Source organism: Flavobacterium jejuense, from assembly GCF_006491595.2.
In the GTDB taxonomy this organism is placed as follows: Bacteria; Bacteroidota; Bacteroidia; order Flavobacteriales; family Flavobacteriaceae; genus Flavobacterium; species Flavobacterium jejuense.
Genome location: NZ_VEVQ02000001.1, coordinates 115343 through 173013, shown reverse-complemented (window position 1 = coordinate 173013; position 57671 = coordinate 115343). Strand labels below are relative to the sequence as shown.

Annotated in this window: 52 protein-coding genes and 1 other RNA gene (2 of these 53 running past the window's edge); 27 read left to right on the top strand and 26 right to left on the bottom strand. The window is 30.2% G+C overall.

The features are described from left to right. The 8 genes from FIA58_RS00760 to FIA58_RS00725 form a co-directional block, all read right to left on the bottom strand. Positions 1-1590, bottom strand: partial view of a T9SS type B sorting domain-containing protein gene (locus FIA58_RS00760; protein WP_165928824.1) — the 5' portion only. The gene continues 1005 nt to the left of window position 1, outside the view; only the first 1590 of its 2595 coding nucleotides appear in the window; its start codon is at positions 1588-1590; the stop codon falls past the left edge of the window. 286 nt (positions 1591-1876) lie between these two features. Then, a complete protein-coding gene (locus FIA58_RS00755; protein ID WP_243754619.1) occupies positions 1877-3331 on the bottom strand; it encodes a TolC family protein in 1455 nt (484 codons plus the stop codon). A 6-nt stretch (positions 3332-3337) separates the two neighbouring features. Continuing rightward, positions 3338-6535 (bottom strand): efflux RND transporter permease subunit, encoded by a 3198-nt coding sequence (locus FIA58_RS00750; protein ID WP_140959010.1) that lies wholly within the window; start codon positions 6533-6535, stop codon positions 3338-3340. 24 nt (positions 6536-6559) lie between these two features. Then, on the bottom strand, positions 6560-7642 hold the full coding sequence (locus FIA58_RS00745; RefSeq protein ID WP_140959008.1) for an efflux RND transporter periplasmic adaptor subunit: 1083 nt from the start codon (positions 7640-7642) through the stop codon (positions 6560-6562). Positions 7643-7809: 167 nt separating this feature from the next. Continuing rightward, entirely contained in the window at positions 7810-8229 is a 420-nt protein-coding gene (locus tag FIA58_RS00740) for a hypothetical protein (protein WP_140959006.1), read from the bottom strand. 92 nt (positions 8230-8321) lie between these two features. Then, a complete protein-coding gene (locus FIA58_RS00735) occupies positions 8322-9293 on the bottom strand; it encodes a YheT family hydrolase (protein ID WP_140959004.1) in 972 nt (323 codons plus the stop codon). Positions 9294-9576: 283 nt separating this feature from the next. Continuing rightward, a complete protein-coding gene (locus FIA58_RS00730; RefSeq protein WP_140959000.1) occupies positions 9577-10413 on the bottom strand; it encodes a CvfB family protein in 837 nt (278 codons plus the stop codon). A 38-nt stretch (positions 10414-10451) separates the two neighbouring features. Beyond that, positions 10452-11669: a porin gene (locus FIA58_RS00725; protein ID WP_140958998.1), complete on the bottom strand. Its 1218-nt coding sequence runs from the start codon at positions 11667-11669 to the stop codon at positions 10452-10454. Positions 11670-11761: 92 nt separating this feature from the next. Between FIA58_RS00725 and prmA the strand changes: the two genes are divergently transcribed. Together prmA and FIA58_RS00715 are read left to right on the top strand one after the other, a co-directional pair. Beyond that, a complete protein-coding gene (prmA, locus tag FIA58_RS00720) occupies positions 11762-12622 on the top strand; it encodes a 50S ribosomal protein L11 methyltransferase (RefSeq protein ID WP_140958996.1) in 861 nt (286 codons plus the stop codon). Between the two features lie 97 nt (positions 12623-12719). Continuing rightward, on the top strand, positions 12720-12995 hold the full coding sequence (locus tag FIA58_RS00715) for an ATP-dependent Clp protease adaptor ClpS (RefSeq protein ID WP_140958994.1): 276 nt from the start codon (positions 12720-12722) through the stop codon (positions 12993-12995). A 57-nt stretch (positions 12996-13052) separates the two neighbouring features. Here FIA58_RS00715 and FIA58_RS00710 read toward each other — a convergent pair whose 3' ends face one another. From FIA58_RS00710 to FIA58_RS00700, 3 genes are all read right to left on the bottom strand, one after another. Next, positions 13053-13475: a lipocalin family protein gene (locus FIA58_RS00710; RefSeq protein ID WP_140958992.1), complete on the bottom strand. Its 423-nt coding sequence runs from the start codon at positions 13473-13475 to the stop codon at positions 13053-13055. A 175-nt stretch (positions 13476-13650) separates the two neighbouring features. Next, the gene (locus FIA58_RS00705; protein WP_140958990.1) at positions 13651-14064 is read right to left on the bottom strand and encodes a DUF6691 family protein; all 414 of its coding nucleotides are present in this window, start codon (positions 14062-14064) and stop codon (positions 13651-13653) included. A 1-nt stretch (position 14065) separates the two neighbouring features. Continuing rightward, positions 14066-14623 (bottom strand): YeeE/YedE family protein, encoded by a 558-nt coding sequence (locus FIA58_RS00700; protein ID WP_140958988.1) that lies wholly within the window; start codon positions 14621-14623, stop codon positions 14066-14068. Between the two features lie 89 nt (positions 14624-14712). Between FIA58_RS00700 and FIA58_RS00695 the strand changes: the two genes are divergently transcribed. The 4 genes from FIA58_RS00695 to FIA58_RS00680 all read left to right on the top strand — a co-directional run bounded on the left by FIA58_RS00695 (position 14713) and on the right by FIA58_RS00680 (position 17431). Next, positions 14713-15195: a DUF4199 domain-containing protein gene (locus FIA58_RS00695; protein WP_140958987.1), complete on the top strand. Its 483-nt coding sequence runs from the start codon at positions 14713-14715 to the stop codon at positions 15193-15195. A 3-nt stretch (positions 15196-15198) separates the two neighbouring features. Beyond that, positions 15199-15651, top strand: a complete 453-nt coding sequence (locus FIA58_RS00690; protein WP_140958985.1) for a 2-dehydro-3-deoxyphosphooctonate aldolase — start codon at positions 15199-15201, stop codon at positions 15649-15651. 100 nt (positions 15652-15751) lie between these two features. Beyond that, on the top strand, positions 15752-16570 hold the full coding sequence (kdsA, locus tag FIA58_RS00685) for a 3-deoxy-8-phosphooctulonate synthase (RefSeq protein WP_140958983.1): 819 nt from the start codon (positions 15752-15754) through the stop codon (positions 16568-16570). A 15-nt stretch (positions 16571-16585) separates the two neighbouring features. Beyond that, complete coding sequence (locus FIA58_RS00680; RefSeq protein WP_140958981.1) at positions 16586-17431, top strand: hypothetical protein; 846 nt, start codon at positions 16586-16588, stop codon at positions 17429-17431. A gap of 46 nt (positions 17432-17477) precedes the next feature. On the opposite strand, the gene FIA58_RS00675 is transcribed toward FIA58_RS00680, so the two are convergent. From FIA58_RS00675 to FIA58_RS00665, 3 genes are all read right to left on the bottom strand, one after another. Further along, positions 17478-17828, bottom strand: coding sequence for a DUF1801 domain-containing protein (locus tag FIA58_RS00675; RefSeq protein ID WP_140958978.1), 351 nt, complete (start codon positions 17826-17828; stop codon positions 17478-17480). A 1-nt stretch (position 17829) separates the two neighbouring features. Further along, positions 17830-18033, bottom strand: coding sequence for a hypothetical protein (locus FIA58_RS00670; RefSeq protein WP_140958976.1), 204 nt, complete (start codon positions 18031-18033; stop codon positions 17830-17832). A gap of 71 nt (positions 18034-18104) precedes the next feature. After that, positions 18105-19481 carry a M20/M25/M40 family metallo-hydrolase gene (locus FIA58_RS00665; protein ID WP_140958974.1) on the bottom strand — a complete coding sequence of 459 codons (1377 nt, stop codon included), beginning with the start codon at positions 19479-19481 and terminating at the stop codon, positions 18105-18107. Between the two features lie 148 nt (positions 19482-19629). Here FIA58_RS00665 and FIA58_RS00660 point away from each other — a divergent pair, with 148 nt between their 5' ends. The 10 genes from FIA58_RS00660 (at position 19630) to creD (ending at position 25567) form a co-directional block, all read left to right on the top strand. Continuing rightward, positions 19630-20238, top strand: coding sequence for a hypothetical protein (locus FIA58_RS00660; RefSeq protein WP_140958972.1), 609 nt, complete (start codon positions 19630-19632; stop codon positions 20236-20238). Continuing rightward, positions 20235-20663: a cytochrome c oxidase assembly factor Coa1 family protein gene (locus FIA58_RS00655; RefSeq protein ID WP_140958970.1), complete on the top strand. Its 429-nt coding sequence runs from the start codon at positions 20235-20237 to the stop codon at positions 20661-20663. Before FIA58_RS00660 ends, FIA58_RS00655 begins: the two co-directional genes overlap by 4 nt. Positions 20664-20667: 4 nt before the next feature. Beyond that, positions 20668-21333, top strand: coding sequence for a YiiX family permuted papain-like enzyme (locus tag FIA58_RS00650; RefSeq protein WP_140958968.1), 666 nt, complete (start codon positions 20668-20670; stop codon positions 21331-21333). Between the two features lie 58 nt (positions 21334-21391). Beyond that, positions 21392-22012: a SanA/YdcF family protein gene (locus tag FIA58_RS00645; RefSeq protein ID WP_140958966.1), complete on the top strand. Its 621-nt coding sequence runs from the start codon at positions 21392-21394 to the stop codon at positions 22010-22012. Between the two features lie 11 nt (positions 22013-22023). Further along, positions 22024-22320, top strand: coding sequence for a winged helix-turn-helix domain-containing protein (locus FIA58_RS00640; protein WP_140958964.1), 297 nt, complete (start codon positions 22024-22026; stop codon positions 22318-22320). A gap of 145 nt (positions 22321-22465) precedes the next feature. After that, a complete protein-coding gene (locus FIA58_RS00635; RefSeq protein WP_140958962.1) occupies positions 22466-22939 on the top strand; it encodes a Coq4 family protein in 474 nt (157 codons plus the stop codon). Then, positions 22923-23573 (top strand): DUF1361 domain-containing protein, encoded by a 651-nt coding sequence (locus tag FIA58_RS00630; protein WP_140958960.1) that lies wholly within the window; start codon positions 22923-22925, stop codon positions 23571-23573. Before FIA58_RS00635 ends, FIA58_RS00630 begins: the two co-directional genes overlap by 17 nt. Beyond that, a complete protein-coding gene (locus tag FIA58_RS00625) occupies positions 23563-23865 on the top strand; it encodes a hypothetical protein (RefSeq protein WP_140958958.1) in 303 nt (100 codons plus the stop codon). Before FIA58_RS00630 ends, FIA58_RS00625 begins: the two co-directional genes overlap by 11 nt. Positions 23866-23870: 5 nt before the next feature. Continuing rightward, complete coding sequence (locus tag FIA58_RS00620; protein ID WP_140958956.1) at positions 23871-24170, top strand: hypothetical protein; 300 nt, start codon at positions 23871-23873, stop codon at positions 24168-24170. A gap of 35 nt (positions 24171-24205) precedes the next feature. After that, complete coding sequence (gene creD, locus FIA58_RS00615; RefSeq protein WP_140958954.1) at positions 24206-25567, top strand: cell envelope integrity protein CreD; 1362 nt, start codon at positions 24206-24208, stop codon at positions 25565-25567. A gap of 144 nt (positions 25568-25711) precedes the next feature. Here creD and FIA58_RS00610 read toward each other — a convergent pair whose 3' ends face one another. The 10 genes from FIA58_RS00610 to FIA58_RS00565 all read right to left on the bottom strand — a co-directional run bounded on the left by FIA58_RS00610 (position 25712) and on the right by FIA58_RS00565 (position 42624). Beyond that, positions 25712-26545 (bottom strand): endonuclease/exonuclease/phosphatase family protein, encoded by an 834-nt coding sequence (locus FIA58_RS00610; protein ID WP_140958952.1) that lies wholly within the window; start codon positions 26543-26545, stop codon positions 25712-25714. Between the two features lies 1 nt (position 26546). After that, entirely contained in the window at positions 26547-28364 is a 1818-nt protein-coding gene (locus FIA58_RS00605) for a discoidin domain-containing protein (protein ID WP_140958951.1), read from the bottom strand. Positions 28365-28424: 60 nt separating this feature from the next. Further along, positions 28425-30758, bottom strand: coding sequence for a beta-glucosidase BglX (bglX, locus tag FIA58_RS00600; protein WP_140959791.1), 2334 nt, complete (start codon positions 30756-30758; stop codon positions 28425-28427). A 17-nt stretch (positions 30759-30775) separates the two neighbouring features. Further along, the gene (locus FIA58_RS00595) at positions 30776-31477 is read right to left on the bottom strand and encodes a carboxylesterase family protein (RefSeq protein ID WP_140958949.1); all 702 of its coding nucleotides are present in this window, start codon (positions 31475-31477) and stop codon (positions 30776-30778) included. Position 31478: 1 nt separating this feature from the next. Then, the gene (locus tag FIA58_RS00590; protein WP_140958947.1) at positions 31479-32867 is read right to left on the bottom strand and encodes a glucoamylase family protein; all 1389 of its coding nucleotides are present in this window, start codon (positions 32865-32867) and stop codon (positions 31479-31481) included. A 62-nt stretch (positions 32868-32929) separates the two neighbouring features. After that, positions 32930-33823, bottom strand: a complete 894-nt coding sequence (locus FIA58_RS00585) for a LamG-like jellyroll fold domain-containing protein (protein ID WP_140958945.1) — start codon at positions 33821-33823, stop codon at positions 32930-32932. A 55-nt stretch (positions 33824-33878) separates the two neighbouring features. After that, on the bottom strand, positions 33879-35330 hold the full coding sequence (locus FIA58_RS00580) for a RagB/SusD family nutrient uptake outer membrane protein (protein WP_140958943.1): 1452 nt from the start codon (positions 35328-35330) through the stop codon (positions 33879-33881). Positions 35331-35334: 4 nt separating this feature from the next. Beyond that, positions 35335-38325 carry a SusC/RagA family TonB-linked outer membrane protein gene (locus tag FIA58_RS00575; protein ID WP_140958941.1) on the bottom strand — a complete coding sequence of 997 codons (2991 nt, stop codon included), beginning with the start codon at positions 38323-38325 and terminating at the stop codon, positions 35335-35337. Between the two features lie 256 nt (positions 38326-38581). Further along, positions 38582-41335, bottom strand: coding sequence for a helix-turn-helix and ligand-binding sensor domain-containing protein (locus FIA58_RS00570; RefSeq protein ID WP_140958939.1), 2754 nt, complete (start codon positions 41333-41335; stop codon positions 38582-38584). Between the two features lie 83 nt (positions 41336-41418). After that, positions 41419-42624 (bottom strand): NAD(P)-dependent oxidoreductase, encoded by a 1206-nt coding sequence (locus FIA58_RS00565; protein ID WP_140958937.1) that lies wholly within the window; start codon positions 42622-42624, stop codon positions 41419-41421. Between the two features lie 198 nt (positions 42625-42822). Between FIA58_RS00565 and ssrA the strand changes: the two genes are divergently transcribed. The 11 genes from ssrA (at position 42823) to FIA58_RS00510 (ending at position 55634) form a co-directional block, all read left to right on the top strand. Beyond that, positions 42823-43221, top strand: a transfer-messenger RNA (tmRNA) gene (gene ssrA / locus FIA58_RS00560). Between the two features lie 247 nt (positions 43222-43468). Beyond that, positions 43469-44728, top strand: coding sequence for a site-specific integrase (locus FIA58_RS00555; protein WP_140958935.1), 1260 nt, complete (start codon positions 43469-43471; stop codon positions 44726-44728). Between the two features lie 104 nt (positions 44729-44832). Further along, on the top strand, positions 44833-45669 hold the full coding sequence (locus FIA58_RS00550) for an RteC domain-containing protein (RefSeq protein WP_140958933.1): 837 nt from the start codon (positions 44833-44835) through the stop codon (positions 45667-45669). 224 nt (positions 45670-45893) lie between these two features. Beyond that, positions 45894-46196, top strand: coding sequence for a helix-turn-helix domain-containing protein (locus FIA58_RS00545; RefSeq protein WP_140958931.1), 303 nt, complete (start codon positions 45894-45896; stop codon positions 46194-46196). A gap of 220 nt (positions 46197-46416) precedes the next feature. Then, a complete protein-coding gene (locus tag FIA58_RS00540; RefSeq protein ID WP_140958929.1) occupies positions 46417-47286 on the top strand; it encodes a transcriptional regulator in 870 nt (289 codons plus the stop codon). Next, a complete protein-coding gene (locus FIA58_RS00535) occupies positions 47270-47929 on the top strand; it encodes a P-loop NTPase family protein (protein WP_165928823.1) in 660 nt (219 codons plus the stop codon). The genes FIA58_RS00540 and FIA58_RS00535 overlap by 17 nt, the downstream gene beginning before the upstream one ends. A gap of 60 nt (positions 47930-47989) precedes the next feature. Further along, positions 47990-48646, top strand: coding sequence for a hypothetical protein (locus FIA58_RS00530; RefSeq protein ID WP_140958927.1), 657 nt, complete (start codon positions 47990-47992; stop codon positions 48644-48646). Positions 48647-48783: 137 nt separating this feature from the next. After that, a complete protein-coding gene (locus tag FIA58_RS00525) occupies positions 48784-50331 on the top strand; it encodes a type I restriction-modification system subunit M (RefSeq protein WP_140958925.1) in 1548 nt (515 codons plus the stop codon). Next, entirely contained in the window at positions 50328-51530 is a 1203-nt protein-coding gene (locus tag FIA58_RS00520; protein ID WP_140958923.1) for a restriction endonuclease subunit S, read from the top strand. Before FIA58_RS00525 ends, FIA58_RS00520 begins: the two co-directional genes overlap by 4 nt. A 5-nt stretch (positions 51531-51535) precedes the next feature. After that, on the top strand, positions 51536-52513 hold the full coding sequence (gene rhuM, locus FIA58_RS00515; protein ID WP_140958921.1) for a virulence RhuM family protein: 978 nt from the start codon (positions 51536-51538) through the stop codon (positions 52511-52513). 10 nt (positions 52514-52523) lie between these two features. Beyond that, complete coding sequence (locus FIA58_RS00510; RefSeq protein WP_140958919.1) at positions 52524-55634, top strand: type I restriction endonuclease subunit R; 3111 nt, start codon at positions 52524-52526, stop codon at positions 55632-55634. A gap of 87 nt (positions 55635-55721) precedes the next feature. On the opposite strand, the gene FIA58_RS00505 is transcribed toward FIA58_RS00510, so the two are convergent. Continuing rightward, positions 55722-55871, bottom strand: a complete 150-nt coding sequence (locus tag FIA58_RS00505) for a hypothetical protein (protein WP_165928822.1) — start codon at positions 55869-55871, stop codon at positions 55722-55724. Between the two features lie 365 nt (positions 55872-56236). After that, positions 56237-57671, bottom strand: partial view of a TonB-dependent receptor domain-containing protein gene (locus FIA58_RS00500; RefSeq protein ID WP_140958917.1) — the 3' portion only. It continues 566 nt past the right edge of the window; the window shows 1435 of its 2001 coding nt (coding positions 567-2001); its start codon lies beyond the right edge, outside the window; it ends in the stop codon at positions 56237-56239.

Genomic DNA, 57671 nt, shown 5'->3' with positions numbered 1-57671 from the left:
AATATCTGGAACAACCGATTGAATATTCTCTATAAAAAAACTGCTAACAATGGAACACCCTTTATCACTTTTTATTTTTACAAAAATTTCTTCAGGATTTGTAGTATTTGTATAGTTTTGGTGATTCGAAATTTCATTTATTTCATTATTAACATTATCTAAAGAGGTGTAAAAATAAAATTGAAAATCAGCATTCGAATATGTTAAATAATCCTTTATATTTTCTAAATTAAAAACCGAGAAACCATCAGAATCAGTATCGCATTGAGTTAAAGTTATATTTTCTTCTAAATCAGGTAATGGATAAACTTCTATATTTCTATATAAAGTTACTGTCTCATTATTTATAGTAATTGTAGCTTTAACCCTTTGAAATCCTGGACTTGTAAATATATGATCTGGATCAAATTCTGTAGAAAAGGTACCATCTCCAAAATCCCATTCTACAGAATCAATTGGTCCATATGCATCCAATTTAAAACTAAATGATGTATTTACACAATCATCATCAGATGCAATAATTCTATTTCTTAAAAAAGAGGATACAAAAATAGGCAACCCTTTTTTTGAATAACCAGATGAAAGGTTTATTACATTTCTTTCAAAATTACAAGCTTCCCCATATTCATCAGGTTTATTTATAACACTTAAAAAATTACTATCATTATCCATTTCATCATTGGAAATATAAATCTTTCCATTCTTAGCTAATTGTAATGATTTAGCATTCGGGTAACTTATTATATACGGATCAACAACTTCCATACTATCTCTAGCTGTAAATTGAAATTGAACAACATAGTTATCCCCAGAATAATAAAAATTATTAGAATCTTGAGAGAACTCAATACCATAAGGATTAATACCTAAACCAAATCTAGGGTAAGTATTCAATGATAGATAATGTACAAAATCTATATTATCATTATCAAATTCATATATGTAAATTATTCGTTGAGAATTGGCAGCAACAGCTAAATATTCTCCATTAGGAGATATTTTCATTGCTCCAAAGGACTCTATTTCTTCATTAACATTCCTAATAATTGGATTAATATCAACACCTAGAGTAGTTATTTTAAAAAATTTAAATACTGCTGTAGTAGTTTTTGTTAAGCAAATTAATCTATAAGAATTACTTCCAAAATGATAAATAGCTGCTAATCTTGCAGTAGCATCATTTGCAATTCTAATATTTTTAAGAGTAACAAGACCTAATGGATTTTGTGGAGAAAATTTAATTTCTGAATAAAAAATACCATTTACTGGCATTTGAGGTGTACTATTAGTAACGAATAGATAATATGTAAAGGGGTCATTTGGTTTTGGAATAATAATTGAAGTCTGAACACCTTCAATATCACCTTGCAAATTATCTCCATTGTCCATAATTTGATGATTTTTATTCCAGATAGTTCTACCATTGGTATAAAATAATAAATCACCACTACTATCAGAAATACTAGAACACCCTGCTGGAGTTATCATATTTCCATCTGTTAAAACACTCACATCACCATTTCCAAAATTAATTCCAGCATTTTCACCAAAGTACCAATTATCTGTTTCGTTTTGTGCTTCAGTTTTCAAAAAACTAAACATAAAAACTATTATCAAACACTGAAACACATTAAAATTGGGCATAAAAATTACATTGAAAACCATTCTTTAAAACGTTTGTTTCCAAATAGTTATTAACAGTAAAAGAATAGAAATTAAACCAAATTTAGTATTTTAATTATTACTTACAAACTTTTTGCTTCAATTTTAACTAAAAAACTTACAAGAAGAAATAAGTTCTTTATAAATAAAAAGAACCACTTTACTAAAAAAGTAAAATGGTTCTTAAAAAAAATATAATTATTGAAGAAAAAGTTTAATTCCAACCTCCACCTAATGCATGATAAATACTTACCATAGCATTCATCTGATGCATTTTAGTTTCAATTAGATCAAATTTTGATTCTAAAGCGTCACGCTGTGTTAATAACACTTCCATATAATCAGCTCTTGCAGATCTAAAAAGATCATTTGATATTGTAACCGAAGTATTAAGCGCTTCCACTTGTTGGGTTTTTAAATCATAGATTTGCTTCATATTATCAATCTTAGCTAATTGATTAGCTACTTCGATATAAGCATTTAAAATAGTCTTTTCATAATTATAAACCGCTTGAATTTGTTTTGCATTTGCAGTTTTATAAGTTGCTTTAATAGCATTTCTATTAATTAAAGGAGCTACCAAGTCACCTGCTAAAGAATACAACAACGATTCTGGGGTTTTAAATAAATACTTCGAATCGAAAGCGCGCAAACCGATACCAGCAGAAATACCTAAAGATGGATAAAAACGAGCTTTAGCAACTTTAATATCTAATTTTGCTGCAGCCAATTCCATTTCAGCTTGTTTTACGTCTGGTCTGTTTTCTAACAATTGAGCTGGAATTCCAGCATGAATAGTATTAGGTACTAAATCTATAAAAGAACTAGCACTTCTTTCCACTTTTTGAGGAAAACGTCCTACTAAAAAATTGATTCTATTTTCAGTTTCCACAATCTTTTGTTGCGTTTCAAACTCTAGACTTTTTGTGTCAAAAACTTGAGCCTCAAAACGTTTTACAGCTAATTCAGTTACTCTAGCTGATTCCTTTTGTAATTTCACAATCTTAAGTGCATTCACTTGAATTTCAATATTGTTTTTAACAATTGCTAATTGATTATCCAAAGCCAACAATTCATAGTATGAATTAGCAATTTCAGAAATTAAATTGGTTACCATGAAATTCTTTCCTTCAACTGATGCCAAATAACTACTTATTGCGGATTTTTTTGCATTATGTAATTTATTCCAAATATCAATTTCCCAAGTAGCATATGCGCCTATCGTATAATCTTGTAAAGGTTCTGGAGTTTCTATGCCAGGCTTAATTTCTGTAGTAGCATCATTAGCACCTTGGCTAGTGTATCTACCTACTTTTTCAACTCCTGCTCCTCCCTTAAGACCTATAAACGGTAAATATTCTCCTTTACGAGCTCTGATTTCATTTTTTGAAATCTCAATTTCTTGTAAAGTAATATTTAATTCTTGGTTATTTTGCAAAGCTGTTTCTATTAAAGAATTTAACTGTGCATCTACAAAGTAATCTTTCCATTTAATTGTAGCAGAATTAATTGTATCTTGAGAAGCATTGTAGCCTTCAGGAACATTAGTATTGGCTTCTTTTTGAGCCAAATTTGTAGTTTTACAACCTGCCAAACTTAGTAAAACTAAGAGGACAGTTGCATATATATAAAACTTATTACGAAGCATATTTATTGATTTTATATTCATTTTATTCTATTCTTCTTCCTCTTCCTCTTCAGGAAAACGATCTAATTGATGTACAAAATCTTCAGATAAAGAACTATCATCCTCATCATTAATTAATTTTCTTCCACTTGCCAATGTACCAAATATAAAGTACAAACCTGGTACAATAACTACTCCAAAAATAGTTCCAAAGAGCATTCCTCCTAGTGCTGCAGAACCAAGAGTTCTATTACCAATTGCACCCGCACCAGAAGCAAGCATTAATGGAATTAATCCAGCAATAAAGGCAAATGAAGTCATCAAAATAGGTCTGAAACGTACTTTAGCTCCTTCAATAGCTGCTTCAAGAATAGATAATCCTTCATGATGTTTTTGAACTGCAAATTCAACAATCAGTACTGCATTCTTACCTAGTAAACCGACGAGCATTATCAATCCTATTTGAGCATAAATATCATTTTGAAGCCCCATTATTTTTAGCAACAAAAATGAACCAAAAACTCCCACAGGCAATGAAAGTACTACTGCTAAAGGGATAATGAAACTTTCATATTGAGCAGCTAAAACAAAATAAACGAATACCAATACAATTAAGAAAATATAAATGGATTCATTTCCTCTACTAGCTTCATCATAAGAAAGACCTTCCCAAGCAATGTCATAACCTTTTGGTAAAGTTTCTTTAGCTACTTCACGAACTGCCTCAATAGCTTCCGCAGTGGTATAACCTTTTGCTGGAAGTCCTTGAATCGCAGCAGAATTATACATGTTAAAACGAGTAATCTCATTTGGTCCTTGTGTCTTCTTCAATTTCATAAATGCAGAATAAGGAACCATTTCTCCTTGATCATTTTTAATATAAAGATTTAACACGTCTGATGGCAATCTTCTAAATTTAGGATCTGATTGAACATATACCTTAAAAAAACGTTCAAACTTGATAAAACCTTGTTCGTAAGTACTACCAATTAAAATATCAAGATTTTCCATAGCTTTACCTATAGAGACACCTTTTTGCATAGCCAATTGGTTATCAATTTCCAATTCATACTGTGGATAATTTGCTGCGAAGAAAGAGAATAGACCTGCTAGTTCTTTACGTTTTTCTAAATTTTCCATGAATTTCTTGTTGATTTCATCAAAATCTTTGTAATCAACAGTAGTACTTTTATCTAATAAACGCATAGAAAAACCTCCAGAAGAACCGAATCCAGGAATTGCTGGTGGTTCAAAAAATTCGATTTTTGCTCCAAGTTCTTTAGATTTTTCTTCTAACTCTTCCATGATTTCAGTAACCTTATGTTCTCTTTCAGACCATGGTTTCAAGTTTATAAGACAAGTACCTGCATTAGAACCACGACCTTCTGTCATAATCTCATAACCTGCTAAAGAAGAAACTGATTCTACACCATCAACCTCTTCACAAATTTTTTGCAGTCTTTGTGAAACTTGGTTAGTAGTTTCTAATGTTGAACCTGGAGGAGTTTGAATAATAGCATATATTGTTCCCTGATCTTCACTTGGAATAAACCCTGAAGGAAGAATTTTATTTACGTAGAATGTACCTGCACAAAAAGCAATTAATACGAAAAAGGTTAACCATCTTCTACTAACTATAGATTTTAACAAGATTACATATTTTCCAGTAAGTTTATCAAATACTCTATTAAAGCTATCTAAAGATTTAGTTAGAATATTTTTTTTCTTTTCCTTTCCATGATTATTTTTCAATAACATAGCACATAAAACTGGTGTAAGGGTTAATGCAATAATCGCAGAAATAACAATAGAACTAGCCATTGTAATAGAAAACTGACGATAGAAAGTACCTACTGGACCAGACATAAAAGATATAGGTACAAATACTGACACCATAACAGCTGTAATTGCTATAATAGCACCACTAATTTCACCCAATACTTTCTTTACTGCTAGATAAGGTGTTATATGAGGATCCTCTTCAAACTTAGCATGCACTGCCTCGACGACCACAATAGCATCATCGACCACAATACCAATAGCTAATACAAGAGCAAATAGAGTTACCAAATTTATCGAAATTCCAAAAAACTGAATCACAAAGAAGGCACCAATTAAAGAGACTGGAACTGCTAATATAGGTATCAAAGTAGAGCGCCAATCACCAAGGAAAATAAAGACTACTAAAGCAACTAATATAAAAGCATCTCTTAATGTATCTATTACTTGCTCTATAGAAGCATCTAAAAATTTAGAAACGTCATAACTAATTTTATAATCCAATCCAGGAGGAAAAGTTTCTTTCATTTCCTCTAATTTTAATTTCACCTGCTCAATTACGTCATTAGCATTACTTCCATAGTTTTGTTTCAATACAATTGAAGCAGAAGGATGACCATCTAAGTTAGAATAAATATCAAAAAATTCACTTCCTAATTCTGCTCGTCCTATATCTTTTAAACGAATACTTTCTCCATTCGCATTGGCACGTATAATAACATTATCATATTGTTCTGGTTCACTAAACCTCCCTTTATAAGTCAAAACATATTCTAAAGATTGAGCTTCAATTCCTGAGCTTTGCCCTATACGTCCAGGACGACCTACTATACTTTGCTCTGCCAAAGCATCCATAACTTCATCAGTAGAAACATTATAAGCTCTCATACGATCTGGATTTAGCCAAATACGCATAGCATAAGTTCTACTTCCTAATATTTGTGATCTTGCAACACCTTTAATTCGGTTAATTTCTGGAAGCATCTTAACATTAGCATAGTTATATAGGAACTTTTCATCCATATTTTTACCCTTTGCATATAAGTTAACATACATTAACATACTTGGCTGAATTGGAGTAATTACAACTCCTTCTCGCTGTACCAGTTCTGGCAATAAAGGCATAACCTGATCCACTCTGGTTTTAACCCTAATAACGGCTTGGTTAGGATCTGTTCCTGGTTCAAAAATAATTCTTAAAGTAGCTTCACCTGCACTAGTTGCATCTGTTGCCATGTATCTCATTCCTTGTACACCATTGATAGAGTTCTCTAATGTAATAAGAGTAGATTTCACTAATACATCTGCACTTGCACCTGGATAAGCTATAAATATATTTACTGTTGTAGGAGCAATATCTGGAAATTGCGAAGTTGGCAATTTCATTATTGAAAGTGACCCCATAAAAACAATAATAATCGAGATTACTATCGCAAAAACGGGTCTATGTATAAATTTACTAAACATGTTTTATCTTTTTAAGTGATTCGATTATTCTGCATAAAGCTCTAAATGCGACAAAACTGATTCAGGCTTTTCTAATTTATACTCTATCTTTTCATTTTCTTTTACAAGACGTAATCCTTCTAGAAGAATTTTATCTTCTACAGCTAAACCTTCTTTCACAATAAAAAGGTGAGGTAATTCTGCCGCAAGAGTAATCTCTCTTGATTTTATTTCATTATTTTTATCAATTACATATACATATTTTTTATCAAGAACTTCAAAAGTAGCTTTTTGAGGAATTAACATAGCATCTTTAAAAGGAATAGTTACATGTATACTTCCTGTTTCTCCATGTCTTAAAAGTCCTTTAGGATTTGGAAAAGTTGCTCTAAATTGAATATTACCTGTTTCATTATTAAAATCGGCCTCAATTGTTTCCACCACTCCTGGATATTCGAAATATTTATTATTAGCCATTAAAAGATTAACTTTAGGCTTATTATCATTAGTTTGCTCAGCTCTAAAATCTAAATATTCAGCTTCTGGAACATTATAATACACCCACATTTTCCCATTATCAGAAAGAGTAGTAAGTAAATCTCCTTCTTCTACTAAACTTCCTAAACGCACGTGAAAACGGTCAACAATTCCATCAAATGGAGCTCTAATTTGTGTAAATTGTAAATGAACTTGAGACAAAGCTAATTCTGCTTTTGCTTTATCTAATTTAGCTTTAGCCATAGCCAATTCATTAGGTGCGACTACATTACTATCCGCTAAACGTTTTGTGTTTTGATATTCAATTTCTGCAAAACTAGCTTCTGCTTTTGCTTTCTCCATTTCTGCTTCATATAACTTAGGCATAATTTGAAACAATATTTGTCCTTGTTTAACAGATTGTCCCTCATCGATAAAAATTTTCTGTAAATATCCTCTTTCTTGTGCCCTTAATTCAATATGACGACTTGATTGAATTTGTGACACATAATCCTTAGTGATTAAGGTATCTTTTTTTATAGGGTTAGTAACTAAAAATTTGGTTCCTTCTTCTTTTTTTTCGATTTCTTTTTTGCAACTTGTATTTAGTAACAAGGCGCAACTACTCATGAATATGAGAACTTTCTTCATAATAATATATTTTAATAAATTGAATTGATTGCTGGTCTTTAAGAAATAAGTCGAAAAAATAATAGCAGATTACTTCTTAAATTCCTTTATTTTTTTGGAAAAAAATACACTTGATAAATTTATAAAACCAAGAAAAGACTAAAAAATAGTCTAGAAAAGAAACAAAATCATATTCTGAAGACGCTGAATATGATAAATAGTTTGTTGAATGTAAAATTAGAAAGTGAGTTAGAAAAAAGTGCTTTTTTTCTAATGTAAACTCTTAAATCACTTTCTTTAATTTGGTATAGAGATGAACTAAAGTAATTTCCAAACTCTATTAGTTTTTTTGAACTTGTAACTTCATCTTCCTCAATTTCAATATCAATTGCTTGAATTTTATAAGAGTCAATATCAAATGAAGAATGAAAATAATCAAATATGAAAGAAAAATTATTTTGTTCATTTACAAGATCACTATCCTTACCTATTTTTTGTTCTAATGAAAAAGCAGTATGATCCTTATTCGCATCAGCGAACAATTGTACATACCCTATTATAAGGGTAATTGATAATACTAAAAAATATTTAATTATATTTTTGGTCATACAGCGGACAAAATTAAATCATTTTTTTATTTTAACATTTAAGAAAGTGTTAAATATTTTAAATATGATAAACTATTTTATTTATATGATAATTATCTTACACTATGTAATGTTTCTATGAAAGCAAAAGCTCTTATTTCAGCATAGGAATGTGAATTATTTTTCATTGGAAAAGCACAATGTCCACCATATTTTGGAATTTCTAAATGAATGAACGAATTCTTTTTGGCTAAAGCCACAGGATAACAATCCTCTCCTAAAAAAGGATCATCCAATGCATTAATAATTAAAACTGGTACGATAATATTTTCTATATTTCTAGCAGGTGAAACTTTGAAATAATAATCTTCTCTATTTTTAAATCCATGTAAAGGTGCCGTAAAATTATCGTCTAAATCGTCAAAATTTTTAATATCTTTAATTTTATCCCAATTAAGAAGTTCAGGAAATTGTTGAGCCTTATACTTCAATTTTGGTATTAAATCATTAGTAAAATTTTTCATGTATACCTTATTAAAACCTTTCTTCAATGATTCTGCACTCGATTTGACTTCAATAGGAACAGAAACCGCTATTGCTGCTTTTATACGCTTATTAATAACTTTGTTACTACCTAAATAATTTAAAGTTTGTGCTCCACCCATTGAATAACCAATTAAATAAATCTCATCTACTTTAGTTAATGCAAATTGTATTACAGCATCTAAATCTTCAATCGCTGCATGATGATACAAACGAGGCAATCGATTCATTTCTCCACTACAGCTACGATTATTCCATGCAAAGACTGAAAAATTACGTTCCAAAAAATAAGTAGCACAACTATTCATGTAAGTTCGTTGAGAATTACCTTCCAATCCATGACATAAGATAATCGCTTTAGTACTATTCTTTAAATTGTAATCTATAGCTAAAAAGTCACCATCCTGCAATTCTAAGATTTCACGTTTATAAATAGGTGCTGGAAATTTTTTAAACATCCCTGCATAAATTGTAGAAACATGTTTATGTTTATGAAGGAACGAAACTGATTCGTCATAAGAAGAATTATTTATAAATGGCATAACTAAAACAAATCAATTTTATAATGACGAATTATAAAAATTATCGACAAAATATTAAACAATAAACCTATCCAATAGTATTTATTCCAATCATCTCTATTATTTATAATTTCTGTCAAATTAATAATAGGTAAGAAAAAAGTAAAACACCAAATAATTAACCACACTGAATCTATTGAAACATCAAATAAAACAATAGAACCAAATGATTTTATAATAACTAATAAGACCAATAAAAAGTGTAAGATACTAACACCTAATATTATTTTATTTTTTGTACTCATTACAATAAGTAAATACCATCTTCTTTTATTTCAATCAGTTTTTGTCTGTATAAATTACCTACTGCTTTTTTAAAGACTTTTTTACTCATTTTTAAAACTGTACGAATGTCTTCTGGATGTGAATTGTCATTTAAACCTAGAAAACCTCTGTTAGACTTCAATTCATCTAAAATAACTTGAGAAGAAGGTTCAATCGCTTCTACTCCTAGTTTACGTAAAGAAACATCAATTTTTCCATCAGGTCTAACATTTTTGATATAGCCTTTCATTCTTATACCTGGCTTCACATCATCATACACCTCATTTTTATAGGCTAAACCTCTGTGCTTTTCATTAATTATTACATTAATACCAGCTTCAGTTATGTGAGAAACAATTAGGTCTACTTCTTCACCATTTTCAATCGTAATCTCTTCATTATCTAAGAATTGTTGCGTTTTACTGGAAGCTACCAAACGATTTGTTTTTTCGTCCATAAAACAATATATTAAATAGCGCTTTCCCTCTTCCATAGGACGAGCTTGCTCTTTAAAAGGAACAAATAAGTCTTTTTCTAAACCCCAATTCATGAAAGCTCCAAACTTATTAATGTAATTCACTTTCAAATGAGCGAATTCATTCAGTTTAACATATGGCTTAAGTGTAGTTGCCACAGGTCTCTCTTCATGATCTAAATAAATAAATACTGTTAAATCATCTCCAATATGGAATTCTTTTGGTACATATTTATTAGGTAACAAAACGTCATCATCTTGTGTTTCTTCACTTCCTAAAAAAAGACCAACTTTAGTATCTCTTAGTATTTTTAGTGTATTATATTGTCCTATGTGTAACATAATTATCTTTAATTGGGTACAAAGGTAATCTAAAACCGTTAAATTCCTATTTCAATTTGAAAACGAGCATACCAATTGTTTTTGGTTTGATTAGCTTCATATTCCAATTCATTGTAAGTCACTTCAGCTTGTAATTTAAAAGTATGTTCCCATAAGTAACGAGTTAATCCTAAACTGTATTGTTTAGAATTTGGAGTATATGGTTTAATTTCATCATCCACTTTTTGATTTGAAAATCGTCCAATTATTTCGTAGTTACTTGGAAAGACATAACTTAATTGATAATCCATTCCTTCTCCTGCAAAAACATAATTAAAATTGGTACTATCATCTGGATCATATGTTATCAAATCTTTGGCATCTCTTTTCATATAAGCACTCATTAAACTCCAACCATTATACTTTAAAAGAACATCAAAAAAAGTAGAGCGTATCGTTCTAGGATCAAAAAGTTGTTTTCCAAGTTGACCTTGAGTTCTAACCGCCCTATTATTTTGCTGGAAAGCACCAGATAAAAGCAACTTAAGTTTTTCCTCTCTAAGTATGTCTCCTTCAAAATAAATACCATTTTTCTTGAATGAACCAAAAGGGAACAGTTCAATTTTTCCTGTTAGTGCCACTCCATCATCTGAAGTTTTGGTCCAATTTCTACCTTCTCCTGTAGAAATTGCAGCTTTTATGTTGTAAGAAAATTTTTCTTTTTCTTCATGCAAATAGTAAGCTTGAAAACCAAAATCTCTATCTATAGTAAATCTTGCATTGTTAATTGTTCTATCTGTAAGTTGAAGTGCTCCAGAAGAATTGACACGTTGTCTATTTCCTGGCAACTTGGTTTGACCAAACATTAAATTCCAGTTTTTATTTGGTCTATAAAAAAAAACTGCATCTCTAATAATATTTATATTCTCTCCCTCTTCAATTACACCCACATCTCCTGGAGCAAAAGATAATTGAATAGCATATAAAAACTTTGAATTCCCTACATAACCATCAAAACGTAAACGCAACCTTCTTATCTGAGCTTCATATCTATTATCTTCATTTTCTTCATCAATATAAGTAACTCTATTTTGCATTCTAAAACGAATATTCAATTGAAACAAACTATCTGGTGTGGTTACTCCTAATCCCTTTCCGTAACTATAATAAGGCAGTGCAGACAATTTTAAATCATTATTCTTAATTGAGTCTTTTTTAAATTGAGAAAAAGAGAATAAGTAGAATAGGAATAGAATGATTGTTGTATTTTTTTTCATACAAAATAAAGTTGTGTTGTTGTTATTTTCGCAAATTTAAAATATTTTAAAGAATCTACTATGCTTTATTTACCTTTGCAAAAAATTATAGCATGTCAAACACATATATAGGATATCATTTTACTATTGAGCCAAGAGACTCGAGCAATAACGAACAAGCAAAGCAATTAGGTGCTGAAATATTATTAGCTGAATTAGGAGAAACAGCTTTTGAAAGTTTTGTAGAAACCGAAACTGGACTTTCTGCTTATATACAGAAAGAATTTTGGACAGAAAACATTTTAGAAGATATTTATATTTTAGGAAGCGAAGAATTTAAAATCACCTATACTTTTGAAGAAATTGACCAAGTGAATTGGAATGAAGAGTGGGAAAAGAATTTTGAAGCTATTGAAGTAGATGGAAAATGCCATGTAAGAGCTCCCTTTCACGAAAAAACAAATACTGAGTTTGATATTGTGATTGAACCTAAAATGAGTTTTGGAACAGGTCATCATGAAACTACACATATGATGATTCAACATATTCTAGAAACAGATGTTACTAATAAAAAAACCTTAGATATGGGTTGCGGAACTGCTATTTTAGCCATTTTAGCTGAAATGAAAGGAGCACAACCAATTGATGCCATAGACATTGACAATTGGTGCTACCTCAATTCAATTGAAAATGCAGAGCGTAACAATTGTAAACATATAGCTGTATACGAAGGTGATGCTTCATTACTTCTTGACCAAAAATATGACATTATTATTGCCAATATAAATCGTAATATTTTAGTAAATGATATGCAACAATACGTCAATTGTTTGAATACCAATGGAACCCTTTTTTTAAGTGGTTTTTATACGGAAGATATTCCTGTAATTGATGCCTCATGTACAGAAAAGGGATTGACTTACATTAAAAAATTTGAAAGAAACAATTGGGTTGCTTTAAAATATAATAAATAGTTACAGGTTGAAAATAATTTATCTTACACAAGTCAACAACTAATTATTTTTTTAATAAATTTGTAGCAATTAAGTTTTAATCTTTAAACTAATGAAAATGAGTACGATAGAAAAAATACAAGAAGAACTTTTAGTTGAGGAATTAGTGGGTTTAAACAACGAAATTGTTTTATACAATGATGATGTAAATACATTCGATCATGTTATTGAAACACTAATTCGTGTTTGCGACCATGAAGCTTTACAGGCAGAACAATGTGCCTTATTAGTTCATTATAAGGGACAATGTGCTGTTAAAACAGGAAGTTATAACGAACTCAAACCACAATGCTCTGCTCTGCTCGATGCTGGTTTAAGTGCAGAAATTCAATAAAACAAAAATCCCGATAATTCGGGATTTTTTCTGTAACCAAAATTTGACAATTAGTCTTTATTTCATTTTTTTATAGATATAAATTATTTCTTTTCCTTCCACTTCTGCTTTCATCTTTAAAGTTGTAGTATCTAGCAAAAGTATTTCTGCTTTTTCTTTACCAGCATAAGGAAAATCAATGATTATAGAATTCTCTTCTTTTTCCCAAGTTCCGCTATCAACAGATACTTCACAATTATCAGTTCCATAATAAAACACATCATTTACTTTCCCATCTTCAAAAAATTCAACATAATCTTTACCACATCTTTCTTCATGCTCATAAGAAAATAAAAGTTCAGCTTTATTAACTTTTTTTCCTTCTTGATAATACTTCCATTTGCCCACAACAGTCACCTCAATTGCATCCACTTTACTAAATGATGACATCGTAAAGCTTAGTACCATAGTCGAAACGAACATAATTGTTAATTTTTTCATAATCAATAGTTTTATTTGTTAAGTTTATTTCAAAAAAACAATAAAAAAACCAATTTTTAAAAAAAAATTAATACAACGTTGTAGAATAATGAAATTATCAAAATCAAAACAACATAATTGATGATTTAATTTTAATATTGATAAATTTTAAGAATTTAATAATGCGAAAATGGAATTAATGAGGTATTTTATCTTTTAAAACACCATAAATAAAGTTTCCGATTAATGCTCCTAACAAGACAACTCCTATAGAAGCAACACCAGCACCTAAAAGCACGAAAATAGGACCTGGACAGCAACCCACTATTCCCCAACCTAAACCGAACATAATCCCCCCAACAATGTATCTAAACCTTGCTCTTTCTTTATCTAAAATTTCAATTGGTAATCCTTTGTAATCTTTAATTTCTTTTTTCTTAAAAAATCTAATTCCCACTACTCCTGTCACTATAGCTGTAAAAATAATACCATACATATGAAAAGACTGAAACTGAAACATTTCATAAATACGATACCAAGAAATAGCTTCCGACTTAGTTAAAACAATTCCAAAAATAAATCCTACCAATACAAATCGTAATAATTTCATCTTAAAAAAATAAAGGAATTAAAAAATAAGAAGCAATTAGGCCTCCAATAAAGAAACCAATTACAGCGATGAGAGAGGGCAATTGTAAATTACTTAAGCCCGTTATAGCATGACCAGAAGTACAACCACCTGCATATGGAGTTCCAAAACCTATTAAAAACCCACCTAATAATAAAATCAAAAATCCTTTTACAGAAAGCATGGCATCAATACTAAAAATAGCATCTGGTACAATCTTTCCATTTGGAAAATCTATATTCAATTGTTGTAATTGTTGTAAAGTTCTAGGGTTTAATTCTAAAATGTGAGATCCATTTAGGAAATGAGTCGCGAAATAACCTCCTAAAACTGCACCAAAAACCACAGCTAAATTCCACTTTTGTTCTCTCCAATCAAAATTAAAATAATTTGATTTGCGTTTAGCTCCTAAAATCGTACAAAGTGTTCTCAGATTAGAAGACATGCCAAACGTCTTTCCAAAATAAATTAACATTAACATAGTAATACCAATCAAAAAACCAGATATAGACCAATGCCAAGTACCATAAAGTAACTCCATAAAACTAATTTTAGGCAAAGATAAAAAATCACATCATTTAATTCCAATTATAATAATTTATATTAATTTTGAATTCTAATTAAACAAGCATGATACAAACTTTCAAGATTGAAATCAAATGGGCAATTCTTTACAGCATTGCTTACACAATATGGATGTACTTTGAAAGCAGAATGGGCTGGCACAGTGAAAAAGTAGGATTAGAACCTTTATACAACCTCTTATTTTTACCTATAAGTATTACACTAATAGGGTTAGCTATTTTTGATAAGAAAAGAAATCATTACAAAAATGAAATGGACTGGAAAAAGGGCTTTGTTTCTGGAATTATAGTATCTGTTTTGATAACTGTTCTAAATCCTGTCGTTTTATACATCACTTATAATTATATTTCTCCAGGTTTTTTCGAAAACGCAATTAAAGCTGCAGTATCAGAAGGCTTTCCTTTAGAGAGAGCAAAAGCGCAATACAATTTAAACACAGCTATTTCTAATAGTGTATTTGATAAATTATCTTTTGGAGTAGTTATTTCTGCAGCAGTAAGCTACTTTATCAGAACTAAAAACAATTAAACTATGAGACTATTTCTTCTAAGTATGCTTTCTTTTATTTTATTGGCATGTACTAGTACAAAATCGACTATAAAGAATATTGACCCTAATGCGAAAAGACCTAAAATAGTTAATAATGCATTTGAAATAACCGAATATGCAACAGATTCAAATTATGGTTATGATGCTGATTATCCTATTAATATTGGACCTTTACTTGACAAACAAGAAGAAGCAAACATAAAATTATTTTTTAACGCACTAGAAGGAGAAAATGGAAAAAAAATAACCTATTCCAAAACAGAGACTTGTTGTCCTTTCCCCTCAAAAACCAATAATATAGGAGCTGGAACTTTATCCATTTATGAAGTAACCTTTGAAGAAAATTCTAAAAAAATTGCACTTTATTTTAATATTTATGAAAAAGGGCAAATTTTGTGTCCTAAAGGTTTAAAAATTAAAAAAAGCTACCAATAAAATAAATAAAGTTCGAATCTTAAAACTATCTTAACTAACCTTTTAAACTGTAATTTAAAAGGTTTTATTTTTTATCTTTGCACACTAAAATAACAACATAATGAATTTAGAAAATATTCCTCAAATAAAACATACTAAAAGTGGTAATTTCTTCTTATTAGCAGGACCTTGTGCCATAGAAGGAGAAGAAATGGCTATGCGAATTGCAGAAAAAATTGTAACGATCACAGATAAATTAGAAATCCCATATGTATTTAAAGGATCGTTTAAAAAAGCAAACCGTTCTAGAATTGACAGTTTTACTGGAATTGGTGATGAAAAAGCACTTAAAATCCTAGCAAAAATTTCAAAAGAATTTGGGGTTCCAACTGTAACAGATATTCATACTAATGAAGATGCTGCAATGGCTGCTGAATATGTTGATGTTCTACAAATTCCTGCTTTCCTTGTTCGTCAAACAGATTTAGTAATGGCTGCAGCAGAAACAGGAAAAACTGTAAACTTGAAAAAAGGACAGTTCATGAGTCCTGAAAGCATGAAACATGCAGTGCAAAAAGTTTTAGATTGTAAAAATGAAAATGTTATGGTAACCGATAGAGGTACTATGTTTGGTTATCAAGACATGATTGTTGACTTCAGAGGAATTCCTACTATGAAACAATACGCTTCAACTGTTCTTGATGTTACGCATTCTTTACAACAGCCTAACCAAACTGCTGGTGTAACTGGTGGTCGTCCTGATATGATTGAAACTATTGCTAAAGCAGGAATAGCTGTAGGCGTTGATGGTATTTTTATTGAAACTCATTTTGACCCAGCAAATGCTAAAAGTGATGGTGCCAACATGCTTCATTTAGATTATTTCGAAGATTTAATGACCAAATTAGTAGCCATCAGAAAAACTGTAAACCAATTTTAATACCTACTTATTACAATGAAACAATCATTTATGATGGTTGTACTAACTTTTTGTGTTTTTTCACAGTACACCTTTTCTCAAGAAACAGTTGAAACACCTGAAAAATACACCGCACACAACAAAGGAAAATTTTTTATTTTTTGGGGTGGAAATAGAGAATCCTACTCAAAATCCGATATTCATTTCAAAGGTGCTGATTATAATTTTACACTATATGATGTAGAAGCACATGATAAACCTAAAGGATATCATGTAGATTATATTAATCCTGGTAGAATGACCATTCCTCAAACAAATTTTAGAATTGGTTATTTTATTAATGACCACTACAACATTTCAATTGGCTTAGATCATATGAAATATGTTATGTATAATGACAAAAGAGTAAACTATTCTGGATCTTATCCAAATGCTGGTAGTTATAATGAAAACCCAGCAAATGATCAATTAACTTTAACTGATGATTTTTTATTATTTGAACATACAGATGGATTAAATTATATAAATACCGAGTTTTCAAGAGTAGATGACCTATCTAAATATATTGGGCTACCTAATACTGATAAATTTCAAATAAATATAACAGAAGGAATTGGTGCAGGATTTTTATATCCAAAAACAAACACTACACTTTTAGGAAAAAATAGATATGATGAATTTCATATTGCAGGATATGGATTATCTGCTAAAGCTGGATTAAATCTAACTTTCTTTAAACACTTTTTTATTCAGGCAGAATTAAAAGGAGGCTATATCAACATGAACGATATAAGAACAACAAAAGACCCAGTAGACAGTGCTTCTCAAGATTTTTGGTTTTTCCAAAGAATTATAGCTGTTGGTGGAATCTTTAGAATTTAATTTTATCTATGAAAACATTTAAAAAGCACTCAAAAAAGAGTGCTTTTTAAATATATAATCTTTTTGCTTCTTTTATTACCGATTTTAATATTTCGCTATCAATTTCTTCTAATGAAAAATAGCGTAACGATTTTACTGTATTTCTTTTTTCATCTACTAAAACATCTTGATTTTCTTTCAACTGAAATCCTTTAGAAAACCCAACATCCACAAATCTCTTTTTATGATTAGGAGCTAAATAACAAAAAGGTTTTTTCTTATAATAAAAATAAGGTATTCCCCATTTAAACAGCAATTCTGAATCATTTAATTCTTTTTCAACCATTGTTATAATATATAATAACATCTCCCTATAAACATCAGGTTGCCTATAAATGTATTCTTCAACTGGTTTCATTTTATTCTTTTCCTATTTCCTTAATTTCGTCTTTAACTTTTGATTTAGCAATCAATTTTCCTCCAAATCTAAAAAATTTATAAGTTGGCCAAGACATCACAAATAACCCTATAAGCGTTCCTATATAATAACCAATTAAAAAAGAAGAATCATCTTGATCATGCTTTCCTAATAATAAATTATTAACCACAACTAAAAGTATCATTAAAAATAAAATTAGGCAAATGACCTGAATAAAATAACCGAAAAACAACTTCATTTTCTGTTTATAAAAAATTAATCAATCCCATACTTATCCACCAAATACATTATAGAAGCCATTGTAGCAGCACCTAATTCTAATTCTCGTTTATTAACTGCATCAAAAGTATCATTTGCTGCATGATGATAATCAAAATAACGTTGAGAATCTGGCTGCAAACCTACTTTTACAATATGCTTAGATTGCAATGGTCCAATATCAACACCTGTAAACCCTTTCACAAACCGATGAATTAAATATGGTTCAAATAAGGGTTTCCAATTGGTAATTTTAATAAAATTAGCTTCATCTGCTTCCATTGAAAAACCCCTTGGAGAAAAACCACCTGCATCACTTTCTAAAGCAAAAATATGGTTTTCATTGTTATTAGTAGCCAATTCAGCATATTTTCTTCCTCCACGATTTCCATTCTCTTCATTCATAAATAATACTACTCTAATTGTATTTTTGGGTTTATACCCTAAACTTTTAAATATAGAAAGAATCTCCATACTTTGAACCACTCCTGCACCATCGTCATGCGAACCATCTCCTAAATCCCAAGAATCCAAATGCCCACCTACAACCATAATTTTATCAGGGTTTTCAGTACCTTTTATTTCGCCTACGACATTATAAGACAAAACATCAGGTAATGTTTCACAAGACTGCTTGAAATAAAAATTTAAATTAGGGTTTTCTTTTAGAACAGCACTTAGCAAATTAGCAGCATTTGTGCTAATGGCAGCAGCAGGAATATACTTATCTTCTGGTAAATCACCATAATTAGTATTCCCTGTGTGTGGTAAATCATCTAAACGCAAATTCATGGAACGAACAACAACACCAACTGCACCTAATTTTGCTGCTTCTCTAGCACCAGATGAACGTTGGTCAACACAACCACCATAAGCTTTAAAGGTTTCAATATGAATTGGAGTCATTGGTCTATTAAAAAAAACAATTTTACCTTTAATTTTTTCTGAACCTAATGCAATCATTTCATCGATTCCCAAAACTTCAATTATAGATGCTTTCAAACCTTGTTTTGGTGTTGCAATGGAACTCCCTAAAGCACAAATTGGCACTTCAATTTTTTTACCTTTATTTTCAATATATGCATACTCTTTCTCTCCTCTCACCCAATGAGGCACCATTACTTCCTGTAAAAAAACGCGGTCTAGACCTAATTTTTCTAACTCTGATTTTGTATAATTGACAGCCTTTTCAGCGGATTTAGAACCAGATAGTCTTGAACCAATAGTATTTGACAAATAATCCAGCCAATCATAACATTTCGAGTTTATCAAGGCTTCATCATAAATATTACGTAACATTTTTTCATCATCTGTTTGAGCAGTTGTTGAAAAATTAATTAATAAAAAAAGCATTAAAACTATTGAAATTCGCATTTTAGAATGAATTATAAATTTAAACCATAAAAATATCATAATTATTTTACTTAAGTAGTAAAGAATTCGCAAATGAGCATTTTTTAACAAAAAAAGTTTTGGTGAATAAAAAAATATTATATTACTTTGTATTTCAAAGTACTTTAATATGGAAGCGAGTAAATATTTAAAAGACATACAAGACATTAAAGAAATGATGAGTAAATCCACTCAATTTATCTCTTTAAGTGGTTTATCTGGAATATTAGCAGGAATTTATGCCCTAATTGGCGCAGCTTATGTTAATTATTTAATCGATACACACTATGGTCGTTATATTACTTTAGAAAGTAAAACTTTTAAATTAATTTTACTAACCGCTTTTATTGTTTTAATCTTATCAATTGGAACTGCTTATTATTTAACGGCAAAAAAAGCTAAAAAAATGGGTGAAAAAATGTGGAACCCTACTTCTAAAAGAGTATTAATCAACTTTTTATTGCCTTTATGCACTGGTGGTATTTTTGCTGTTTTATTACTTAAAAATAAATATTACGGACTTATAGCTCCAGTTACTTTATTGTTTTATGGCTTGGCTTGTTTGAATGCAAGTAAATATACTTTAAGAGACGTACGTTATTTAGGCATTACACAAATTATATTAGGTTTAATAGCTGTAGAATTTTCAGGTTATGGCTTGTATTTTTGGGTAATTGGTTTTGGTTTGTGCCATATTTTGTATGGAAGTATCATGTATTATAAATATGATAGAAAATGAGCAACGTATTAATAATTAAACAGAATTGGTGGCAAAAAAACTGGAAATGGTTTTTACCAACAAGTGTTTTACTCCTTTTATTGGGTTTTGTTTTAGTCTTATCCATTGCTGGAAATGCGACAGATATTGTCCAAGCCTATAATGATGAAACACTTTATACTAAGGCAATAGAAAAAGTAAAGCTAAACAAAAGAGTAATTGAAGTACTTGGTGAAATTAAACCAATTGATAAGTTAGCTATTTTAGAAGGGAACACCAAGTATTCAAATAATAACAACTCTGTAGAAATTTCTATTAGAATTATTGGTTCAAAAGAAAAAGGCAAAATGGATGTTATAGCTGACAAAATAGACAAGGAATGGAAATACAAGAAAATTACTATAAGAATCAAGAATCCGAAAGAGAAAATAGAAATTCTAAAATAGAAAAATGAAAAAAATAATTATATCTTTTTTAATTTGTTTAACTGTTGGAATTTATATTAGTGGTAAAATAGTTTCTAATAATGTAACAAAAAACTTTAAACTACTTAATGAGAAAGTTCAGAGTAGCTTTAAAGACGGAGATATCATTTTTCAAACATCAGAGTCAGAACAATGTGAAGCAGTAAGAATTGCAACCAATTCAAAATTTTCTCATTGTGGCATTATTTTTATTGAAAATGGACAAACCTATGTTTATGAAGCTGTTCAACCTGTAAAAATGACACTACTTAGTGAATGGATTCGACATGGAAGAGAAAATAGATATGTTGTAAAGCGATTGAAAAATGCTGATAAAGTTTTAACTAAGTCTGTTTTAGAAAAGATGAAGACTTATGGTAAAACAATGAACAATAAAAATTATGATTTGTATTTTGAATGGTCTGACGAAAAAATATATTGTTCAGAATTAGTTTGGAAAATATATAAAGAAGGTGCCAAAATTGAATTATGTAAGACAAAAAAACTGAAAGATTTTAATTTGAAACATCCATTGGTTCAAGAAATTATGAAACAACGTTATGGCACAAAAGTTCCATATGATGAAGAAGTGATTGCTCCTTCTCAATTATATGATTCGGAGTTAGTAGAAACCATTTTTGATAATTATTGAGCAATAAAATTGGGAAAAGAAGATAGCATTATATCGAAATCAAAAAAATAAGACATTTATGAAATACTTCTTTCCTTTTTCAGTTTTTATGCTCTTTTTTATTTGTTGTACAAATAACACCATTAAAAAAAATGCAGAAAACCATATTTTTTCTGATGCAGAAAAGATTCAAAAGAACAAAGTAGGATTAGTATTAGGAACAAGTAAATATTTAAAAAATGGAACAATTAACTTGTATTTTAAATATAGAATTGAAGCCACAGTCGAATTGTTTAAAAATAATAAAATTGAGTATATTCTTATAAGTGGAGATAATAGCAAAGTTGATTATGATGAACCAACTGATTTTAAGAATGAATTAATTTCTCAAGGCATTCCGGAAGCGTGCATCTTTTTAGACTATGCTGGTTTTAGAACATTAGATTCTGTTGTAAGAGCAAAAGCCGTTTTTGGTTTAACTAATTTTACATTAATTTCGCAACGGTTTCATAATGAAAGAGCGCTTTATTTGGCTCAAAAGAATGGAATTAATGCTATTGCTTATAATGCAAAAGATGTGTCAAATAAATATGGAATAAAAGTAACAATTAGAGAATATTTTGCCAGAACAAAAGCATTTATAGATATTCTTTTTAAAGTTAAACCTAAGTTTCTAGGTCCAAAGATTACAATAACATAAAAAACTAGTTTGTGAAAAACATCATTCAAAATATTAATAAAGCCTTCGATCACCGAATTCGTTTGGGTATCATGTCGATTTTAATGGTGAATGAAGATGCTGATTTTTCCACTCTAAAAGAATTATTAGGTGTAACCGATGGTAATTTAGCCAGTCATGCTAAAGCTTTGGAAAACGAAAATTATATTACTGTGGAAAAACAATTTATAGGTAGAAAACCGAATACCAAATACATTGCCACAAAAGAAGGTAAAAAAGCGTTTCAAGAACATATTGAAGCTCTTGAAAAATTAATATCAAATACGTAACACTATTTTTTTATTCATTTACTTTGAAATTCAAAGTACTTTAAAATAATTATAAAATAACAATTAAAGACAAGTTTGAGCATGCAGACTCTACTAAATAAAAAAGTAATAACATATATGACTGCTATAAATAGAATTTACACATATGAAAGATAAAATAATCGAATTTTTATACAAAACCATTAAAGTTCCATATGAATACTTTTTTAAAAATTCTAAACCTTGGGGAACAAATGTAGAGGAATTGTTGCAATATGAAGCAAATAGTTTAGGACATGAATTGGGTACTTTTTTGAAGGTAAACAATTATGAAGTACAAGATAGTTTAGAAGAACATGATGTATTTCATGTACTAACTAAGATTGGCACCAATGTAAAACAAGAGGTGGATTTACAATTCTTTTTGTTAGGAAATGGAAAGAGAAGTCCATTTGTTTTTATAGTAATACTCACAGGAATTGTTTTTTATCCAAATGCTTACAAAAGCTTTTATTCTTGTTATAAAAAAGGCAAAAAAGCATATCAATTTTATCATTTAGACTTTCAAAAAATGCTGACTATTTCAGTAAAAAACATTCAAGAAACATTTAATATTCAAGAATATGCAATCCATAATTAACATTTATTTATCCAACAAAAAAACAAATAGTTTACTACTAACCTTATGTTTATATTGTGCCTTTTTATTGCTTTGTCGAGCAAAATTAACACAATCTATTTTTTACTTTTTCTTAGTTTGGAATTTATTTCTAGCAGCTATTCCATATTTACTTTTGCAGTTTGCAAAACAAAGGATTCAATTATTTGAAAATAGAAAAACTAGACTACTCCTCTTTCTAAGTTGGTTGTTATTCTTGCCCAATTCTTTCTACATTTTAACCGATTTCGTTCACCTACAAAAAGGAAATCCTGATCTATTTTGGTTCGATTTAATCTTACTATTCTCTTTTGCTAGTTTGGGTTTCTTATTTGGTTTATTAGCTATTCAAGAATACAAAAACTGTTTCTCTTTATTTTATTCTAACAAGACCATTAAAACAAGTATTCCTATTATTTGCCTACTAAGTGGTTTCGGTATTTATTTAGGACGTTTTCTACGATTCAATAGTTGGCACATTCTCACTAATCCTTTCCAACTCATTATCGATGCATTTCTATGTTTATTTTCAACCGAAGCACTACTGTTTTCAGCATTATATGGCAGTTTTATTTACATCACATGTCTAATTAAAAATCACTTTTATGGAAACTAATTTTCAATTTAAAGACTTACCTTTTTCAACTCAACTAGCTATTGTTTCTTTTGGAATAGGAACTTTCTTATTCCTAATTCATTTTATTTTTCCAAATTATTTTCCAATACTAGTTTTTGGATACATTTATTTACTTATAGCTATACTTATAAATACCATCACTTTTTTCTATCTAATCTATTTGTTTTTTAAAGAAAATAATACTGAAGATATAATCATTAGAATATTAATTCTTTTATCAAACATTCCAATCGCCTTTCTATACGCTTACATAGTACTTAATAATCATTAATTTTTATGAAAAAATATAAAAAGAAAATCATCGAAGACGGAAAACTTGCAAGAATACTAGCTTTAGGATCATTTAGTATTGGCACACTAATTTTAATAATATTCAAGATCACTAAATCAGATATTCTATTTATTATTGGCTTTTATTATGTAGTGATAGCGCTATTTCTAAATTTTATACTGTTTGTAAACTTAGTGTATAACTTATTCATTTATACAAAAATGTATGCCTTTCAATTTGGAAATATAGCCTTACTCCTATTAAATATTCCAATAGCTCTTTTTTACTTACAAATTGTTCTTTAAAACAAATATAAATCCTTTAATTTAATACATAACTCATGGAAAATCCTATTCAACATTTAAACCCTACACCAAGTCCTAAACCTTCCTTTTTACAAAGCAATACTGCTAAAATGATTATGGTTGGTGTGCTTACTTTATTCTTATTAATTCCGCTTAATTTAGTACAAAATCTCATCAGAGAACGTTCAGAAAGAAAAAATGAAGTTACCGAAGAAGTTACAAAATTATGGGGAGAAGACATTCATTTTTATGGTCCTATTCTTAAAGTTCCATACAAAACTTACACTGAAACAGCTATAGTCGATGAAAAAACGAAACAAACTGTTATTCAAAAGAAAGCCTACATTCAAAATGCTTATTTTTTTCCAGATAATTTAGAAAACAAAACCGAGATTCAAAAAGTGGACGAACTAAAACGTGGTTTGTACAACCCTATAGTTTTCAAAGCAAACATGAAGTTCAATGGTTCTTTTGAAAACATATCTTTGGATAAATTAGCTTTAAAATCAGAAGATATGCTTTGGGAAAAAGCAACCATTATCATTAAAACAACCAATTTAAAAAGCATTAAAAGTGACTTAAAAATTGGTATCAATAAAACCAATTATAGCTTAGAATCAAAAGCAGATGAGGACAATTATTTTGGTACTTTGGAAACCGATGCTTTTACTTTTAATCCAAGTCAAAAGCTAGATTTTAACTTCAATATGAGTTACAATGGTAGTAATAGTGTGCAATTTATACCTGTTGGAAAAACTTCAACTACAAGTGTAAATGCCAATTGGGATTCTCCTAGTTTCATCGGTAACTTTGCTGCAAGTGATACTACAAAAAAGATAACCAACAAAGATTTTCATGCCGATTGGAAAATTCTTCATATTAACAGACCTTTTGCTCAGCAATACATTGAAAAAATTCCAAATCTATCAAGCTATTCTTATGGTGTAAAACTGATAGAAACGGTTGACCAATACCAACAAAACGAACGCGCTTCAAAATATGGCTTTCTAGTCATTGGGCTAACCTTTTTAATCTTCTTTTTAATACAAACCATTAGTAAAAAAAGCATTCATATTTTTCAATATACTATGATTGGTTTGGCATTAATTATGTTTTATACTTTACTAATTTCAATTACTGAGCATTCAAGTTTTACTATTGCTTATGCCATTGCAGCAAGCGCAGTAATCATCATGCTACTACTCTACTCGATTTCAGTTTTGAAAGAAAAAAAATTCCCATTATTTATTAGTGCTTCATTGACTGTTTTGTATAGCTTTATTTTTGTAATCATACAATTAGAAAACTATGCTTTATTAGTAGGAAGCATTGGCTTATTCCTAATATTAGGAGCTGTGATGTATTTCTCTCGAAAAATAGATTGGGGCAATAATTAGGAGCACCATAATAACTTTCAGTTGAAAAGTGTTCCTGCTGTCCGCTATATCTTTTTAAACTTAGCAGTTTAAAAAGGATGCCGCTTCCATCAGGGCTAAAAAAGAAAATCCTGATTACGAAACACGTAATCAGGATTTTCTTTTTTATTCAAAATTCACCAAAACAGGCAAATGATCACTTGGATATTTAAAATCATAAAAATCGTCTATAATTGCTATTTTATTCACTTTCAACTTAGTTTTTTGGGAATAAAACACATAATCAATTCGATTTGCAATTTCTTCTTGAAAATGAAAAGCATTCCAGGTTCCTTTTGGTCCGTAAGGTTTTTTAGTAGCAGTTTCATAACTATCCAATAGCTTTTCCTTTAAGATAGCAATCGTTTTTTCTTCTTTTGGTGCATTAAAATCACCCGTTAGAATAAAAGGAATTGCTTTTTGTTTTTGCAATTGGGTAGACAAATCAACAAGTAAATTAGCTGAATTTTCTCTTGCTTCAATACCTAAATGATCAAAATGAGTATTAGACATCCAAAATTCTTTATGGGTATTTTTATTTTTAAACCGACCATAAGTAACAACTCGGTAACAAACTGCATCCCAACCTTTAGTCATTTTTTCAGGAGTTTCTGAGAGCCAAAGTGTTTTTTGCTCCACTACATTAAAAAAATTTTTTCTATATAAAATACAAGAATATTCAGCCCATTCTCCTTCTTCTCTTGGTAAACCAATAAAACTATATTCAGGTAAATTGGCTAAAATATAATCCAATTGAAATTTTTGTACTTCTTGCAAACCAATAAAATCAGCTTCATAATAATCCAATAAGGCAACTACTTTTTCTTTTCTTGCCTCCCAACTATTTACTCCATCTTGAGCAGAACCCAATCGAATGTTGTAAGACATTACATTTAAATGGTTTTGAGCAAAAAGACTCCATGCAAAAACAAAAAAAAATACACTTAAAAATTGTTTCATATTACTCTACTTTTATAACTGCAGTTCTAGCACTAATTCCATTATTATTGAAGGCTTCAATTTGGAAATAATAGGTATCTGTTCGGTCCATTCCTGTAAAAAAATAATCATTTTTACCATAAACCATACTACTTCCATATAATTTATCAGGAGATTTTCCAAAATAAATCACATACCCATCAGCATCCTGATTTTGTTGCCAACGAATCCAAGAACTTCTTCTTTCTCCAAATTTATGTTTATCTGCTCGAAGAACCATGAAATTTTCTACTTTTTTAGGTATTTTACCCATTCCTTTTCCAAAAACTCGAAAACCACTTAAAGCAAATTTACCTGTAGGCATTTTTATATTTTCTAGTTTCAAATAACGGCTTTTTATAGGTTTAAGCAATTCAATATAGTCATGAGGCACATCCGATTTATAATTACTTTTATCCACAACAATATCCCATTTTTTGCCATCTAAAGAACTATAAATTTTATATTGATGGTAAACTCCAAGACTTTTACCCATAAATTCGACATCTTGATCGGCATAATTTATTTGAATAGCATGAATTGTAGAAACTTCCCCTAAATCTGTTTGAAACCATTCCCCTTTTTCTCCAGTTTTAGCAGACCAATACGTTCTCATATCTTCATCAACAGCATAATTAGGTTGATTGCCTCCTAATGTGGAAGAAACTTGTACAGGTTTGTTATAATTCAATAACATCCAACCTGAGAATAAACCTTTAGTAAAATCTTTCTCCTTTGCAAATTCTGGTAAAAAAGTAGGATAATCTCCATAAGCTGTGTTGCAATACATAACATCTTCTTTGTCAAAACCTGCTGGCCAAATTCCTATTCTTCTTTCAAAATTATTTTTTTGTCCTAAGATTACAGTTGAAACATGCCACCAATTGCCATTATTATCTTGGTAAGTTGCTCCATGACCTGCACCACGAGCAAAACCACCTGGTTTATAGGAAAACGGATTATGAGTTTGATAACTAAACCCTTCTAAAGGATTATTGCTTACATAAACACCATCTGCATAACCGCTAAATTCTGTGGCTGGTGCTCCATATTGTAAATAATACTTATTATTATATTTAGTTACCCAAGCCCCTTCCATAAAAGGTTTCAAAAAAGTATTATCGTTATATTCTCCAAAACGTTCCCAACCATGATCTTCAGGATGAAGCGAAATCATTGGTTTAACTAATCCTTCAGATTGCAATGTTTCTGTATTGATTTCTGTTCCAAAAATTGGAAATTCATTGCTTGAACCCCAATACAAATAGAGCTTTTCTTTTTCTTCATCATATAAAAATCCTGGATCCCAAGCTCCTACTTTAAAATTATCAACCGCTTTTTCCCATTCATTAGCTAAAGGATTTTTACTTTTCCAAAGGGCAAAATTTGGTCCATGAGTAGAACCTATAACATACATATACTCCTTCATAACAAAAACGGCTGGTGCACAAAGTTCATCATAAACTCTGTTTTTCTTATCTAACTTATGATCTGATTTGATTTCATTTTGTAAAGAAGGATATTCGTTTTCTGGTTTCAAAAATTTTCGTTCAATAAAATTCCAATGCAACATATCGTCGCTCCACCAATAACCCCATTGATTAGTTGAAAAAAGATAATACTTGTTTTTAAAATTTACAATTACTGGATCAGCTGTTGCTCTGTGTTTACCTTGTAATGTGAAATTGGGAATAGGTGTATATCCATAATCAATATTAATAGGATTACAATAGGTTGTTTGTTGAGAAAAATTTTGAATCGTGTGTACTAAAAAAAGTATAACTATAAAATGTTTATTCATAATGGTAAAAAAAATTAAAAAACCCTCAAACTTTAAGTTTGAGGGCAATAGATAAAATAGCTAATTCACTAACTCAAATAAAATCTTATTCTTAGTATTGGAATTGGTTCCAATAAAAATTTCAAATTGTCCAGGTTCGGCAACATAATCTAAATTAAAATCATAAAATTTTAAATCTTCGGCTGTAATTACAAATGTTATTTTTTTGGTTTCTCCTTTTTTAAGAACTATTTTTTGAAAACCTTTTAATTCTTTTACAGGTCTTGTAACTGAACCTACTAAATCTCTTATATATAATTGCACCACTTCTTTTCCATCATAGTTACCTGTATTAGTTACGTTGACAGAAACTTCAATACTTTTATCTTTGGTTAATTTTTCATTTGAAATTGTTATTAGAGAATACTCAAAAGTGGTATAACTCAATCCATAACCAAAAGAATACAAGGGAGTGTTTGCAACATCTAAATAATTAGATTTAAACTTCTCAAACTCTCCTTTTTCAGTCTTTTCTTCACTTAAAGGCCTACCTGTATTTTTATGGCTATAGTAAATGGGTACTTGTCCAACATTTCTAGGAAAAGTCATAGACAATTTCCCTGAAGGATTTACATCTCCAAAAAGTACATCAGAAATGGCTAAACCAGCTTCACTTCCAGGAAACCATACATTTAATATTGCTGGAACATTATCATTTTCTTCTGAAATTGCTAAAGGTCTTCCAGTAAATAAAACTAAAACTACTGGCTTTCCTGTTTTTAAAAGAGCGTTCAATAAATCTTTTTGTGCTTGTGGTATTTGAAGGTTGGTTACACTACTTGATTCTCCACTTCTTTCTGCTGTTTCTCCAATTGCCGCAATAATAACATCAGATTTTGAAGCAATTGCCAAAGCTTCATCTAGTAATTGTTTATCGGTTCTATCATCACGAGGAATAGCTTTTCCAAACATGGTAACTCTTTCCTCATAAGCAAGATCATAATCAACATTACTTCCTTTAGCATAAAGTATATTAACTCCTTTTCCTGCAACAGTTTTTAAACCTTCTAATAACGGATTTGAATTTTCTTGTTTAGTAGCTACACTCCATGTTCCTGCCATATTAACAGCTGAATAAGCTAAAGGTCCAATAAGAGCAACAGTACCCGATTTCTTTAAAGGCAATACGTTATTTTCATTTTTAAGTAAAACCATAGATTCTGAAGCTGCTTTTCTAGCGAATGCTCTATTTTCATCTGTAAAAATTTCAGCTTTTGGTCTACTTAAATCACAATATTTATAAGGGTCATCAAATAAACCTAGCTCATATTTTGCGATTAGCATTCTTTTTACAGCAATATCAATATCTTGAGTAGTTATTTTACCTGCTTCCAAAGCATGTTGTAGTGTTTTAATAAATGCAGCTGAAACATCAGGTGAATCACCTGCCATGTCCATATCCACTCCTGCTTTTAAGGCTAATGAAGCTACATCATATTTATCACCCATTCCATGTGCTATCATTTCATAAATACCTGTATAATCAGTCACTACAAATCCATTAAAACCCCAATCATTTCTCAATAATTTTGTAAGCAACCATTTGTTTCCTGTTGCTGGAACACCATCAATTTCATTAAATGAAGCCATAACCGATTTTACACCTGCGTCAACTGCTGCTTTATAAGGAGGTAAATAATCATTGTACATTCTTATTTTACTCATATCAACGGTATTGTAATCTCTACCCGCTTCTGAAGCACCATAAAGAGCAAAATGTTTTACACAGGCCATCATGGTATTATTCTTAGCCAAATCATCACCTTGATAACCAATAACCATTGCTTTAGCTATTTTACTTCCTAAAAATGGATCTTCACCTGAACCTTCTGATACACGACCCCAACGCGGATCTCTAGAAATATCTACCATTGGTGAAAATGTCCAATTAATTCCATCTGCAGTTGCTTCTTTAGCTGCCATTTGAGCCGTTTTTTTGATAAGTTCCATATCCCAAGAACTTGACAAACCTAAAGGAATCGGAAATGTAGTTTCATAACCATGTATTACATCCATTCCAAAGAGTAAAGGAATTTTTAGTCTACTTTTTTCAACAGCTATTTTTTGCACTTCTCTTATCTTTTCTACAGACTTGATATTGAACAGTCCTCCTACTTTTCCTTCCTCAATGGCTTTAGCAATATCTGAGCTTTTAGCTTGACCAGTTGTTATATCACCTGAAACAGGAAGGTTCAATTGTCCTATTTTTTCTTCAAGAGTCATTTTGGACAACAACTCATTTACGAATTGTTCTTTAGAATCCTCTGATTTAGTTACCACTTTCTCTTTTTGAACACAACCTAAAAATAAGCCTACTAAGAAAAGACCAGCTATATGTTTAATTCTAAAATTCATTATTGTAATTTCTTGTATTATTTTGTTTTTTGTTGTTGTTGTAGCATCCATTCATAAATAGATTTATCATCATATACCCTTGTCCAACTATCATGATTTGCATCATCGAAAATGGTTAGTTCAATATCAATACTACATTTTTTTAATTTCTTATAAATTTCAATGGAATAATTTACATCCACCACATCATCTACTAAACCGTGGAAAATTCTTGTTGGAATATCTTTTATTTTACAATTTTCTAGCATTGGTACTCTATCCACAAATCCTGCAATAGGTACTAATGCAGCAAACATATCTGGGTGAGCAAAAGCTAAGTTCCAAGCGCCCCAAGCCCCCATACTTAATCCTGTAAGATATATTCTAGAAGTATCAATATTGTTTTCTTTAATTACACTTTGAATTAATTGATATAATGATTCTGATTCCCAATATACATCTTGTGGACATTGAGGTACCAAAACAAAAGCATCTAACTCATTTGTTTTTAAATATTTAAAAGGCCCATGAACTTTGACTTTTTCCAAATCAGTTCCTTTTTCTCCTGAACCATGTAAAAAAATAATAAGAGGCTTCTTTTCTTTACCTTTTGGTTTATGCAATAAGTACTCGTATGTTCTATTTTGACAAATTTCAGTAGAAAATTTTTTCTCGATAACTTGTGCATTTATTGTATTAATACATAAACAAAAAAGCAATATTTTAACTATATAATTCATATTAAAATCCATGTTGAGTTGATGAAAAGCCTAGAGATTGTAGTCCTGCTTGTATTTCCGGAGCTTGCATAAATAAATTCCACAATAAGCCTGTTCTATGATTTTCAATCATTGGAGCAATTGTTCCTTGATCAATAGCTAAATAACGAGGTGTTACCCAATTATATTGAGGAGAAAAAGCATCATATGGTCCAGCTACTCCAACATAATTATTTTTCTTTTCTTCATATAAATACCTAAGAAAACGCATTGCAGCATCTGGTTTATACGGAAATGAAGACAATGCAGCTGTAGGAGTTATAACTCCCTTATCATTATTAGGTTGATGTGCAGTATAACCAGTTGTTCCATCAGAATTTCTAGTATAACTCGCTGTTAACCCCCAACATTTATCATTATATCCTACCCAATCTTGAGGATTATTTATGCAATATTGATATATAATATCGGTATGATTTTTATTTAAATTCCAATAATTGGCATATTGATCTGTTAATCCTCTTGGGTCTAATCCTAAATAAGAATAATGAGCCCAAAACATGGGGCCAACAGTTCCAGTTGCTCCATTATGATTAAAGATTAGAGGAATATTGTATTTTGTTCCTGAAGTAACTATAGCTCCATTTCTTGCCCATCCTTGATGATAAGCTGTTGCTGAAATGGGATGTGTGGGTGATGCTGCAGCCATAACATATGTAACCAAACACTCATTGTAGCCTTCTAATTTAAAATTTTTAATCCAATCATAATTAGGTGACCAATGCCAATATAAAACGTCTTCTCCTCTAGTATACCAATCCCATTCTACACCTTTCCATAAATCATCTGCTTTCTGAGCTAATGCTTGTTCTTCAAAAGTTCCATTCTTAAAATATTCTCTAACTGCAATTAAACCTTGACATAAAAAAGAGGTTTCTACTAAATCACCACCATCATCATCAGCACCAAATGGGATAACATTTCCAGTATTTCCATCTATCCAATGAGACCATGCACCGTGAAATCGGTCAGCGTTTTCAAGAAAATCCAATGCTGTAGTCAATCTAGAAACAGCTTCTGAACGAGAAACAAAATTTCTGTCGATTCCTACAAGTATTGTCATTAATCCAAAACCAGAACCACCTGTCGTAATTTTGTTAGATTCAAAAGAATTATCATCCGTATGATAACGTTCTCTAGCTAATTTTGAATTTACTTCTGCATAATTCCAAAAATACTTAAAAGCATCATTTTGGACTATATTTAAAAGTTCCTCATCTGTATAAGATATAGTATCAGTGGGTAATGGAGTACCTTCTGAAGTAGTAGCATCGCTAGAATTTGAACAAGATGCATAAGAAAACAAATAAACTATTGTAAAAAGCTTGCTATAAAATAAGATATTCTTCATTTTTAAAAAAGTAGTAAAACCTGATCTTTTATAAAGAAGATCAGGTAGTAGTTTGTAAATAATTATCTTCCTTCTTTTTCTAAAAGATATAACGAACGTACTTCGTCGTCTGTCAAAGCAGTATTATACATTCTAAATTCATCAATCTGACCTGTATAAGGTAACATCCATCCATCAGGAGCTGACCAAGGTGAACCTATATGTTGTTGGAATCCTCCTAAAATAAAACCTTGAACATCGGAACTTGATAAAGCTCCAAGAGGAACTCCACCTGAATCCACATCATTTGTATAACGATTTGTCATGCTATCTGGAATAGTTAATTTACTACCATCTATATAAATACTATATTTTGAGGTGTTTTCATTGTAAGACCATACCACATGTTTCCAAGTATTATACATATCAGGAATACGATTATTTCCTCCATGATCAACCCATTGACCAGACCATGGAATACTAGGAGTAACATCTTTTTGCAAATGAATTTTTAATTGCATTGATGACAAATCTGTACCTTCAATCAATACAAATATATTTCCCCAAAAATCTGAGGTTTTAGGTATCATAAACAAACACTGAGCACCACCTGTATGCTGAGTCGTTTTTATCCACATTGAAGATGTAATACTTGTCAAACCAGAAACACTAGGGTTTATTCCAGAAAAAGTAGCAAAAGCATTTGCTGAACCTTGATAAGCTTTACCAACCATTCCGGTTGAATAAGCAACATTTGTAGCCGTTGGGCTGTTTAAATTTCCTTTTTGGTCTATTAAATTATCTTCAAAAGACATTTTTACGATTAGATTATTAGGTTTAATCTCATCTGAATTTTCAAAACCTCCAATGGGTTCAAAAGGTATAGGTTCATTTGAATCTAAATCTTCACTACAACTAGATATCAATAAACTTATTGCAGTTACTATTATAAAAATTGATTTAAAATTTTTTTTCATTAGTATTAAATTTTTAGTTTACAATTGTCTGATTTTATTAATCGATCAATTCAAATTAATAGTTAGGGTTTTGGATCGAATATCCAACTGATTCGTTAATGAATTGTTGTGGTAACGGAAATAACTCATGTTTTCCAACTATAAATGTTTTACCATGAGCAGCTAATGCTGTTTCTGCTTGACCTGTGCGAACAATATCAAACCATCTATCATGCTCCATCGCAAACTCTATTCTTCTTTCTTTCCAAATTGCAGCTCTTAAAGCTGCTTGTCCAGAAGCAGTTGAATTTATTAATCCTGCTCTATTTCTAACTGCGTTCAACTCCGTTGAAGGATCTTGACCTAATTCATTTTTAGCTTCTGCTCGCATTAACAAAACCTCAGAAAATCGTAAATATCTAATATTAATATCTGTTTCCCAAGCATCAGTATTTGCTGATGAATAAGCTTTAAAATTATATCTCGGATTCTCGACTGTTGTTGGTACAACTCGGCCGTCATACAATGTTGTTCCTGCAAAAATAATGGTTGCATTCATTCTTTCATCACCCGACTCATAAGCATTAAGCAAGCTTTCTGAAGGTGTATTGAATCCCCAACCCCAACCTCCAGCACCACGAGCACCTTGAGTAGCAGAATAGCCTTGAATACCTTTTGCAGGATTTGTTGTTTTACCTTGAATTTCAAAAATGGACTCTTGATTATTCTCACCACTTACTTTAAAAATTTCAGCATAACTTGGTGTTAAAGAATACCCTGTAATTTGATCTGTATAACTTAATACTTCACTCCATTTCTCTTGATATAAAGCAACTTTTGCTAGTAATGTTAATGCAGCTCCTCTTGAAGCTCTTCCTATTTCATCATCAGAATAAGCACCCTTCTCTGGTAATACATCTATTGCAGCTAACAAATCTTGTTCGATAAAAGCATATACATCTTCTTTCGTTCTTCTTGTTAATTGCATTGCTTTATCAGTTTCTGAAGAAGGATTTGGAATATGATCCACAAGAGGTACACCTCCATATAGTCTAACAAGATTAAAATACATAAATGCTCTTAAAAATTTGGCTTCTCCTATTAATCTATCTCTCAGAGCTATATCAGCATTATTTAATTGAGGGATATAATATAAGGCCTGATTACATCTATTAATACCTTGATAATTTCCTTGATAAACTTCTTTAATAGATAAACTTGATGAATTATATGTTAAAGCATCCATTAAATCTTTATCCGTTCCAGTATCACCAGGAGAAGAACCTTTATCTGCGTCATCTGAAGCAATACTTGTCATTCCAATCCAAGAGAATGAACTCATATTGAAATCTAAAAACTTGGAATAAATAGCTGTTACAAAACTTTTAGCTCCTGCATCATTGTTAAGTAATTCTAAATCCGCAGTGGAAATATTTTCTGTAGGTTTCTCTTCTAAATAGTCTTCACTACAACTCAAAAATAGCAATAGAGAAGAAATAGTTAAAGTAAAATAAAATATCTTTTTCATGGTTTTAAAAATTTAAGTTAATACCAAAAACTAATGATCGTAATGTTGGGTAAGCATCAATTTCGATACCTTGCATACCGAAAGGATTACCATCATTATTTAATTCAGGAGAAAAACCTGAAAATTTTTGGATAATAAAAGGGTTAATGGCATTCACATACAATCTTGCTGAAGTAACATACTTTGAAAGTTTTGGTAAAGTATAACCAAAAGTAATATTATTTATCCTTAAGAAATCACCTGATTCTAAATAATAAGTAGATGCAATAGGAACCGCATTAAATGGAGCTGGATTAGCCGCATTCATATTCGTTGGTGTCCAATAATCAGTAGCTAAATCATATTCAATATTTTCTCCTGCAAAACGCTGTGCCTTTTTACCATTATACACTTTTGAACCTGCAGTACCATATGCATCCACTGACAAATCAAAACTTCTATATTTAACTCCTATAGTAAGCCCATAAATTGATTTTGGAATAACTGACCCTACAAACTTCCTATCTGCATTAGTTAAAGCACTTTGAGAAACAACTTCTCCATCTCGGTTATAAAAAGTCATATCTCCATTAGCATCAAATCCTGCATGATCCCATAAGAAAAAACTTCCTAAAGGTTTACCAATAGCATCTTTATTAATTTCTTTAGTATACTGTCCATTTCCTAAACCACCTCCAGTTTGTGCAATAACATTTTCATTCAAACGTTCTAATGTATTTTTATTTTGAGAAAAATTTCCTCCTATCCAATAAGACAAATTATCATTAATCTTATCGTCCCAACGTAGTGAAATTTCATATCCTTTATTTGAAACCGCACCTACAGAAGCATATGTACTATTTGCAGTTCCAGCTGTTAAATAAGGGGCTAATGGAACTATCATATTGTCAGTATCTTTTTTATAAACATCAAAAGACCCTTTTAATCTTCTATCTAATAATTCAAAATCTACACCACCAGATAATTCTTCAATTACTTCCCAAGATAAGGTTGGATCAACAATACTTTCTACTGTTGTACCCGAACTTAAACTGGAACTATCAAATGGATATGTAAGTCCTGTTGCAAAAGGTAGAGTATTTAAAGGAACACTTTGATTTCCTAATTTTCCCCAAGAACCTCTTAATTTTAAGAAATTAATAACTTTATTATCTTCTAGAAAACTTTCTTTAGTAATAATCCAACCTAAACCAACAGAAGGAAATGTTCCCCAACGATAATCTTGTTGAAACTTAGAAGAGCCATCTCTTCTTACTGTACCTGTTAGTAAATATTTATCATTAAATTTATACTGAACACGTCCAAAATAAGACAATAACTTTGAAGCATTTGTTTTACCATCAACTATTGTGTTACTTGCATTTGAAGTAGAAAAATTATAATACCAATAGTTGCTATTAGATGGTACATCTCTATATTTAACATTTGTAGTAGCTAATCCATCATAATAAACGGTTTCGATACCCATTGTGACTTCAACATCATGCTTCTCTGCAAAAACATGATTATAAGTAACAAAGTTGGACCAATTATAATTATAACTACTATTATTGTTTTTATATAACTCGTTGAGAGGATAAGCTGGATCAAATGCTAAATATTGAGCTTCCGTCCTATTTGGATCTGCTGCTAACCAGATATTTTTAGAATCTACAAAATTATAGGATTTAAAAGTGTTATATTCTAAACCAAAAACAGAATTAAATTGCAAATCTTTATATAATTTAACTTCAAAATCTAATCCTCCTAGCAAATTAATGTTACGCTGTTTTTCATTACGAAAATCCAACATAGCTACAGGATTTGCAACATTATTAAAAGAAGAACCTATTTGTCCTACAAAACCATCATTTCCTACAAAAGGAACTCCATATTGTCCATTTGGAAAACGAACAGGAACTGCTGGTGATTGTTTATAAGCAGCTGTAAAAGCTCCAAATGGTTTTGGAGTATTATGCACAATTCCAACATTTATAAACTGTTTTAATGAAATGTTATCATTAAATTTAAATTTATTATTATTACGAAGAGTGACTCTACTATAATCTTGTCCATTTAAAATAGCATCTTCATCATAAAACCCACCACTAAACATATAATTCACACTTTTTGTAGAGCCACTTAAAGAAATATTATTTTGTGTGTAAACACCAGTTTGAGTAATTTCATCAAACCAATTGGTATTCACTGGTTGATCTTGTGAAAAAGTTATAGTACCTAAGGCTATATTAGTATATCTAGCATAATTATTACTACCTGACATTTTTACTAATTTAAGTGGAGTTCTAACACCAACATTAGATTCTACATTAACTTTCATAGTGTCACTCTTTCCCTGTTTTGTTGTAATTATGATAACTCCATTCGCTCCTCTATTTCCATAGATCGCTAATGATGAAGCATCTTTCAAAACATCAAAAGTTGCAATGTCATTTGTATTAATGTTAGAAATATTACCTACTGGCATTCCATCAACTATATATAAAGGACTACGTCCTCCTTCAATAGAATTGATACCTCTAATCAATACAGAAGGTTGTGAACCTGGAGCATCACTGGAACTAATAGTAACACCAGCTACTTTTCCTTGAACAGCTTGGAGAGCATTCTGTACTTTTCGTTCACTTACATCTTCTGCATTTAAAGATACAATTGAAGAAGTATTGTCTATTTTTTTTCGGCTACCATAACCAATCATAACAACTCCCTCTAATTCTGTTACACTTTGTAGCATAACAACACTCATGTCTTTAGAAGCATTTAAAACTAAATCTTCCATTCCAATCATTGTAAACTTAACTTCTTCATCAACTTTTCCAGGAAGCTTAAAAGTTCCATCGAAATTTGATGTTGTAAATTTATTTGACTGTAAAGTATGTATGGTAACACCTGGCAAGGAATTACCAAATTCATCCCTAATAGTTCCATTTATATCTTGAGAATAAGAAACAGATGAAAAAATTAAAATGATTAATAATGAATAAAATTTTCTCATTTTGAATTATTAATTTTTTGTTAAGGTTAATTAATCAAATATACAGCTACAACGTTATAATTACTATACTTTTTAGCACTACAATACTACATCAAAAATTAATTAAAAAAGCATAAATATTTAATAATCAGATATTTAATACAATTAAAATTAAATAAAAACACATCAATTAAACATACAAATGATGTATAAATGATGTGTAATAATATGATATACTTTCCTCTTAAAAAATATGTAATTCCTAAAAAAAAAGTCGCTATAATATATTATTCATAAACAAATTAAGATTAACTGAAGAATCTAGAGCCATTTTTTTACGAAGCCTATATCTATGTAGTTCCACTCCTCGGTAACCAATATTCATTAGTGGAGCAATTTCCTTAGAAGATAAATTCATTTTTAAATAAATACACAGTTTTATATCTTTAGAGGTAAGGTTATGGTATTGGTGTGAAATCTTTTTAACAAAATCTTCATTACTTTTTAGCAAATTATCTTCGAATGACTTCCATTCATTTTTATTAATCGTATTAATCTTAATAGCTTTACTAATTTTGGATCTCAGAGAAGCAGAAGAGGTTTCTGAATCCAATATTTTTTGAATACTCTCAATTAATTCCGCTTGTTTCACTATAGAAAGTGATTTTCCTGCCAATTCGTTAGCCTTACTTTGAACCTGATTTTCAAGCATGTGCTTTTCGTATTCTTGCAGTTTTAGTTTATTTTCTGCTTCAATCTCCAACCTATCAATCTCATTTTTATGTCGAAGTTCTTCTTCTTTTAGTCTAATTTTTTGTGTGTATTTGATTTTATTCCATTTGTAATATAAAAAGAATACTAAACCAACTAGAAAGAGGTAACATAATTTCATCCAAATTGAAAAATACCAAGGATTCAAAACGGAAAAATTAAATAGTGCTACTTCTTTATAACTACCTTGATCAATAGTAAAAACTTTAATTATATGATGTCCACTAGATAAATTTTTAAACTCTAAAATACCATTTCCTATATCATTCACTTTCTCATCATCAATACTGTAAAACAAAGTGGCTTTTTTACTTCCAAAATATTCTGAAATAACATACAACAATAATTGTTCTTTAAAAGCAATAGATTCGTTTTCATAAATCAACTTATTTTGAGAAGTATAAGCTTCAATCTTAATTCTTTGGTTTTTAAAATTATATTTTAATGAATCTATTTGAAGAAAGCCATCATCCATATTTAACAGATACTTTTCATCAATATTAAAAATCTTTGTCTCGTTATTAATCAACCTACCTTTATAATACTCTGAAGGAATAGGCATCCAAACAAAAGTATCTTCAAATTGGTTAATAATATATAGAATACCTTCCTTATTAACCATAAAGCTGCTATCATCAATTGGAATAATTTCTTGAATATCTTTAAAATTATCATTAAATGCTTTATGAAGAAGTAATTTATCGTTTACCGTATCTAAAAAGTACCAATTGTCGTCTATATAAAATAGAGCTGTCCCTTTATATTTAAAAAGCTTAACACTATAATCATTTGAAATACTGTTTTGCTGTGTAAGATTAGTAATTTTTTCAAAAGAGTCGTCTTTCTCATTTAGTTTCAATTTGTAAAGCCCTCTATAACCATCTGTAAATAAAAAAACAGAAGGAGTCAACTGAATGAAATCCTTAACTGGTTTCATTTTTTCATTTAACTTTCTTGATGAAGTAAAATCAGTATTATAGAATTTATATAAACCAATATAATTGGATTGAATATAAGCATTTGAATAGTTATCCTTAACCATTTCCCATCCACCAACTAATTCGTTTACCTTTTTATAACCATTAGTATCCGAATATGTAAAAGTACCTTCATTATGTCCTATTACATATTGATGCTGAGTTTTAGTTATATTCCAAACTTGACCCTGTGAATTAGGCAATAATTCCAACTGGTTATCAATAGCCTTAAACACACCATGATTTGTAGCTAAGAGGTATCCATTATTATATTTTGCAATACTATAAACGGTTCCTAATTGTCCTGTATTATCTAAAAAAACTTGATAAGGTGAATTCTGTAAGAGGTATGAAATGCCATTATCTAAACCTAACCAGATATTTTTTTCTTTATCAACAAAAACACTTAAAACTGAATTGTTTCTTAATGCATTAGACCGATTAACATTGTAATACGCATTAGATTTTAAATCAATTACGTATAAACCGTTAAATGCTGTGCCAATCAGCATTTTATTTTCAAAAATGGTAGCCGAAATTATAATTTGAGATTTTAGTTTTTCATTTATTGAATGATTCCATGCCGATAAAACACTACCTTCTTTTTCTACAAAAACGCCATTCTTTTGTGTAAAAAAATAATACTGATTCTTATATTTTTCAATTCCATAAATGATATTATTGTCTATTAATGAATAAGCATTAATTTTTACAAAAGAATCATTTTCAAACTTATATATTCCTTTCCTTACTGTTGCAGCATAAACAAAATTATCTACAATAAAACAATAGGATATTTGAGAAGGAAAATCTTTTTTTATAATTGTTTTATTGTCATAAATAAAAAGTTCATTAAACGATTGGAAATAGATTTTAGAGTTCACTTCAAAAATTTTCCAAATTTCTTCACTTTTTGAATTATTTTCAAAAAAGTTCTTTTGATCTGAAAGTGATGTATAAATCATCTTACCTTCAATCCTTTCCCAATAACCAAATTCGTTATAAGAACCAGAATAAATCTTAGAACCATAAGAAAAAACAGAACGAATTATGGATTTATTGGGCAAAGTATATTTTTCCCATTTTACACCGTCAAAACGAAGCAAGAAGCTATTATTTGCAAAATACATAGCACTATCATTCCCTTGAGTTAAACTCCAAACTTGATTATCACCAGCATAATCCTGCTTTGAATAATTTTCAACAAAAGGCAACGTCTCTTGACCAAATAATTTTAATACAAAAAAGAATATAAGAAATATAAAAATGCAAGTATTTTTCATCAGATTATTTTCTAATCAAATATAGCATAAGTTATTTTAAATGAAAAAATCCTAAATTAATTTAGGATTTTTTCATTTAAAACTTACTCTTTATCATCTACATAATCCTGCAAATAAGAAAATCGTGGTGTCAACTTTCCATTTTCGGTTACTTTGGCTCTAGCCAAAACACCATCAGCATCATTAGTGTAAAAAGCTGGAATAACATGATTTAAAAATAGTTTTCCAAAACCTTCACTAGCATCTTTGGGTAATTCACAAGGTAAATTATCAACCGCCATAACCCAAATAGCTGCTGGATGAGACAAAGAAACTTCTTTGTGTTCACTAGGCAAATACCCATAAACAGGATCTGCAATTGTACTTGGCCTTAAAGTACAAGCTATCGGTCCGTCGATATCGCAAGAAACATCAGCAACAACCTTTAAACTGCATTTAGGTGAACGAAGCATTTCTTTAGACAAGATAACAGGAGCATTATTACCATGAAAATGACCTGCTATAAATAAATCAGAAACTTCAGAAAATCTTTCAAAATCTGATTCATATTCGGTTGGATTCTTGTAAAAATCTTGCTTACCAGATTGGGTTCCATCTTTTCTTTTATTATAATCTAGAACATCTATAAAAGTATAAACAGGTTCAGCATATTTTTTAGTTAAATAGTTTTCAACAGATACTTGCTTAATTTTCATAGCATCCAGCATCTCTTTAGCGCCATGAGCTACTTTTCCACTTCCTGTTAAAACAATTTTAATATAGGGCAAATGATTGCGTTTTAATCGTTCAATCAAAGCTTTTTGATCTGGTAAATCTTCTGCTTTTGTCAAATTAAATAAATCAAACTTAATCCCAAAAGCTCTGATACCATTATAAGCTCCAACAATTCCAGCATAGCGACCAAAACCAATTAACCTTGCATTATTGGCATCAACTATCGTCTCATGATCGTATAAGGTTATATTTTTATCTAAAACAGCTTTTAAAAGTTTTCTATTATAAGGTTGCTTCTTAATAGTATGTGAAAAGAAAAAATAACTTTTATTAGGAATTAATGCATTAATAGGCACCTCTTTAACACCAAATAAAACATCACAACCAGAGACATCTTCAGTAACTTCAAACCCTTTTTCAACATAATCAGTATCTGGAAAAATTCTGATATCTGAAGTCTCTACCGTAATAGAAGCCTCAGGAAATTGTTTTTTTAAATTAACTAACTCCTCTGGTGAGAAAACCACACGTCTATCTGGTGGATTCTTACGTTCCTTTATAATTCCGAATTTCATTTGTTATTTTTATGTTAAGTTTTACAAGTAATGTTACAAATATAACTTTATAGATTTCTAAAAACAACTTTTTTTTAATGGAAAAAATAGTGTAATTTTGGCACACTTTTAGATGTATAGATAATCTGAACGTGAGAAATGAAATAATTCCTTTTTCAAAAAGTTCAAAATTCTGATTTCTAAATTCTAACTTCATTTGGGGTCGACTGGTTTTGACAGCGAGTGGAATTGAGAAGTAAGCACGTCGAGCATTGTACTTTTGGCTCGTAAATAATAATCGTACAAACACACAAACGGCGAAAATAATTACGCTTTAGCTGCTTAATCTGAATTATAGTAAGATTTGCCTAGTTCCGACAAGGTCGGAAAGCTAGATTCACCTCGAAATCCTTGGTTTATGGAGTTTGATTTAGGTGAACCGTAAAAGTAAACCTAGGAAAGGTAAAGCTTTAAATCCTTTCTGACATTAATAAAGCTAAGCAAAGAGTGGCTGTTTCTGGTCTAGCTTTTTGTCGAAAATTTAAACAGAAACTAAACGCGTAGAAAGCTCTTCGATTGCTTGTTTGGACGAGAGTTCGATTCTCTCCGACTCCACTTTTTAAAATTCATTTTAAGCTAAAAGCCTTTAAATCATATGATTTAAAGGCTTTTTTGTTTTTCATAGTATTCAAATTATTCATAAAATCTCAAAAGACTGGTGCTATAATCGGTTACCCTAAAAAATTCAAATCTTGGGTAACCGAATTTTAAGCTAGCCCAATTATAGCAAGCTGTTCAAAAGATAAACATCTTGACTATAGAAGAATAAAAAACTAATTTGATAACTATAATAAGTCACCACAAAATGAAACACAAAATGTCAATCCTTTTCTACGTGAAAAGTTCTAAAGCAGCCAAAAACGGCTTATTACCCATTTACCAAAGAATAACCATAAATGGAACAAGGATAGAATTAAGCATTTCAAGATTTGTAGAAAAATCAAAATGGAATACAGCTGCAGGTAAAATGAAAGGTAATTCTGAAGAAACCCGATTAATAAATAGTCATCTAGACATTCTAAGAAACAAAGCTTACGAAACAGAAAAATGGATGATTAATAATAATCAGGAAATCAATGCACAAACTTTTAAAAACAAACTTTTAGGCATTGAAGAAAAAACCAGAAAACTAATTGTAATTTTTGAAGACCATAACAAAAAAATGAACGAATTGGTCGGTAGAGAATTTTCAATTAATACCTTTAAAAAATATGAAACGACCTTGAGTCATACCAAAGAATTTTTAAAAAACTGCTATTCAATTAATGATATATCAATAAAGCAAGTTGATATTGCCTTTATAAACGACTTTGATTATTATTTAAGAAACTCCAAAAATTGTAATAATAATTCGACTATAAAGTACATTAGAAACTTTGGAAAGATAATCAAACAATGTTACTTTAACGGATGGATTGACAAAGACCCATTCCTAAATTACAAAGGAAAAGTTAGAGAAGTTGAAAGAGTTTATCTAGACCAGGAAGAAATAGAAACTTTGCTTAACAAAGAATTCAAAATAAAAAGATTGGATTTAGTAAGAGATATGTTTTTGTTTAGTTGCTTTACCGGACTAGCTTATATTGATGTTTTCAACTTGACAAAATCACATATTATAATCGGAATCGATGGAGAAAAATGGATTTCAACTCATCGTCAAAAAACAGAATCAGCTTCTAAAATTCCCATATTACCTGTTACCCAATCGATTATTGAAAAATATGAAAAACACCCACAATGCTTAAATGAGAATCGCTTACTCCCTATCCTATCCAACCAAAAAATGAATGCCTATTTAAAAGAACTTGCAGACATATGTGAAATTCCTAAAGAATTGACGTTTCACATTGCTCGTCATACTTTTGCTACAACTGTAACACTTACAAATGGTGTTCCTATAGAAAGCGTAAGTAAAATGCTAGGACATAAAAATTTAAGAACAACCCAGCATTATGCAAAAGTTTTAGATAAAAAAGTAAGTGAAGACATGATGGTCCTAAGAGCTAAATTTGAATATAAATATAATAAAATCGACAAAAGTCTTAAATATTCGCATAAAATTTAGTAAAACATTAGAAACATTTTAACAATAAAATCAACAAGTTTTAGTTTTATTTGAAGTTGTTTGTTACATATTATGTTTGTTTGTTTCATTTTAAGTTTGTTATTATGGATAACTATTCCTATGACTTTTTTACCGAGTTTGAAAAAGAATTCGAGAGCATTAAATCTAAAAATAGTAGTATTATTAAAAAATGTCATGCAGTAATAGCCTTTATAGAGCAAGAACTACAAGAACTATTTTCATGGTTAAAAAAATATAAATTTAATACTCCAGAAGAAGAAATACACTTCTTTAAAATAATTAAACCTAGCATAGTTGCTAAACTAATTTACTACAAGGAGATTTTAAATATCGAAAGTAATTTACCAGCTTCAAAGAAAAATAAAATTAAGCACTATGAGAAGTCTTTAAATAAGATTCATAAACATTCAAAAAGCAACAAACAGTTTTTTGAATATTATAGAGCTAGAGCCTCTCATAATGACCAACTTTACTTTATTAGATCTAATAGTAGAAACATTCTGCATGATGATTGCATTTATATTAATTATGATTCAAAATTATCAACTAGTCATGATTATTTAATAGCAACGATGATAGCTTACGATACATTAACCACATATTTAGAAAACAGAATTGAAGAATTAGAAACTAATTGCTCAATTATACACCCTAGTAATGACAACCTTTTAAACTGGTCTGGTTCAAAAGTGGACTTAGTAGAACTTGTGTATTCATTGCATCATACTAAGTCATTTAATAATGGGAATTCAGATATCAAAGAAATAGCTGCATACTTCAGTAAGATGTTTAATATCGAAATTGAAGAATCAATTTATAGGAGCTATTTAGATATCAAAGCAAGAAAAATAGATCGAACCAAATTTCTCACCCAATTATCAGACACACTCAATCACAAAATAAATGAAGAAGAAAAGTAATTCCCAACCTCTTACCAAGTTGGGAATTCTCTATTATGACGCTTTTTAAAATCACTTTTTGAAATTACTTCTAATCACATCAATACAACTAAAGTTGTAAAGCTACACGGCTACTAACTTTCTTTCCATTTGTATAAAAATCGTTCCCAACTTGGGAATACCTTGGGAATAAAAATCACTCAAATGAGGTTGTTTTGTCTTGTAACAATTTAAACAATTTCATTATGAATTTACAGGCTAAAAAACTCTTCCCAGAAATCGAAAACATCGAATTATTAAATCATCAAATAGTAACCAAAAGAGACCTACTAAATTTTGGCAATGTACTACTAAATGAAATTAATAACAGCACAAGCAAAGTAGAAAAACCAGCACAATGGCTAAAATCTGCTGAGGTTAAAAAACTCTTACGCATCTCTCCAGGTACTTTACAAAATCTTAGAGTAAATGGAACTTTAAACTACAAACGCATTGGAGGCATACTGTACTACAAACACGAGGACATAGAAAAAATGCTAAACCAATAAAAGTTAAGTAGGTAAGCACTAATGAATCGTCACTTCGAGGTATCATTTTTACGCTAAAAAAAGGAATATAAAATGACGTTTTAAAATATTTTAAACAATTGATTTTCAATATATTAAATTAAAACGTCAATGGAAGTGATTTTTAAAAGTAAAAATGCCAATTTTTTCTTTTAAAAATAGTATCGAGAAGCTCAAAAAAGAATAACTAATAACTCACAAAATGAATTACATAAAACACCTCACAGGATTCTTTGAAAAAGTAACCACAGATTACGACCTCAACCCTACACACATAAGTCTATACATGGCTATTTTTCAATTATGGAATCAAAACAGATTTCAAAACCCTATATCAATTTCAAGAGATGAGTTAATGCGTATTAGCAAAATTTCATCAACAGCAACGTATCACAAATGCATTAAAGAGTTGCAAGAAAGAGAATACATACAATACAACCCTTCTTTCAATCCATTTAAAGGATCAACGCTCAATGTGCTAAGCCTTGATTTTTATACGAAACCACTAGTGAAAAAAGACATTAAAAACTTCATAAATAAAGAAGCAACCCTATTAAAAAATAGCCTAGTCAATGAACAGCTTAATGAACAGGCACTAAACAAGCACCAAACAAGTACTAAACATGTACCTTATATAAACAATACAAACACTATAAACCTTGCAAACGAACAAATTCAAAAAAATGAAAAATTGAATTTAAAAATAGAAGAAGATACAAATGAAAAAGAAACCCAAAAAAAGTTGCGCGAAAAAAAGGTAATTGCTGAGCTTGGTCGAAGTGGTACAAAACAGCAATCAATTCCTCCTGACAAAAACGAAGTAATAACATATTTCCATGAAAAAAATGCACCAGAGATTGAAGCAGAGAAATTTTACAACCATTTTGAAAGTAATGGATGGCTCGTAGGTGGAAAAACAAAAATGAAAGATTGGAAAGCAGCCATACGCAATTGGCTTCTAAACAGTCAAAACTTTAATAAAAGACCTACACAAAATTTCGTAGGAACACAAAAACCACAACCACATCATTTACAAACCGCAACACACAAAAATTATGGAGAACCACTTTAAAATAGAAAGCACATTCGAAATCAAAAAAAGTTATAAGATTTATGACGTAATACAATGCTATAATTATTTAGAATACCATGGAAAACAAACCTATGGACATAGTTTCAAAATTCAAGAAGAAGACAAACCAGTAATCTTAAAACTATTAATTTATGCCATCAGAGATAAAGAAAATGCTTTAAAACTAGGAATTGATGTCAATAAAGGTATTTTATTATCAGGTCCTATTGGTTGCGGTAAAACTTCAATTATACATTTACTAAAACCGTTCATGTACCAGAAGTACGAATACAAAATCAAAACCTGTAGAGAAATAGCCTATGAGTTTGCAAAACAAGGCTATGAAGCTTTACAACCCTACACAATGAAAGCGATGAATCAAACTAGATTATCAGGTTTTTGTTTTGATGATTTAGGAGCAGAACAACAAATAAAACATTTCGGTAACGATTGTAATGTAATGGCAGAAATACTTATAAGTCGTTATGAAAACTTCATAGAGAACAATTCAATTACACATCTTACTACAAATCTCTCAGCTTCAGAAATTGAAAAACATTACGGAAACCGTTTGCGCTCTAGAATGAGAAATATGTTTAATCTGATAAGTTTTGAAAGTGAGAGTTTGGATAAAAGAAAATAAACAACTAGCAAAAATTTAAAACTGCACACTTAAAACTTTTAACCGTAAACTAGTATAATCATGAACAAAATACTAAACAATAGACAATTAAAAACCATCCAAAACTTCTGGAGATGGATAGAAGATAACGAAACAAACATCTACAATGCAATGGCATTAGGAATCAAAACAGACGAAGTTATGCAACACCTGGAAAGAAACCTCAACTATGTTTCCAAAAGACTAGGCTACATAATCGTTTGTGAAAGAGAAGGAGTAAAATTATATATAACTGCCTTCGGACAAAGGAAACTATTCCCAAAATTAATAGCCTTAGAAGAAACGATACCAAAGCTTACACAGCTAATACCTTCAGCATTTATAAAACCAATAGCCAACAAAGAACCCTACCGGAATAAGCAAGATGACTATTTTGTTTTTTCAGAAATCAAAGTAAAAATAAGTGACCTATACCTTCAGTTAGATGACTTCAATACTACTTCAAAAAAAATAAACATCACTGTATTCCATCCATACAAGGAAACAAAAAACCTATATGAGGCAATAGAAACAATGATAGCTCTTGTAATAGGTGAAGTAGCATTTAAAAAGCATGTAAAAAATATTGAAATTAAACCAATAGCTAACAATACAAACGGTTTATTACAACTCATAGAATTAGACGAATACATAACTTATCTATATTCTTATGTGGCTTTCAAGAGGATTAAGATTTAAAAAAAATGGCATAGATTACGGTTTTCATAATTTTCATTCCATTGCTTTGTTATATATTTGTTTAATTGTATATAAATGCCAAATAACAATAGTACTATTTTAAATAAGAAAAATATAAAGTTACAAAAACAAAATAAATGACAAGCACAATACAAAGAGCTGAATTACAAGCCAAAATATGGAAAATTGCCAATGAAGTAAGAGGTTCAGTAGATGGGTGGGATTTCAAACACTTTGTCTTAGGGGCTCTTTTCTATCGGTTTATAAGTGAAAATTTCACAAATTATATCGAAGGTGGTGATGATAGTGTCAACTATGCTAATTACCCAGATAAAGACATTACACAAGAAATAATTGATGACGCTGTAAAAACAAAAGGATACTTTATTTATCCAAGTCAATTGTTTGTAAATATTGCGAAATCGGCTAAAACCAATCCAAATCTTAATACTGATTTAAAAACAATTTTCACGTCAATTGAAACTTCTGCAAATGGGTATCCATCGGAAGAAGATATAAAAGGATTATTTGCCGATTTTGACACAACTAGTTCGCGATTAGGTAACACTGTTGAAAGCAAAAATAGCCGTTTAACTTCTGTTTTGAAAGGTGTTGAAGAACTAAACTTTGGTAATTTTGAAGAAAGTGAAATAGAACTTTTTGGTGATGCCTACGAATTTCTTATTGGCAATTATGCAGCCAATGCTGGTAAATCGGGTGGTGAGTTTTTTACACCGGTGCATGTATCAAAATTAATTGCACAATTGGCAATGCACAAACAAGAAAAAGTAAATAAAATTTATGATCCTGCGGCAGGTTCTGGTTCTTTACTGCTTCAAGCAAAAAAGCATTTTGATGCGCATATCATTGAAGAAGGATTTTTTGGCCAGGAAATAAATCATACTACTTATAATTTGGCTCGTATGAACATGTTTTTGCACAACATCAATTACGACAAGTTCAATATAGCTTTAGGCGATACACTGCATCATCCTCACTTTATTGATGATAAACCGTTTGATGCTATCGTTTCGAATCCTCCTTATTCGGTAAAATGGATTGGTGATGACGACCCAACGCTTATAAATGATGACCGTTTTGCACCAGCTGGTGTGCTAGCTCCTAAATCAAAAGCAGATTTCGCTTTTGTACTGCATGCATTGAGCTATCTTTCAAGTAAAGGAAGAGCGGCATTAGTTTGTTTTCCTGGTATTTTTTACCGTGGTGGTGCCGAACAAAAGATTAGAAAGTATTTGGTGGATAATAATTTTGTAGAAACCATCATCTCTGTAGCACCCAATTTGTTCTATGGTACTTCAATAGCAGTAACAATTCTGGTGCTTTCAAAACATAAAACAGATAATACAACACAGTTTATAGATGCAAGTGGTGAAGATTTTTTCAAAAAGGTAACCAACAACAATTTGATGACCGATGCACATATTGAAAAAATAATGGAGCTATTTGATAGCAAAGAAGATGTAAAGTTTGTTTCAAAATCTATTTTAAATTCCAAAATTGAAGAAAACGATTATAATTTATCGGTAAGTTCTTATGTGGAAGCAAAAGACAATCGTGAGAAGATTGATATAGTTGAATTAAACAAAGAAGTTGCAAAAACAGTAAAAAAAATTGATAAACTACGTGCTGATATCAATACAATTATAAACGAAATTGAAGCATGAGTTATTTAGATAAATTATTAGAAGATGTTGAAGTCAAATGGAAGCCATTGGGCGAATTTGCTGATTATGAACAACCGACCGATTATTTAGTGGATTCAAAAAATTATGATGATAATTTTCTAACTCCTGTATTGACTGCTGGTAAGACTTTTATTCTCGGATATACTGATGAAACTGATGGTATTTATAAAGCCTCAGAAAACCCTGTTATAATTTTTGATGATTTTACAACCGCTAATAAATGGGTTGATTTTGATTTTAAAGCTAAGTCATCAGCAATGAAAATGATAACATCTAAAGATGAATCTAAAGCTTTATTAAAATATATTTATTATTGGTTAAATACCTTGCCAAGTGACTTAATTGATGGCGACCATAAGCGTCAATGGATTAGTAATTATTCTAGAAAACTAATCCCAATCCCTTGCCCAGAAAACCGAAAAAAATCACTCGAAATACAACAAAAAATTGTTGGAATTCTTGATTCATTTACAGAGCTTACAGCAGAGCTTACAGCAGAGCTTACAGCACGTCAAAAACAATACCAATTTTACAGAGAGCAATTGTTGCGTTTTAATGAAAAAGAAGTAAAACATTTATCCTTAGGTGATGAAAATATCGGCAAATTTATTCGTGGTGGTGGTTTGCAGAAAAAAGACTTTACAGAAACAGGAGTTGGTTGTATTCATTACGGTCAAATCTATACGTATTATGGAACATATGCAGATAAAACCAAATCATTTGTTTCTGAAGAATTTGCGAAGAAAGCAAGAATGGCAAAATATGGAGATTTAGTAATTGCAACCACCAGTGAAAATGATGAGGATGTATGTAAAGCAGTAGCTTGGCTTGGAGATGAAGAAATAGCTATAAGTAGTGATGCTTGTTTTTATAGCCATAATTTGAATCCAAAATACGTTACTTACTTTTTTCAAACAGAGCAATTTCAAAAACAGAAAAGACCTTTTATAACAGGTACAAAAGTCAGACGTGTAAATGCAGATGATTTGGCTAAAATTAAAATACCTGTTCCTTCCAAAGAAGAACAAGAACGCATAGTATCTATTTTAGACAAATTTGACATTTTAACAAATTCTATAAGCGAGGGTTTGCCAAAAGAAATAGAATTAAGAAAAAAACAATACGAGTATTATAGAGATTTGTTACTAACATTTCCAAAAGATAATTTAGAAGAATAGTGGTTATGCAAAGTGAAATCATCATTTACCAAACCGAAGACGGGCAAACTAAAATCCAAACCCGCTTAGAAAACGAAACCGTTTGGCTCAATCAAGAGCAAATGGCAGAACTGTTTCAAAGAGACAGAAGCGTAATAACCAAGCATATAGGTAATATTTTCAATGAGGGCGAACTGGAAGAAAAAAGCAATGTGCAAATTTTGCACATTAGTAGTTCAGACAAACCAGTAAAGTTTTACAGCCTTGATGTTATCATTTCTGTTGGATATAGAGTAAAGTCGCTTCGTGGCACACAATTTCGTATTTGGGCAACACAACGATTAAGAGAATACATTGTAAAAGGTTTTACAATAAATGATGATCTGTTGAAAGAAGCAGGCGGTGGCAATTATTTTGATGAGTTATTGGCAAGAATCAGAGACATTCGCTCCTCTGAAAAAGTGTTTTGGCGAAAAGTACTCGACATTTATGCCACAAGTATAGATTATGACGGTAAAGCAGAAGTATCAATCCTATTTTTTAAAACGGTTCAAAACAAAATGCACTGGGCAGCACACGGAGAAACAGCAGCCGAAACTATTTATAAACGCATTGATGCTACTAAACCTAATTTAGGGTTAACCAATTTTAAAGGAGAAAAACCAACAAAAAAAGAAATTGAAGTAGCTAAAAACTATTTAAACGAAAAAGAATTAGATATACTCAACCGAATGGTAACGGCTTATTTAGAATTAGCAGAATTACAAGCCCTTAACAGAAAACCAATGTATATGAAAGATTGGATAAACCGTTTAGACAACTTTATAAACATGACTGGAAGTGAAATTTTGACGCATTCAGGAACGATTAGCCATCAAAAAGCATTAGATAAAGCACATCTAGAATATGGTAAATACAAAGAGCAGACGAAAAATGAGCTTTCAAATGCCGAAAAAGATTTTATAAAACAAATAGATACTACTGCCAAGAAATTAAAAAAATAAGAATTAAAATATGAGTGCGTCACAGTATAAAACCATAGCAGAATCGAACAATTTTATTGTTTTAGATAAATACACCAAGTATTCTGAGGTAAATGAAGCACCAACTGTTTATCAAACAGAGGCCGCTTTGGAGAAAGAATTTATCCAAGACTTAATCAATCAAGGGTATGAAAATCCTAATCTGACGACTTTGGAGGCTATGTTAGCCAACATAAGAGTACATCTACAAGTACTCAATGATATGGAGTTTTCTAACAGTGAATGGTCTCGTTTTGTGGAGGAATATTTAGACAAACCAAGTGATAGTAGTATAGATAAAACAAGAAAGTTACAGGAAAACTATATTTACGATTTTGTATTTGATGATGGACACATCCAAAATATTTATCTAGTCGATAAAAAAAATATAGCTCGTAATAAAGTACAGGTTATTTCACAATTCGAACAAAAAGGAACGCATTCAAATCGCTACGATGTAACTATTTTAGTGAATGGTTTACCATTGGTACAAGTAGAATTAAAAAAACGTGGGGTAGCAATTCGTGAAGCATTCAACCAACTGCATCGATATAGTAAAGAAAGTTTTAATAGTGAAAATTCACTCTTTAAATATTTACAAGTATTTGTAATATCAAACGGAACAGATAGCCGTTATTTTGCTAACACAGTTAAACGAGATAAAAACAGTTTCGATTTCACTATGAACTGGGCAAAAGCAGATAATTCTTTGATTAAAGACCTGAAAGACTTTACAACAACTTTTTTTGAGAAAAGAACGTTGTTAAATGTATTACTTACTTATTCAGTTTTTGATACAAGCGATACCTTGTTAATTATGAGACCTTATCAAATTGCCGCAACAGAAAGAATGTTATGGAAAATAGAGAGTTCATTTCAATCTAAGATTTGGTCAAAAACCGAAAGTGGAGGTTATATTTGGCATACTACAGGTTCTGGTAAAACATTGACAAGTTTTAAAGCAGCTCGCTTAGCCACACAATTAGATTTTATAGATAAAGTTTTTTTTGTGGTAGATCGTAAAGATTTGGACTTTCAAACCATGAAAGAGTACCAACGCTTTTCTCCAGATAGTGTCAATGGTTCTGATAGTACAGCTGGTTTAAAAAGAAATATTGAAAAACAGGACAATAAGATTATAGTCACAACTATTCAAAAGTTGAATAACCTGATGAAAACCGAGGGAGATTTAGCTATTTACCAAAAACAAGTGGTATTCATTTTTGATGAAGCACATCGTTCTCAATTTGGTGAAGCACAAAAGAACTTAAACAAAAAGTTTAAAAAATTCTATCAATTTGGTTTTACAGGTACTCCAATATTTCCACAAAATGCTTTAGGTGCTGAAACAACAGCAAGTGTATTTGGTCGAGAATTGCACTCTTATGTAATAACAGATGCCATTAGAGATGAAAAAGTACTAAAATTCAAAGTAGATTACAATAATGTGCGTCCAAAGTTTAAGGGTATCGAAACAGAACAAGATGAGAAAAAATTAACTGCTGCAGAAAACAAAAAAGCATTTTTACATCCTGGGCGTATCAAAGAAATTTCGCAATACATTCTCAATAATTATAGAATAAAAACACACAGAAATCAAGGAGGTAAACAAGGTTTTAATGCCATGTTTGCTGTTAGTAGTGTGGATGCAGCTAAATGTTATTATGAAGAATTAAACTGTCTACAAAAGGAAAGTGAAAAGCCTTTAAATATTGCAACGATATTTTCCTTTGCTGCTAACGAAGAGCAAAGTGCTGTAGGTGAAATACCTGATGAAAGCTTTGAGCCAACTGCAATGGATAGTAGTGCAAAAGAGTTTTTAAGTAAAGCTATCAATGACTATAATGTCATGTTTAAAACGAGTTATGGTGTTGAAAGCAAAGAATTTCAAAACTACTATCGTGACCTTGCCAAACGTGTTAAAAGTAAAGAAGTTGATTTAATTATTGTAGTAGGAATGTTTCTTACTGGTTTTGATGCACCAACACTAAATACATTATTTGTAGATAAGAATTTACGATATCATGGATTAATGCAAGCATTTTCAAGAACCAATCGTATATATGATGCTACAAAAACCTTTGGAAACATTATTACTTTCAGAGATTTAGAAACTGCTACTGTGGATGCCATAACATTATTTGGCGATAAAAACACTAAAAATGTAGTACTTGAAAAAAGTTACAAAGAATATTTAGAGGGCTTTACAGATATTTCAACAGGACAAGCACGAAGAGGTTTAAAGGATGTTGTTAATGAATTAAATGAAAAGTTCCCGAACCCAGATGAAATTGTAACAGAAAAAGACAAAAAAGAGTTTTCAAAACTATTTGGTGAGTACTTGAGAGTAGAAAACATACTTCAAAATTATGATGAGTTTACCAATCTTAAAGCACTTCAAGCAATAGATATAAATAATGCTGAAGCTTTGGAAGTATTTAAAGAAGCTCACTTTATAACAGACGAAGAATTAGCAACAATGCAAGAGATTAGTTTGTTGCCTGAAAGAACCATTCAAGATTATCGCTCAACATATAATGATATTCGAGATTGGTTAAGACGTGAGAAAAACGGTAAAGAATCAGAAGAATCAGATATTGATTGGGATGATGTGGTATTTGAAATAGACTTGCTTAAATCACAAGAAATAAACCTTGATTATATTCTTGAATTAATTTTTGAGCATAATAAAAAGAACAAAGACAAAGCCACTTTGATAGAAGAAATCCGTAGAGTAATTAGAGCAAGTATTGGCAACAGAGCAAAAGAAAGTTTAGTGGTAGATTTCATTAATGAAACAGACCTTGAGGTTATTCAAGATAAAGCCAATGTAATAGACTCTTTCTTCAAATATGCACAGGAAAAACAGAAAAAAGAGGCTTCAGAATTAATAACTGAGGAAAATTTAAATGAGGAAGAAGCAAAACGATACATAATTACATCATTAAAACGTGAATTTGCCAATGAAAACGGAACAGAACTCAATACGATTTTACCAAAAATGAGTCCTTTAAACCCTCAATATTTGACAAAAAAACAAAGTGTTTTTCAAAAAATAGCCACATTCGTAGAGAAATTTAAAGGCGTTGGAGGTCAATTATAAATAACTTTATAATAGTATTTAAGGTAGATTAAACCAAACATTCTGTCAAGCTTTTCAAATCCTCCTAAATTTAGTATTGAAAATTTATTATGGTATTTGCCATAGTAACGCTTGTATTTGAAAAGTTGTATTTGAAAAGTTGAAAAAACGTATATTTATATTAATTACCTCATTCACCTGCACAAAAATCGCTCCCAGTCCAATTATTCCTGGCATCAATGCTGCTGTTTGCTTCATTTCGTTAATTTTTATTATTTGCAGAAAAAATCGAGGTTATATGAACTCTTCACCCTAAATGATGCTATCTTCGTCAAAACTAAATAACAATCGTATTATTAATTTGACAAATACCTACAAACAACTTTTCCTAAAATTCAATCATAAAAGTTAAAAAATATAAATTAATCTTAAAGTCATTCTTTTAAGATACTACAAAGTGACAAAGAGCCTAACATACAACCACCTTTCAAATGCTCTTAAAAAAATACAGTCACACTTTTTGGCACTTTCTGATAAACCATTCCTTCCTCCCCAACAAAAAAAACGTATACTTCGCAATTTGTGTTGTGACTTAAATAGTCATTATTAACATAAATATTTTACTAAAACGAATTTATATGATAAAGAACACTCACAAAAATATTTCTTCCCATTCTTGGTATATTGTTCCAATCAGCAAAAGTAGAATATTCACTATCTAAAATGTTTTCAATTCCAACCTTTAGGTTTAGTTTGCTTTTATCTATGTCAAATGCATAATTGGATGTGAAATTTATTATAGCAAAATCAGGTTTTTTAATTTCACCATATTTTGGAGCATAATTATTGTGCATTAAATTCCCTAAAACTGCAATTTCAGAACTAAATTTATTTTTCTTAAACAATAATTTGCTACTATAGGATAAAGGACTAATAAAAGGCAAATTTTCATTATCACTTCCTTTTCCATAACTATAAGTCAATTGATTCATCCATTTTAAATCGTTTGACAAATAAGTTTCAAAATCAAAAACCGATTTAATTAATGTTGCATAATCTAAACCATTATAAATCTTTACACCACTTGATCCAATTGTCATAGGAAGTATTGAAGAATCAGGTGTTCCAATAATGTAATTTGAAATATGAAAATGCGAAGTTGTCAATGAAGTTTTGAATCTTGAAGGTTTGTAACTAATAGCAAAAGAACCTTCAACAGATTGTTCATTTTTTAAAGCAGGATTTCCTACATAATCAAATCGATCGAAACTATTAAATAAATAAAATCCATAAGCTTCAGAAATTGATGGAGCTCTTTCTCCATAAGCTAATCCAAAATTAAAGCCAAAGTTTTCTTTTTGCCAATTATAATTTGAAGCTAAACTTTTAAGTATTCTGCATTTCTCGGATTCCATATTTGGATAAAAAATTTGCAAACTTTCTAATCCAAACATACTTTTAATTTGATTAAGATGATTTCCAATACCAGCAGAAATTTTTATACTTGAATTAGTATTAACGGCATAAGTATTATCCAAATAAATTCCGTTATAAAAAGTAACAACATCAGGCCAAGTTAACATAAACATTATATTTTCGTTTGGGTCATTTGGATACATTGTCATTTCGGCTTTTGAACGATTGTAAAATGAATTCAAAGTAGCTAAAAAGTTGTTTTTTTTCAATTTTCCATTCAAATTCAAATACATTCCATACGTATCACTCCAACCAGGCATATCCATATGAATAGGGACATTTGGACGTTTGGTATCATCCATTGTGTGAGTTATAGTATTGTAATAAATTTTGGTTTCAAGTTTATTTACAATTGAATTTAAAGGTAAATATTCAAATTTTAATGAAGTAATTAAAGCTTTCGCTAAAGAAACATCCATTGGTAAAGCAGGATAACCAACATCAGATGCTTTGTCATAAATAACAGATCCTTCAAAATATTTATTTTTATTTAATAAATAACCCGCTGTACTTGACATATTTATTTTTCTGAATTGCGAAAATGCAACTTCATTAGTATTACCAGCTTTGTAATTTTCTGCA

Coding starts and splice junctions, on each gene's coding strand:
- FIA58_RS00755 (WP_243754619.1), bottom strand. CDS start 3,331: ATGAATATAAAATCAATAAATATGCTTCGTAATAAGTTTTATATATAT.
- FIA58_RS00750 (WP_140959010.1), bottom strand. CDS start 6,535: ATGTTTAGTAAATTTATACATAGACCCGTTTTTGCGATAGTAATCTCG.
- FIA58_RS00745 (WP_140959008.1), bottom strand. CDS start 7,642: ATGAAGAAAGTTCTCATATTCATGAGTAGTTGCGCCTTGTTACTAAAT.
- FIA58_RS00740 (WP_140959006.1), bottom strand. CDS start 8,229: ATGACCAAAAATATAATTAAATATTTTTTAGTATTATCAATTACCCTT.
- FIA58_RS00735 (WP_140959004.1), bottom strand. CDS start 9,293: ATGCCATTTATAAATAATTCTTCTTATGACGAATCAGTTTCGTTCCTT.
- FIA58_RS00730 (WP_140959000.1), bottom strand. CDS start 10,413: ATGTTACACATAGGACAATATAATACACTAAAAATACTAAGAGATACT.
- FIA58_RS00725 (WP_140958998.1), bottom strand. CDS start 11,669: ATGAAAAAAAATACAACAATCATTCTATTCCTATTCTACTTATTCTCT.
- prmA (WP_140958996.1), top strand. CDS start 11,762: ATGTCAAACACATATATAGGATATCATTTTACTATTGAGCCAAGAGAC.
- FIA58_RS00715 (WP_140958994.1), top strand. CDS start 12,720: ATGAGTACGATAGAAAAAATACAAGAAGAACTTTTAGTTGAGGAATTA.
- FIA58_RS00710 (WP_140958992.1), bottom strand. CDS start 13,475: ATGAAAAAATTAACAATTATGTTCGTTTCGACTATGGTACTAAGCTTT.
- FIA58_RS00705 (WP_140958990.1), bottom strand. CDS start 14,064: ATGAAATTATTACGATTTGTATTGGTAGGATTTATTTTTGGAATTGTT.
- FIA58_RS00700 (WP_140958988.1), bottom strand. CDS start 14,623: ATGGAGTTACTTTATGGTACTTGGCATTGGTCTATATCTGGTTTTTTG.
- FIA58_RS00695 (WP_140958987.1), top strand. CDS start 14,713: ATGATACAAACTTTCAAGATTGAAATCAAATGGGCAATTCTTTACAGC.
- FIA58_RS00690 (WP_140958985.1), top strand. CDS start 15,199: ATGAGACTATTTCTTCTAAGTATGCTTTCTTTTATTTTATTGGCATGT.
- kdsA (WP_140958983.1), top strand. CDS start 15,752: ATGAATTTAGAAAATATTCCTCAAATAAAACATACTAAAAGTGGTAAT.
- FIA58_RS00680 (WP_140958981.1), top strand. CDS start 16,586: ATGAAACAATCATTTATGATGGTTGTACTAACTTTTTGTGTTTTTTCA.
- FIA58_RS00675 (WP_140958978.1), bottom strand. CDS start 17,828: ATGAAACCAGTTGAAGAATACATTTATAGGCAACCTGATGTTTATAGG.
- FIA58_RS00670 (WP_140958976.1), bottom strand. CDS start 18,033: ATGATACTTTTAGTTGTGGTTAATAATTTATTATTAGGAAAGCATGAT.
- FIA58_RS00665 (WP_140958974.1), bottom strand. CDS start 19,481: ATGCGAATTTCAATAGTTTTAATGCTTTTTTTATTAATTAATTTTTCA.
- FIA58_RS00660 (WP_140958972.1), top strand. CDS start 19,630: ATGGAAGCGAGTAAATATTTAAAAGACATACAAGACATTAAAGAAATG.
- FIA58_RS00655 (WP_140958970.1), top strand. CDS start 20,235: ATGAGCAACGTATTAATAATTAAACAGAATTGGTGGCAAAAAAACTGG.
- FIA58_RS00650 (WP_140958968.1), top strand. CDS start 20,668: ATGAAAAAAATAATTATATCTTTTTTAATTTGTTTAACTGTTGGAATT.
- FIA58_RS00645 (WP_140958966.1), top strand. CDS start 21,392: ATGAAATACTTCTTTCCTTTTTCAGTTTTTATGCTCTTTTTTATTTGT.
- FIA58_RS00635 (WP_140958962.1), top strand. CDS start 22,466: ATGAAAGATAAAATAATCGAATTTTTATACAAAACCATTAAAGTTCCA.
- FIA58_RS00630 (WP_140958960.1), top strand. CDS start 22,923: ATGCAATCCATAATTAACATTTATTTATCCAACAAAAAAACAAATAGT.
- FIA58_RS00625 (WP_140958958.1), top strand. CDS start 23,563: ATGGAAACTAATTTTCAATTTAAAGACTTACCTTTTTCAACTCAACTA.
- FIA58_RS00620 (WP_140958956.1), top strand. CDS start 23,871: ATGAAAAAATATAAAAAGAAAATCATCGAAGACGGAAAACTTGCAAGA.
- creD (WP_140958954.1), top strand. CDS start 24,206: ATGGAAAATCCTATTCAACATTTAAACCCTACACCAAGTCCTAAACCT.
- FIA58_RS00610 (WP_140958952.1), bottom strand. CDS start 26,545: ATGAAACAATTTTTAAGTGTATTTTTTTTTGTTTTTGCATGGAGTCTT.
- FIA58_RS00605 (WP_140958951.1), bottom strand. CDS start 28,364: ATGAATAAACATTTTATAGTTATACTTTTTTTAGTACACACGATTCAA.
- bglX (WP_140959791.1), bottom strand. CDS start 30,758: ATGAATTTTAGAATTAAACATATAGCTGGTCTTTTCTTAGTAGGCTTA.
- FIA58_RS00595 (WP_140958949.1), bottom strand. CDS start 31,477: ATGAATTATATAGTTAAAATATTGCTTTTTTGTTTATGTATTAATACA.
- FIA58_RS00590 (WP_140958947.1), bottom strand. CDS start 32,867: ATGAAGAATATCTTATTTTATAGCAAGCTTTTTACAATAGTTTATTTG.
- FIA58_RS00585 (WP_140958945.1), bottom strand. CDS start 33,823: ATGAAAAAAAATTTTAAATCAATTTTTATAATAGTAACTGCAATAAGT.
- FIA58_RS00580 (WP_140958943.1), bottom strand. CDS start 35,330: ATGAAAAAGATATTTTATTTTACTTTAACTATTTCTTCTCTATTGCTA.
- FIA58_RS00575 (WP_140958941.1), bottom strand. CDS start 38,325: ATGAGAAAATTTTATTCATTATTAATCATTTTAATTTTTTCATCTGTT.
- FIA58_RS00570 (WP_140958939.1), bottom strand. CDS start 41,335: ATGAAAAATACTTGCATTTTTATATTTCTTATATTCTTTTTTGTATTA.
- FIA58_RS00565 (WP_140958937.1), bottom strand. CDS start 42,624: ATGAAATTCGGAATTATAAAGGAACGTAAGAATCCACCAGATAGACGT.
- FIA58_RS00555 (WP_140958935.1), top strand. CDS start 43,469: ATGAAACACAAAATGTCAATCCTTTTCTACGTGAAAAGTTCTAAAGCA.
- FIA58_RS00550 (WP_140958933.1), top strand. CDS start 44,833: ATGGATAACTATTCCTATGACTTTTTTACCGAGTTTGAAAAAGAATTC.
- FIA58_RS00545 (WP_140958931.1), top strand. CDS start 45,894: ATGAATTTACAGGCTAAAAAACTCTTCCCAGAAATCGAAAACATCGAA.
- FIA58_RS00540 (WP_140958929.1), top strand. CDS start 46,417: ATGAATTACATAAAACACCTCACAGGATTCTTTGAAAAAGTAACCACA.
- FIA58_RS00535 (WP_165928823.1), top strand. CDS start 47,270: ATGGAGAACCACTTTAAAATAGAAAGCACATTCGAAATCAAAAAAAGT.
- FIA58_RS00530 (WP_140958927.1), top strand. CDS start 47,990: ATGAACAAAATACTAAACAATAGACAATTAAAAACCATCCAAAACTTC.
- FIA58_RS00525 (WP_140958925.1), top strand. CDS start 48,784: ATGACAAGCACAATACAAAGAGCTGAATTACAAGCCAAAATATGGAAA.
- FIA58_RS00520 (WP_140958923.1), top strand. CDS start 50,328: ATGAGTTATTTAGATAAATTATTAGAAGATGTTGAAGTCAAATGGAAG.
- rhuM (WP_140958921.1), top strand. CDS start 51,536: ATGCAAAGTGAAATCATCATTTACCAAACCGAAGACGGGCAAACTAAA.
- FIA58_RS00510 (WP_140958919.1), top strand. CDS start 52,524: ATGAGTGCGTCACAGTATAAAACCATAGCAGAATCGAACAATTTTATT.
- FIA58_RS00505 (WP_165928822.1), bottom strand. CDS start 55,871: ATGAAGCAAACAGCAGCATTGATGCCAGGAATAATTGGACTGGGAGCG.